Origin of the sequence: Streptomyces radicis, assembly GCF_003626575.1 — a bacterium.
GTDB lineage: Bacteria > Actinomycetota > Actinomycetes > Streptomycetales > Streptomycetaceae > Streptomyces > Streptomyces radicis.
Genome location: NZ_RBDY01000030.1, coordinates 1 through 57,671 on the forward strand (window position 1 = coordinate 1; position 57,671 = coordinate 57,671).

The 57,671-nt window shown below is 72.3% G+C and carries 47 protein-coding genes and 2 pseudogenes (1 of these 49 running past the window's edge); 22 read left to right on the forward strand and 27 right to left on the reverse strand.

What is annotated here, in order from left to right:
* From D7318_RS26630 to D7318_RS26665, 8 genes are all read right to left on the reverse strand, one after another.
* Nucleotides 1-459 (reverse strand): LacI family DNA-binding transcriptional regulator (locus D7318_RS26630; RefSeq protein WP_183091758.1); only part of this gene is annotated, 459 nt, incomplete at its 3' end.
* Nucleotides 460-583: 124 nt separating this feature from the next.
* On the reverse strand, nt 584-1,255 hold the full coding sequence (locus D7318_RS33495; protein WP_120745061.1) for a CGNR zinc finger domain-containing protein: 672 nt from the start codon (nt 1,253-1,255) through the stop codon (nt 584-586).
* A 130-nt stretch (nt 1,256-1,385) separates the two neighbouring features.
* Nucleotides 1,386-2,441: a LacI family DNA-binding transcriptional regulator gene (locus D7318_RS26640; protein WP_120699772.1), complete on the reverse strand. Its 1,056-nt coding sequence runs from the start codon at nt 2,439-2,441 to the stop codon at nt 1,386-1,388.
* An 83-nt stretch (nt 2,442-2,524) separates the two neighbouring features.
* Nucleotides 2,525-5,182 (reverse strand): family 78 glycoside hydrolase catalytic domain, encoded by a 2,658-nt coding sequence (locus D7318_RS26645; protein WP_230424116.1) that lies wholly within the window; start codon nt 5,180-5,182, stop codon nt 2,525-2,527.
* A 40-nt stretch (nt 5,183-5,222) separates the two neighbouring features.
* The gene (locus tag D7318_RS26650; RefSeq protein WP_120699773.1) at nt 5,223-6,101 is read right to left on the reverse strand and encodes a carbohydrate ABC transporter permease; all 879 of its coding nucleotides are present in this window, start codon (nt 6,099-6,101) and stop codon (nt 5,223-5,225) included.
* 8 nt (nt 6,102-6,109) lie between these two features.
* Complete coding sequence (locus D7318_RS26655) at nt 6,110-7,078, reverse strand: ABC transporter permease (RefSeq protein WP_120699774.1); 969 nt, start codon at nt 7,076-7,078, stop codon at nt 6,110-6,112.
* 66 nt (nt 7,079-7,144) lie between these two features.
* Entirely contained in the window at nt 7,145-8,686 is a 1,542-nt protein-coding gene (locus tag D7318_RS26660) for an extracellular solute-binding protein (protein WP_220729822.1), read from the reverse strand.
* 18 nt (nt 8,687-8,704) lie between these two features.
* Nucleotides 8,705-9,376 carry a DUF624 domain-containing protein gene (locus D7318_RS26665; RefSeq protein WP_183091514.1) on the reverse strand — a complete coding sequence of 224 codons (672 nt, stop codon included), beginning with the start codon at nt 9,374-9,376 and terminating at the stop codon, nt 8,705-8,707.
* Between the two features lie 698 nt (nt 9,377-10,074).
* Between D7318_RS26665 and D7318_RS26670 the strand changes: the two genes are divergently transcribed.
* Both D7318_RS26670 and D7318_RS26675 read left to right on the forward strand, forming a co-directional pair.
* Nucleotides 10,075-10,917, forward strand: coding sequence for a DeoR/GlpR family DNA-binding transcription regulator (locus D7318_RS26670; RefSeq protein ID WP_120699776.1), 843 nt, complete (start codon nt 10,075-10,077; stop codon nt 10,915-10,917).
* A gap of 244 nt (nt 10,918-11,161) precedes the next feature.
* Nucleotides 11,162-12,700 (forward strand): glycoside hydrolase family 31 protein, encoded by a 1,539-nt coding sequence (locus D7318_RS26675; RefSeq protein ID WP_183091513.1) that lies wholly within the window; start codon nt 11,162-11,164, stop codon nt 12,698-12,700.
* A 77-nt stretch (nt 12,701-12,777) separates the two neighbouring features.
* Here the strand turns inward: D7318_RS26675 and D7318_RS26680 are convergent, their stop codons facing one another.
* Together D7318_RS26680 and D7318_RS35030 are read right to left on the reverse strand one after the other, a co-directional pair.
* Complete coding sequence (locus D7318_RS26680; RefSeq protein ID WP_120699777.1) at nt 12,778-15,129, reverse strand: glycoside hydrolase family 28 protein; 2,352 nt, start codon at nt 15,127-15,129, stop codon at nt 12,778-12,780.
* A gap of 1,236 nt (nt 15,130-16,365) precedes the next feature.
* Nucleotides 16,366-16,521: pseudogene (locus D7318_RS35030) on the reverse strand (DapH/DapD/GlmU-related protein); the annotation flags it as partial.
* A gap of 1,194 nt (nt 16,522-17,715) precedes the next feature.
* On the opposite strand from D7318_RS35030, the gene D7318_RS26690 reads away from it, so the two are divergent.
* Together D7318_RS26690 and D7318_RS26695 are read left to right on the forward strand one after the other, a co-directional pair.
* A complete protein-coding gene (locus D7318_RS26690) occupies nt 17,716-18,006 on the forward strand; it encodes a DUF6191 domain-containing protein (RefSeq protein ID WP_120699779.1) in 291 nt (96 codons plus the stop codon).
* A 164-nt stretch (nt 18,007-18,170) separates the two neighbouring features.
* The gene (locus D7318_RS26695; RefSeq protein ID WP_183091512.1) at nt 18,171-19,031 is read left to right on the forward strand and encodes a phosphotransferase; all 861 of its coding nucleotides are present in this window, start codon (nt 18,171-18,173) and stop codon (nt 19,029-19,031) included.
* Here D7318_RS26695 and D7318_RS26700 read toward each other — a convergent pair.
* Both D7318_RS26700 and D7318_RS26705 read right to left on the reverse strand, forming a co-directional pair.
* Nucleotides 19,028-19,942, reverse strand: a pseudogene (locus D7318_RS26700) (RNA-guided endonuclease InsQ/TnpB family protein); the annotation flags it as partial. The gene D7318_RS26695 and the pseudogene D7318_RS26700 overlap by 4 nt on opposite strands.
* Before the next feature lie 148 nt (nt 19,943-20,090).
* The gene (locus D7318_RS26705; protein WP_120699780.1) at nt 20,091-20,588 is read right to left on the reverse strand and encodes an ArsR/SmtB family transcription factor; all 498 of its coding nucleotides are present in this window, start codon (nt 20,586-20,588) and stop codon (nt 20,091-20,093) included.
* A gap of 246 nt (nt 20,589-20,834) precedes the next feature.
* Between D7318_RS26705 and D7318_RS26710 the strand changes: the two genes are divergently transcribed.
* On the forward strand, nt 20,835-21,578 hold the full coding sequence (locus tag D7318_RS26710) for a class I SAM-dependent methyltransferase (RefSeq protein ID WP_120699781.1): 744 nt from the start codon (nt 20,835-20,837) through the stop codon (nt 21,576-21,578).
* Here the strand turns inward: D7318_RS26710 and D7318_RS26715 are convergent.
* Nucleotides 21,565-21,828: a hypothetical protein gene (locus D7318_RS26715; protein ID WP_120699782.1), complete on the reverse strand. Its 264-nt coding sequence runs from the start codon at nt 21,826-21,828 to the stop codon at nt 21,565-21,567. The genes D7318_RS26710 and D7318_RS26715 overlap by 14 nt on opposite strands.
* A 353-nt stretch (nt 21,829-22,181) precedes the next feature.
* A complete protein-coding gene (locus D7318_RS33060) occupies nt 22,182-22,352 on the reverse strand; it encodes a hypothetical protein (protein ID WP_183091511.1) in 171 nt (56 codons plus the stop codon).
* Between the two features lie 336 nt (nt 22,353-22,688).
* Between D7318_RS33060 and hydA the strand changes: the two genes are divergently transcribed.
* Nucleotides 22,689-24,092, forward strand: coding sequence for a dihydropyrimidinase (gene hydA, locus D7318_RS26720; RefSeq protein ID WP_120699783.1), 1,404 nt, complete (start codon nt 22,689-22,691; stop codon nt 24,090-24,092).
* A gap of 7 nt (nt 24,093-24,099) precedes the next feature.
* A complete protein-coding gene (locus D7318_RS26725) occupies nt 24,100-25,233 on the forward strand; it encodes a TIGR03842 family LLM class F420-dependent oxidoreductase (RefSeq protein ID WP_120699784.1) in 1,134 nt (377 codons plus the stop codon).
* A gap of 94 nt (nt 25,234-25,327) precedes the next feature.
* On the opposite strand, the gene D7318_RS26730 is transcribed toward D7318_RS26725, so the two are convergent.
* The gene (locus D7318_RS26730; protein WP_147437838.1) at nt 25,328-25,831 is read right to left on the reverse strand and encodes a hypothetical protein; all 504 of its coding nucleotides are present in this window, start codon (nt 25,829-25,831) and stop codon (nt 25,328-25,330) included.
* Nucleotides 25,832-26,014: 183 nt separating this feature from the next.
* Here D7318_RS26730 and D7318_RS26735 point away from each other — a divergent pair, with 183 nt between their 5' ends.
* Complete coding sequence (locus D7318_RS26735; protein WP_230424125.1) at nt 26,015-26,329, forward strand: SDR family NAD(P)-dependent oxidoreductase; 315 nt, start codon at nt 26,015-26,017, stop codon at nt 26,327-26,329.
* Between the two features lie 13 nt (nt 26,330-26,342).
* Here the strand turns inward: D7318_RS26735 and D7318_RS26740 are convergent, their stop codons facing one another.
* The gene (locus D7318_RS26740; RefSeq protein ID WP_120699786.1) at nt 26,343-27,023 is read right to left on the reverse strand and encodes an SMI1/KNR4 family protein; all 681 of its coding nucleotides are present in this window, start codon (nt 27,021-27,023) and stop codon (nt 26,343-26,345) included.
* Between the two features lie 157 nt (nt 27,024-27,180).
* Between D7318_RS26740 and D7318_RS26745 the strand changes: the two genes are divergently transcribed.
* Nucleotides 27,181-27,375: a cysteine hydrolase family protein gene (locus tag D7318_RS26745; RefSeq protein ID WP_120699787.1), complete on the forward strand. Its 195-nt coding sequence runs from the start codon at nt 27,181-27,183 to the stop codon at nt 27,373-27,375.
* A gap of 220 nt (nt 27,376-27,595) precedes the next feature.
* Here the strand turns inward: D7318_RS26745 and D7318_RS34685 are convergent, their stop codons facing one another.
* Nucleotides 27,596-27,718 carry a hypothetical protein gene (locus D7318_RS34685; RefSeq protein ID WP_268987365.1) on the reverse strand — a complete coding sequence of 41 codons (123 nt, stop codon included), beginning with the start codon at nt 27,716-27,718 and terminating at the stop codon, nt 27,596-27,598.
* 382 nt (nt 27,719-28,100) lie between these two features.
* Between D7318_RS34685 and D7318_RS26750 the strand changes: the two genes are divergently transcribed.
* Together D7318_RS26750 and D7318_RS26755 are read left to right on the forward strand one after the other, a co-directional pair.
* Nucleotides 28,101-29,249 carry a helix-turn-helix domain-containing protein gene (locus tag D7318_RS26750; protein ID WP_120699788.1) on the forward strand — a complete coding sequence of 383 codons (1,149 nt, stop codon included), beginning with the start codon at nt 28,101-28,103 and terminating at the stop codon, nt 29,247-29,249.
* A 22-nt stretch (nt 29,250-29,271) separates the two neighbouring features.
* Nucleotides 29,272-29,844 (forward strand): HD domain-containing protein, encoded by a 573-nt coding sequence (locus D7318_RS26755; RefSeq protein WP_120699789.1) that lies wholly within the window; start codon nt 29,272-29,274, stop codon nt 29,842-29,844.
* 476 nt (nt 29,845-30,320) lie between these two features.
* On the opposite strand, the gene D7318_RS26760 is transcribed toward D7318_RS26755, so the two are convergent.
* Complete coding sequence (locus D7318_RS26760; RefSeq protein WP_120699790.1) at nt 30,321-31,064, reverse strand: SIR2 family NAD-dependent protein deacylase; 744 nt, start codon at nt 31,062-31,064, stop codon at nt 30,321-30,323.
* Between the two features lie 23 nt (nt 31,065-31,087).
* Between D7318_RS26760 and D7318_RS26765 the strand changes: the two genes are divergently transcribed.
* The 5 genes from D7318_RS26765 to D7318_RS26785 all read left to right on the forward strand — a co-directional run bounded on the left by D7318_RS26765 (nt 31,088) and on the right by D7318_RS26785 (nt 37,955).
* Complete coding sequence (locus tag D7318_RS26765) at nt 31,088-32,878, forward strand: gamma-glutamyltransferase family protein (RefSeq protein WP_120699791.1); 1,791 nt, start codon at nt 31,088-31,090, stop codon at nt 32,876-32,878.
* Nucleotides 32,879-32,987: 109 nt separating this feature from the next.
* Nucleotides 32,988-34,373: a hypothetical protein gene (locus tag D7318_RS26770; protein ID WP_120699792.1), complete on the forward strand. Its 1,386-nt coding sequence runs from the start codon at nt 32,988-32,990 to the stop codon at nt 34,371-34,373.
* A gap of 51 nt (nt 34,374-34,424) precedes the next feature.
* The gene (locus D7318_RS26775; RefSeq protein ID WP_120699793.1) at nt 34,425-35,249 is read left to right on the forward strand and encodes an inositol monophosphatase family protein; all 825 of its coding nucleotides are present in this window, start codon (nt 34,425-34,427) and stop codon (nt 35,247-35,249) included.
* A 56-nt stretch (nt 35,250-35,305) separates the two neighbouring features.
* Entirely contained in the window at nt 35,306-36,733 is a 1,428-nt protein-coding gene (locus D7318_RS26780) for a phytoene desaturase family protein (protein WP_120699794.1), read from the forward strand.
* Between the two features lie 85 nt (nt 36,734-36,818).
* The gene (locus D7318_RS26785; RefSeq protein WP_120699795.1) at nt 36,819-37,955 is read left to right on the forward strand and encodes a glycerate kinase; all 1,137 of its coding nucleotides are present in this window, start codon (nt 36,819-36,821) and stop codon (nt 37,953-37,955) included.
* Nucleotides 37,956-38,068: 113 nt separating this feature from the next.
* Here D7318_RS26785 and D7318_RS26790 read toward each other — a convergent pair whose 3' ends face one another.
* The gene (locus D7318_RS26790; protein ID WP_120699796.1) at nt 38,069-39,469 is read right to left on the reverse strand and encodes a hypothetical protein; all 1,401 of its coding nucleotides are present in this window, start codon (nt 39,467-39,469) and stop codon (nt 38,069-38,071) included.
* Nucleotides 39,470-39,631: 162 nt separating this feature from the next.
* On the opposite strand from D7318_RS26790, the gene D7318_RS26795 reads away from it, so the two are divergent.
* Nucleotides 39,632-40,840, forward strand: a complete 1,209-nt coding sequence (locus D7318_RS26795; protein ID WP_120699797.1) for an RNA-guided endonuclease InsQ/TnpB family protein — start codon at nt 39,632-39,634, stop codon at nt 40,838-40,840.
* Nucleotides 40,841-41,115: 275 nt separating this feature from the next.
* Here D7318_RS26795 and D7318_RS26800 read toward each other — a convergent pair whose 3' ends face one another.
* Together D7318_RS26800 and D7318_RS26805 are read right to left on the reverse strand one after the other, a co-directional pair.
* Complete coding sequence (locus tag D7318_RS26800; RefSeq protein ID WP_120699798.1) at nt 41,116-41,682, reverse strand: hypothetical protein; 567 nt, start codon at nt 41,680-41,682, stop codon at nt 41,116-41,118.
* On the reverse strand, nt 41,679-42,830 hold the full coding sequence (locus D7318_RS26805; RefSeq protein WP_120699799.1) for an ROK family glucokinase: 1,152 nt from the start codon (nt 42,828-42,830) through the stop codon (nt 41,679-41,681). Before D7318_RS26805 ends, D7318_RS26800 begins: the two co-directional genes overlap by 4 nt.
* Before the next feature lie 198 nt (nt 42,831-43,028).
* Between D7318_RS26805 and D7318_RS26810 the strand changes: the two genes are divergently transcribed.
* Together D7318_RS26810 and D7318_RS26815 are read left to right on the forward strand one after the other, a co-directional pair.
* Entirely contained in the window at nt 43,029-44,048 is a 1,020-nt protein-coding gene (locus D7318_RS26810; RefSeq protein ID WP_120699800.1) for a LacI family DNA-binding transcriptional regulator, read from the forward strand.
* 224 nt (nt 44,049-44,272) lie between these two features.
* The gene (locus tag D7318_RS26815; RefSeq protein ID WP_120699801.1) at nt 44,273-47,590 is read left to right on the forward strand and encodes a hypothetical protein; all 3,318 of its coding nucleotides are present in this window, start codon (nt 44,273-44,275) and stop codon (nt 47,588-47,590) included.
* Between the two features lie 135 nt (nt 47,591-47,725).
* Here the strand turns inward: D7318_RS26815 and D7318_RS26820 are convergent, their stop codons facing one another.
* The 3 genes from D7318_RS26820 to allB form a co-directional block, all read right to left on the reverse strand.
* Nucleotides 47,726-48,172, reverse strand: coding sequence for a ribonuclease domain-containing protein (locus D7318_RS26820; protein WP_120699802.1), 447 nt, complete (start codon nt 48,170-48,172; stop codon nt 47,726-47,728).
* A gap of 100 nt (nt 48,173-48,272) precedes the next feature.
* Complete coding sequence (alc, locus tag D7318_RS26825) at nt 48,273-49,358, reverse strand: allantoicase (protein ID WP_120699803.1); 1,086 nt, start codon at nt 49,356-49,358, stop codon at nt 48,273-48,275.
* Nucleotides 49,359-49,415: 57 nt separating this feature from the next.
* Nucleotides 49,416-50,756: an allantoinase AllB gene (gene allB, locus D7318_RS26830; protein ID WP_120699804.1), complete on the reverse strand. Its 1,341-nt coding sequence runs from the start codon at nt 50,754-50,756 to the stop codon at nt 49,416-49,418.
* Between the two features lie 139 nt (nt 50,757-50,895).
* Between allB and D7318_RS26835 the strand changes: the two genes are divergently transcribed.
* The 3 genes from D7318_RS26835 (at nt 50,896) to aceB (ending at nt 54,039) form a co-directional block, all read left to right on the forward strand.
* Nucleotides 50,896-51,696 (forward strand): IclR family transcriptional regulator, encoded by an 801-nt coding sequence (locus D7318_RS26835; protein WP_120699805.1) that lies wholly within the window; start codon nt 50,896-50,898, stop codon nt 51,694-51,696.
* Nucleotides 51,693-52,280: a nucleotidyltransferase family protein gene (locus tag D7318_RS26840; protein ID WP_120699806.1), complete on the forward strand. Its 588-nt coding sequence runs from the start codon at nt 51,693-51,695 to the stop codon at nt 52,278-52,280. The genes D7318_RS26835 and D7318_RS26840 overlap by 4 nt, the downstream gene beginning before the upstream one ends.
* Before the next feature lie 160 nt (nt 52,281-52,440).
* Nucleotides 52,441-54,039, forward strand: coding sequence for a malate synthase A (aceB, locus tag D7318_RS26845; RefSeq protein ID WP_120699807.1), 1,599 nt, complete (start codon nt 52,441-52,443; stop codon nt 54,037-54,039).
* A gap of 21 nt (nt 54,040-54,060) precedes the next feature.
* On the opposite strand, the gene D7318_RS26850 is transcribed toward aceB, so the two are convergent.
* From D7318_RS26850 to pucL, 3 genes are all read right to left on the reverse strand, one after another.
* Nucleotides 54,061-55,323 (reverse strand): sulfite oxidase, encoded by a 1,263-nt coding sequence (locus tag D7318_RS26850; protein WP_120699808.1) that lies wholly within the window; start codon nt 55,321-55,323, stop codon nt 54,061-54,063.
* A 157-nt stretch (nt 55,324-55,480) separates the two neighbouring features.
* Nucleotides 55,481-56,845, reverse strand: a complete 1,365-nt coding sequence (locus D7318_RS26855) for an 8-oxoguanine deaminase (RefSeq protein ID WP_120699809.1) — start codon at nt 56,843-56,845, stop codon at nt 55,481-55,483.
* A protein-coding gene (gene pucL / locus D7318_RS26860) for a factor-independent urate hydroxylase (protein ID WP_120699810.1) crosses the window boundary here: on the reverse strand, nt 56,842-57,671 show its 3' portion. It continues 91 nt past the right edge of the window; 830 of the gene's 921 nt are visible here — the last part of the coding sequence; the start codon falls outside the window, past its right edge; it ends in the stop codon at nt 56,842-56,844. The genes D7318_RS26855 and pucL overlap by 4 nt, the downstream gene beginning before the upstream one ends.

Sequence of the window (57,671 nt, forward strand, 5' to 3'; positions counted from 1 at the left end):
CACGACCACCACCGGGACACCCAGCCCCCGCACCTCCTCGTAGAACGCGGGATCCAGGGCCCACATGGCCAGGATCACCCCGTCCGGCGCGCGGCGGCGCAGCCCGGCCAGCCACCGCTCCCGCGCCACGGCCGACGCCTCCTCGGGCAGCGCGGAGACCACCGTGCCAAGGCCGGTACCGGCCGCGACCTCCACCACGCCGCGGAGGATCTCCATGGCCCACGCGTCCAGCTCGTGGAAGACCACCTGCACGAGGGCCGCCCGCCCAGGGTCCACCCGGCCCGGCGGATGGAAGCCGTGACGCCGCAGCAACTCCCCCACCCGTGCGCGGGTCTCACGGGCCACGCCGGGCCGACCGTTGACCACCCGGGACACGGTGGCAGGCGAGACACCCGCCCGCCGGGCGACGGCCGTGAGCGTCACCTCGCGCGCGCCGGACGACCCGTGCGCCACGTCCACGCCCGGGCGGACTCCTTCCCGTTCCTGAGACCGATCACCGACCGGAAGACCACCCACCCCCACAGAACTACCCCCTTCAGAGTTTTAGATGGTCGCAGCTGAGCGGTGACGCGAACGGCGGGCCTCAGCCGTCCGCCGCCCCTTCCCCGCGCCCGGCCCGTGCGGCACGCCGACGCTCGGTGAGACGGCGCGCCTTGACCTCCGTACCGCAGTCGGCCATGCGGCACCACTTGCGCGAGCCGTTGCGGCTGCGGTCGAGGAAGACCCAGCCGCAGCCACCGCCCTCCAGCGGACAACGGCGCAGGCGCGCCACATCGGCCGTGCGCAGCACGTCAAGGGCGCTGTCCGCCGCGCGGTCCGGCACCAGCATCGCGGGCGCCACCCCGACGACGAGCCGGACCGCGGCCGCGCCCCGCGCCACCCGCTCAAGGGCGGACCGCCCCGCCGCGGCCACCCACCGACAGTGCAACCGGTCGAGCGCCGCACTCAGGGCCGCCTCATCGACCGGCGCCAGACCGGCGGTCGCCAGGAGCCCGACGTGCAGCGACTCACGAACGTCCCGGACGGCGGCAAGCGCCGCCCACGCCACCCCCGGGTCACCCTCCCACGCCCCGGCGACCGCCTCGCCCTCCGCGGCGTCGACAAGCCCCGCCCGGCGCGCCCAGACCAGGAGCGCGGCCGGATCCGACAGGTGATCGCGAGGATCGGCGCCCGGCGCGGGCACCCCCCGCTCCAGGGTGTTCACCAGATCCAACGCCGCATGGCCACCCACCAAGGGCAGTTCGGAGATGTCCACCCGGCCGAAGCTACCATCGATATACGCGTAAACGGTAGCCGCAGGTCATCGATGAACAAGTCGCCCTTGCGTTCTCCGATCCGCGGGCCCGGGCCCAGCGCATCGAGGGCTGAGCACACCCGCACCGAGGTCAGGTGTGGCGGGAGGCCTCGGTGGCGTCCAGCCCTGCTCGTCCTCGGTCTTGGGACGTCATGGTCGTCGCCCGTCGTGTGAGGGTCGGTGCGACCAGCTGGAGGCCGGGAAGGTCGGTGCCGCCACGCAACTGGACGAAGAGCGCGTCGACCGCGCGCCGAGCCACCTGGCGGGAGTCCGCCGACACGTTGGTCACCGGGATCCGGAGCTCCTGTGCCACGTCGTCCTCGCACATGGCGACAACCGGGACGTCGTGGGCAGGGGCGATGCCTGCCTCCAAGAGCAGCTGAACGACACGCTCGGCCGCTATGGGAGTGCGGGCGAGGATCCCCGTTCGCTCATGTGCTGACAGCAGAAGGTCGCGCGTCGCGAGGATGCCCGGCCAGCCCGGCTCCGGAGGATGTACCACCTCGGCCGACACGTCGGCATGCTCGGCCTGGTGGCATGCCCCCGCCTCGAAGTCCGCGATGAACCGGTATCTGTCGTCCGGTACGTCGGCCGGCTCACCGATCACGATCACTTTCCCGGTGCCCGCCGCGATCAGCTCCTCGACCGCCAACTCCCCCGCTCGCCAACCGTCCACGTCGACACAGTGCAACCCCCGTGAGTCGTCAGGGCGTCCGATGAGGACGGTGGGCAACGCGAGCGTCGTCAACGTGTCGATGCGCTCATCCTCCCGGGTGACGTCCATCACGATGAAGGCGTCGACGATGCCGCGGCGCGCCAGACGTTCGAGGCCCGCGCGCCCTTCGTCGGCGGTGACCAGCACGATGTCGTACTCCCGCTCGCGGGCGGCCGCGGTGATGGTCTCGATGAAGGGCAGGACACCGGCGAGCTCGGTGCGGGCCGAGACGTGTACGACGAGCCCGAGCACGTGCGTGCGCCGACCGGCCAAAGCGCGTGCGCTGGCGTTGGGTTGGTATCCGAGCTGACGCATCGCCTCTTCGACGCGTGCTCTGGTCTTCCGCGAGATCGACCGGCTGCCGGACATGACGTAGGACACGGTGCTCTGCGACACGCCCGCCAGAGCCGCCACGTCTCTGCTCGTCACCACGTCGTGGCCTCATTCAGTGATCGCACGGACCCGTTCCGCTCGGACAACGCCCCTGCCCCGGGGTCCCAGGATACGTAGCCGTGTCAACATGCTGAGTGCCCCTGCCCCTTGGCCCGACCACGGTGAACCGGTCCGGGGGAACGGTTCACGGTGCGCCGGGCCAGGGTGGCGTCAGGCGGACCCGGCGGCGGAGTGGAGCTCGGGGGATAGGCAGGGCGGTGCCGCGTCGTGAACGTGTGGTCCCCCGCGCCGACGACGTGCCTCGTCCCGTCCGGCAGACCGACCTCCGCGGTGACGCCCGTGGGCACGACCGCGTTGAGGGTGTACCGGTCGTCGTCGAGACGCCAGTGGGTGGCGATGCGGCCGTAGGGCGTCAGGAGTGAGGTCCGGGCGTGCGTCAGGTCGCCACCGGGCAGCGGTCTGATGGCGGTTCGGCGGTAGCCGGGCTCCAGCGGGGCGACACCCCCGACGACGCGTTGCAGCCAGTCGGCGACGGCGCCGTAGGCGTAGTGGTTGAACGATGTCATCTCACCAGGGTTGACGGAGCCGTCGGGAAGGAGCGAGTCCCACCGCTCCCAGATCGTCGTGGCGCCCATGCGCACCTGGTACCGGTAGGACGGCGGGCTCGTCTCCGCGAGCAGGCGGTACGCGACCTGGACATGGCCGGTGTCGGTCAGGGCGTCGAGCAGGAACGGCGTGCCCGCGAAGCCGGTCGCGATCCGGTACTTCTCCCGTTCCACGAGCCCCACGAGGCGGCGGGCAGCCTCCTGTCGGGCAGCGGCGTCCGGGAGCAGGTCGAAGGCGAGGGCCGTCGCGTAGGCGGTCTGCGTCTCCCCGGCAATTCGGCCCGCCGGGGTGGTGAAGGTCCGTCGGAAGGCCGCCGCGACGGCATCCGCGAGGGCCGCGTACCGGCGAGCGTCCCCCGTGCGTCCGAGAACGGTCGCGGCACGTGCGACCAGGCGGGCGGAGCGAGCGAACCAGGCGGTCGCGACGAGGTCCGGATCGGTTCGGGCCGCGGCGGGCTCGTCCGCGGGCGCCGCGGGGTCGAGCCAGTCCCCGAACTGGCGGTCGCCCTCCCAGATCAGGTCGTCGCCCGCGCGCCGCCGGACGAGCTCGACCCATGACGTCATGCTCGCCCAGGCGCGACGGAGCATCGAGACGTCCGCGTAGCGCTCGTAGAGCGTCCAGGGGACCACCACAGCCGCGTCGCCCCACACCGCCACGGGCGGTGTGGGACCCAGGATCGACGGCACGACCAGCGGTGGGGCACCGGCGTTCTCCTCCTGTTCGGCGGCGAGGTCGGCGAGCCAGGAGGACAGGAAGCCCGCGCAGTCGTACATCGTCGTCGCGGCGGGGGCGAACACGGCGATGTCCCCCGTCCACCCGAGCCGCTCGTCACGCTGCGGGCAATCCGTCGGAACGGACACGGCATTGCCGCGCAGGCTCCAGCGGGCGTTCTCCCACAGCCGGGTGAGCTCCGGGTCGGAGCACTCGAAGTGGCCCGTGCGGCGCATGTCGGTGTGCACCACGATGGCCTGGACGCCCTCGACCCGCACATCCCGATGGTCGGTCGTGATGTCGGCGTACCGGAAGCCATGCACAGTGAACTCCGGCTGCCACGTGACGGGTTGGCCGCCGAGGACGAGTCGGTCGATGGCACGGGCACCGCGCAGGGGCCGGACGGCCAGCCGACCGTCTTCGACCACCTCCGCGTGGCGGACGGTGACGGTCGCGCCGGACGGTCCGGCGACCCGCATCCGCAGCACGCCGACCAGGTTCTGCCCGAGGTCGTAGCGCGTCGTCCCCTCGTCCACGACCTCGGAGGCCACGGGAACGAGCACTTCGGTGGGGAGGACCGGTGGGGTCGTGGGAGCGACCAGGGCGTGCGGGACGGCGTCGAGCACCTCGACAGGGCTCCAGGCGGCGGCTCCGCGTCGCTCGTCCCTGGTCTCCCCGTCGTACAGCGAGGTCGCGACGACCGGCGAGGGGGCGGCGAACCAGTGCTCGTCGGTCCCCAGCTCGAGGGACCGGCCGTCCTGGAGCACGGCCTCGACCTGGGCGAGCACCGCCGTACGCTCTCCGTACACCCGGGAGAACCCCGCGTCCCATCCGAGTCGGCCGCGGTACCACCCGTCGGCAAGGGTGATGACAAGGAGGTTCTCGCCCATGCCGAGCAGGTGGGTGATGTCATGGGCGCGGTAGGGCAGGCGGTGGTGGTAGCTGGTCCAGCCGGGAGCCAGCCGTTCCTCACCGACGCGGACGCCGTTGAGGTGGGCGACGTGCACACCCCACGACGTGACATACAGCCGGGCGTGCCTGACCGGCAGCGTCAGGTCGATGGTGCGCCGCAGCTCGACCGCCCCGCCTTCGCCGTCGACGCCGCGGGGCGGCGCCACCATCCGGGCGAGCCAGTCCTCGGTGCGGAGCAGGCCTGCTTCGACCGTCGCCGGGGCACTCCACACCCCGGCCGCGCCCCACCGGTCGAGAGCACGCACCCGGACCGCACTCCGCTCCCGGGACGTCAGTGGCGCGAAGGGCCAGGCTCTCAGGACGTGGTCGTCGCCCCGAACGCGCACGTGTCGCGTGCCGTTCTGCCCTTGGACCTCGATCTCGACGAACTCCGGCACGGTCCGCGTGCCCTCGTAGCGCCAGGACAACCGGGGGCGGGACTCCCCCACCCCCAGTGCCTCGCGATGATGCTCGAAACGAACGTCGCGCACGTGCGCGATATCGGTGACCACGATGTCGTCCTTCTACGCGTCCGGTGTCGCGCCTGTCGATTCAGCCCTTGACGGACCCGATGAGGATCCCCTTGGCGAAATGCTTCTGAAGGAAGGGGTAGAACAACATGATCGGCAGGGTGGCGAGAACGATGGTGGCGAATCGCACTCCTTGCTCAGGAGGCACGAAGTTCGCGTCGATACGCCCGAGTGTGTTGCTCATGTCGGTCGAGACCGTGACCTGCTGGACGAACATCTGCAAGGTCCACTTGGACGTGTCCCTGATGTAGAGCAACGCCGACATGTAGTCGTTCCAGATGGCCACGGCATAGAAGAGCGAGAAGGTCGCCACTATCGGCCGGGACAGCGGGAGAACGATGCGGAAGAACGTGCCGATCTCGCTGCACCCGTCGATTCTGGCCGCCTCGAGCAGTTCTTCGGGAAGTTCCTGGAAGAAGTTCTTCACGATGATGAGGTAGAAGGGGTTGATCGCCATGGGGAGGATCAGCGCCCAGTAGGAGTCGAGCAGTCCGAGGGACTGCACGACCAAGAAGGTGGGGATCATCCCGCCGCCGAACACCAGGGTGAACACAACGAGGTTGATCACCACACGGCGCCCTGGCAAGCGCTTCTGCGCCAGCGGGTAGGCCATCGTGAAGGTGAGCATCACCTGGATCACCGTGCCGACGGCCGTGACCCCGATGGTGATGACCAGGCTGCGCACAAAGGCATCGGTCGAGAAGATGAAGTCGTAAGCGTCCGTCACCACCTCACGCGGCCAGAGGAAGAAGGGACGCGCGTCGATCTCCGTCTCGGTCGCGAAGGATCCGGCGAGCACATAGAGGAACGGCAGCACCGTCACGACCGCGAGGCCGATCAGCGCGCCGACGTTCAGGACATCGAAGGCGCGGCTGGCGGCGGTGGTTTTCTTGACAGCCATGACGCTCCTCAGAACAGGGTGCTTTGCTTGAACCGCTTGGCCAGCCAATTGGTCCCGAAGACAAGGATCAGACCGACGACCCCCTTGAAGAGCCCGATGGCCGTCGAGTAGGAATACTGGCCCTGGGCGATCCCCGTGAAGTAGACATAGGTGTCGAACACCTCGGCGACGTCGCGGTTGAGTGAGTTCGTCATCAGGTAGATCTGCTCGAAGCCGGTGTCCATGAGGTTGCTGCTGGTGAGGATGAGCATGATCACGATCGTGCTGCGGATGGCCGGCAGGGTGATGTGCCACATCTGCTGGAAGCGGTTGGCGCCGTCGATCCGTGCCGCCTCGTAAAGGCTGGCGTCGACGCCCGCCAGTGCGGCGAGATAGATGATGGTGCCCCACCCTGTGGTCTTCCATAGCGTCTGAAAGATGATCAGCGGGCGGAACCACTCGGGATCCGTGAGGAATGCGAAGGACGATCCGAACAAATTCTCGGCAAGGACCGTCACCGGCCCGTCCCCGAGGGCGAACAGCAGATAGGTGAGGGACGCGACTATGGTCCAGGAAAGGAAGTGCGGGATGTAGATGGTCGTCTGGATCATCCGCTTGAGAATGGAGCGGCGAACCTCGTTGAGCATGAGCGCGACGACGATCGGCGCGGGGAACACGATGACGATGTGGAGAAACGCCAGGAACAGCGTGTTCCCGAGAATCCTGGGAAAGTCCGGTGAGGTGAACAGCCGCTCGAAGTGCTCGGTCCCGACCCAGGGGCTTTCGTTCCAGCCCAGGAACGGCACATAGTCCTTGAAAGCCAGCGTGACGCCGTACATCGGGGCGTACTTGAAGACGGCGAAGTACACCAGGCCCGGCAGGAGCATGAGGTAGAGCCACCGGTACCGCATGAGGCGGGTGCGGAGGCGGACGGTGTGTGTCGCATCGGCCGACGGTCGCGAGACCGGGGTGGACTTCTGCGGAGCGATCACTGACATGGCACGCTCCCTTCGGTAGATCGTGGATGGGTGGCGGGGCGCGTCGGAGGCGCGCCCCGCGCGGCCTCAGCTCGCCTGGGAGTGCAGCTCGTTGATGTCGTCGACGATCTGCTGGCCGCCCTCGGCGAACCAGCGGTCGATCTCCGCCCTGAGCTCGTCCTCACTGATCAGGCCTGAGAGGTACTTGGCACGGGCGTCGGTGATGATGAGCTCCAGCTGGGAGCCGCGCTCGGCCTGGACCTCGGAGTAGTAGGCCAGGGCGGGATTGCGCACGGCTTGTTCCAGATCGTCGGCGGCAAGCCGCTCGAGTGTCGCCACCAGCTCCTGCTCGGGCCGGCCCGCCGGACGCTTGGTGTGGTAGAGCTTGCCGTTGCTCGCCGTCTCCAGAAGTCCGAATGAGGACAGGTCAGCCTGGGCCACCTCGTCGGCTTCCGACTCCACGATCGGTTCCGCGTAGTCGTCGACCTCGTTGAAATGCGTCCCCTCGACTCCGTTGATCATGAGGGTCTGTCCCTCCTGACTCGACAGGTCGTCGAGGATCGACAGAACGCGGTCGAGCATCTCCTCCGTGGGCACGGCTGTCTTCGAGATGGCGAGCACACCGCCGTGTCCTGGGGTGGGCAGCGCGTGGAGCTCGCCATCGGGCCCTGTCAGATTGCCCGTCACCGTGACGTAGTCGCCGTAGTCCTCGGGGTCCGACTGCCGGAACAGGTCGAGAAGTCCCTTGGCCCGTGACCCGGTGTCGATGATGATGCCGCCCTCGCCGTTCGTGAACGGGTCATTCCAGTTGGCACCGTCGAAGGTCGCGAAGTCGGGGTTGACCAGGCCCTCCTCGACCATCCCGCGGAGGAAGCGGTTGGCTTCGAAGAACTCGTCGGTGGTGAAGCTCGGCACCAACTCGCCGTCGACCTCTCCCCAGCCGTTCGGCGCGCCGAACCAGGTCTCGATGGCGTCATAGGGGGTTCCGGCACCAAGACGGTTCCAGTTGGGCAGGATCAGGCCGTAGGTGTCGTCCTGACCATTGCCGTCGGGATCCTGCTCGGTGAACGCCCGCGCCACCTCGTGGAGGTCCTCGGTGGTCCCCGGCACCTCGAGCCCGAGGTTGTCGAGCCAGTCCTGCCGAAGGGTCACCGCGGTCCGCATCGGGTCACGCCACAGGTAGACGCCGTAGGCCGTGCCATTGACCGCACTGGCCCGCAGGACCTCCTCGCTCTCCGGCGTCAGGTTCGGGTGGTCGTCGAGCTTGTCGGTCAGGTCCCAGAAGGCCCCGGCCTCGGCAGCCTGGACGAACGCCGGGTACTTGCTGTTCTCGACGACGACCAGGGCGGGTATGTCCCCGGAGGCGAGCGTGGTGGTCAGCCGCTCCGGGTAGTTCGCGCCCGGTACCCACTCGATGTCCAGCTCGACACCCGCGAAGTCCTCGATGGCGGTCTGCACCTGGCCGTCCTCCGCCGGCGCCTGCCCGGCGAGCAGTGGGGCCATGACGGTCAGCGAGGACACCTCCTCATCGATGGCGTTGCTCCCGCCACCACCGCAGGCAGCGAGGGGCACGAGCGAAGCGGCGAGAGCGGCGACAACGCCTGTGCGCCGGATGTACGTCCTTGTCATTCCGGAGTCCTCCTGGGATCAGCTGACATTGAGCGGATGGGTGGGAAGCGTGCGGAGAGGGCCCGCGCTCGGGGGATCCCCGCGACGTTCTTCGTTGTCGTCGAAGAACCGCAGGCACAACCAGGTGCTGACGGTCCACCACGCGCCGACGGCGACGACGGCGACCACCGGCACCGAAAGGACGGCGTACGCCATCGCGATCGCGACGAAGGCGAGCAACACGCCGCATGCGGGGCGGGCAAGGGTGAGACGGAGAGCGAGGAACGTGACGCGCCACGGGCTGACCGTGTAGTGGGCCACCAGCGGCGCCGTCCAGGCCAGGGCCGTCGCGGCCAGGGCGAGTGCCGGGAGCGTCACCAGGCGGGCACCCGTCGCGCCCTGTCCTTGAGCGGAGAACCACACGTAGTTGGCGGCCAGGGTGGCCGTGACCAGTACGAGCGGAAGAACGGCCGCCTGGGACCCCGGGAATTCCCGCACCCAGAACCGCGCGCCGTCGCGCCAGACCCGGTCGTGGCGTCCCAGGGTCCGTTCCCGCACAAGCGTCGCGGCCGCCACGCTCGCGGGGGCGACACCGAGCAGCACCCCTCCCGCCACGGTGAACACGAGCCAGAAGGCCGACAGGGACAGCGACCAGGTGACCCATTCCCCTGCGGCGGCCAACAAGGAGAACCAGCCCGCCCCTTCGGCCATGTGGCCGGTGGAGCGGTGCCGCCTGGTTCCGGCTGCCCCGGAAGCCGTCGCGGTGTCCCACCTGCCGTCTCGCTCCCGCACGGAGAGGTGGCCCAGGGCGGGAGCTGATCCTCCGGTCGGGAGCGCGGCTCGTCGGTCCCGATCGTCAGGCGAAGTGGTCAACGACGTCATCGCGGTGCTCTCTGTCGTCTCGCGTCGGCTTCGACGCCGGTTGTCGATGCGCATCGAGTCGATGCGCATCGAGGACCATAGCTGTCGAAGAAGTAAACGGGAAGGCTTGTCACACAAGAAGGCGGCCAACGCGCCCCTCGACGGCTCGGGCCCACACGGCCTCGCGGGCGCCCTCGACAGCAGACGATCCAATAAATGCCCAGGTCAGAATGGGTGGGTCAGGCATGGAGCACGCCTCGACGAGGGGCGGTGTCGACACCTCGGCCCGCTCGGAGGCGGGGCGCCGGACCCCGCCTCCGCGAGCGATCGGTAAGCACTGCCATCCCGCTTGATACCTTACAGGCGCCGGAAATCTTTCCGTTCCCTCCTCATCGACAAGGTCATAGCGCCTCAGTAAGAAAGTGTTCGCAATGTCACGCGCTACGGCATCGGCATCCAGTTCTTCGCGATGGATGAGCGGAGGGAAGGTTTGGGTGGAGATCGTCACTCATTGACAAGGAACAGATGAGCTCTGAAGGATTGCCCTCATGGTGATCAATCTCGAAGGCGTACCCGCCGAAGAACGCCGTCAGCGCATCGCGGCCACGGTGGAGGAGCGCGGCTTCGTGCACGTCGGCGACCTGGCGGAGGCGTTCGGGATCTCCCGTGTCACGGTGCGCGCCGACCTCGACAGTCTGGAGAAGCAGGGCCAGCTGCGCCGGGTGCGCGGCGGAGCGCTGGCGACGCATCGCACCGGCGGCATGCCCGCCAGTCGGGCCGGGGGATCCGTGGAGTCCTCCTTCGAGGAGGCGATGAGTGCCGCCGGAGCGGAGAAGACCGCCATAGGGCGCCACGCCGCCCGACTGATCAGCCCCGGGGAGAGCGTGATCCTCGACGCGGGGACGACCACGATGGCCGTGGCCCGCGCACTCGTCGAGCGCGCCGACCTGCGTGATGTCGTCGTGATCACCAACGGGATTTCCATCGCCCTGGAGCTGGAGCGGGCCATCCCGCGGTTCACGGTCATCGTCACCGGCGGCACCCTTCGGCCACTCCAGCACTCCCTGGTCAACCCGCTCGGTGCGGAGATCCTGGGGCGGATCAACGCCGACACGGTCTTCCTCGGCTGCAACGGCGTGCATCCACGCAGGGGCTTCACCAACCTCAATCTGCCCGAGGCCGAGCTCAAACAGGCCATGCTCCGCTCCTCGGCCCGGAGTGTCGTCGTCGCCGACGGCTCGAAGGTGGGGCGGGTCGAGCTGGCCCCCATCTGCTCGATCGACCAGGCCGACCTGCTCATCACCGGAGCGTCCGGGGACAAGCAGACGATCCAGGACTGCCGCGACGCGGGTCTTGAGGTCGACGTGCCCGAGGGGCCCGGACAGGCATGAGCCCTGTGTCGGCCGAAACCGCGTAGCCGCCGCACACGGGCCTCGCCACCGTCTGCGGCCAGGTCCACATGGTCGGACATCCCCACGAGGGCTTTCGGAAACCATCGCATTCTTGTCCATGGATAAGCTTCGCGCCTATGATGCCGCCGACAGGTGCTTCGCCTGCCCGTTTTTTCTGTTCGTCAACAGCTCACAGTGACGGGTGGCCATGGGCGATGCGCTCCTACCGAGTGAGAGGCGTCAGATGAGCCAGGGGCTGGACGCGGCCATGGAGGTTCCCGTCGAGGCCGACGAGGCGTGGTGGGGCGGGGCGGCGGCGGACGGACTCGCCATGCCCTTCGCCGACGGATACCGGACCGACCTACGTGACCTCGGGGGGAACCAGGGCATGCCGCTCCTGCTGTCCAGCCACGGCCGGTACGTGTGGTCCGACCGCCCCTTCGCGTTCGAGATGGCCGACGGCGCGCTGCGGGTGCGAGCCGACGCGGCCGCCGGCGTGGTCCTCGGCGACGGCCACGGCGACCTGGCCAGCGCCTACCGCGCCCTGGTCACCGAGCGGTTCCGCCCGCACGGACAGCCGCCGGACGCGCGGCTGTTCACCGCCCCCCAGTACAACCTGTGGATCGAGACCCTGTTCAACCCCACCCAGCGGGGCGTCCTGGAGTACGCCCAGGCGGTCCTCGACCACGGCCTGCCGCCCGGCGTCCTGATGATCGACGACAACTGGCACGAGGCGTACGGCACCTGGACCTTCCACCCGGGCCGCTTCCCCGACCCCGCCGCCATGCTGGCGCGGCTGCACGAGCTCGGCTTCACCGTCATGCTGTGGCTGGTGCCCTATGTCACCCCGGACACCGAGACCTTCCGCGCACTGCGCGACGCCGACCTCCTCATCCGTGACGCACGCGGCCGGGTCGCCATCGGCGAGTGGTGGAACGGACACGGCGCCGCACTCGACCTGCTCGACCCCGACGCCGTGCGCTGGCTGTCGCGGGCCCTGAAGGAGCTGACGCGCCTTGGCGTGGACGGCTTCAAGTTCGACGGCGGCGAGCCGCCGTTCTACGCCGGTCTCGGCCGACCCGATCCCCACGCCTACACCGTCGCCTGGAACCGCTTCGGCCTGGACCATCCCCTCAACGAGTTCCGCGACGCCTGGCTTGCCGCCAACCTCCCGCTCGCCCAGCGCCAGCGCGACAAGGCGCACGCCTGGCACGGCCGGGACGGGCTCGCCGCCCTGGTCCCCAACGCCCTGGCCCAGTCGCTGACCGGACACGCCTACACCTGCCCGGACATGATCGGCGGCGGCGAGTACCAGTCCTTCGGCAGCGCCACCTTCGACCCGGAGCTCTTCGTCCGCTCCGCACAGGCCTCGGCCCTCTTCCCGATGATGCAGTTCTCCGCCGCCCCGTGGCGGCTGCTCGACGCCGAACATTTCGACCACTGCCGCGAAGCCGCCCGGCTCCACGAGCGCCTCGGCCCCGAGATCCTGGCCCTCGCCAAGGACGCCGCCCGCACCGGCGAACCCATCCTTCGCCCCCTGGAGTACGACCACCCGGGCCACGGCTACGCCTCCGTCACCGACCAGTTCCTCCTCGGAGCCGACGTCCTCGTCGCCCCCGTGACCGAGCCGGGCGCCACCACCCGCACCGTCACCATCCCCCCGGGACACTGGCGCGCCGACGACGGCCAGCGATACGAGGGCCCCGTCACCGTCACGGTCGACGCCCCACTCTCCCGCCTCCCCTGGTTCCGCCGCACCACCCCCGCGCCCGGCCCGGCCTGAGCCCGCACGGAGCAGCAGCACCAACGGCAGGGAGGTCGTTCTGGTTCGTCGGCCGGGGCCCCATGCGGCCACCGGCATCAGAGCCGGTCACGGCGGGCGACGGTCACCTGGTGGACAACGGTGTCGATGTCGATGCCGGTGGCGAGGTTGATGGCCACATAGTGCCGGTCGCGGTACCAGAGGTGGTCGTCGTGCAGGGTGATCGGGTCACTGTGGAAGGTCCCGTCGGGGTCCAGGCGGACGGGGACGGGGATCGGGTCGCGGTCGACGAGGACGCGGACCTCGCCGGTGTCCGGGAAGGTCGGGTGGTCGGTGAGGTCCACCTGTCCCCGGACGGTGAAGGTGCCGCCGGGCAGCGGGGTGACGACGTCCCGCTGCCCGGCGCTGACGGGCACCAGGTGAACGGCAGGGCCCGGCGCCTGGTCCGGCACGGCCTCGGTCCGGTCGCGCAGGCGCGGCGGGGTGGTGTCGTAGCGGGTGGTGGCGCCGGTCTCGGGGTCGACATTGGTGACGCCCGTGACGACGAGGTTCTTGATGTTCCTGTTGCGGGCGAAGCCGGCGGCGAGGTCGCTCGCGGTGTGGAAGGTCGAGTCGCGGTAGCGGACGTTCTCGACCGGTGAGCGGGAGGCGGCGCTGCGGAAGGAGAAGGTGGTCCTGCCCGGTGTCATGGTGGGCGCGGTGTCGACGCGGTCGAGGAAGACGTTGCGGATGGTGGGGTTGAAGACGGTGGCCTCCGGCGAGGGCGGGGTCACGCCGTAGTCCGCCTCGAACTCCACGAGCCCGAAGGACGCCTGCCGCAGCAGGCAGTCGCGGACGTGGACGTTCTCGACGACGCCGCCCCTGGCCGCGTTCGTCTTGATCTTCAGGGCCATGGCAAGACCAGGGCCTTCGAAGACGCAGTCGTGGACGAAGACGTCGCGGATGGAGCCGGACATCTCGCTGCCCATGGAGATGGCCGCCGAGTGCCCGCCGTCGTTGTGGAAGGTCGAGTGGCGGACGATGATCCGCTCGCTGGGGGCCCGGTGTGCACGGCCGTCGCGGTCGCGGCCGGACTTGATGGCGACGCCGTCGTCGCTGACGGTGACGGTGTTGTGCTCCAGGACGACATCGCGGCAGGACTCGGGGTCCAGGCCGTCGTCGTTGTTCCACCACTGCTCGAAGTCCCGGGTCTTGTCGCTGTGGATGTCGAGGTGGCGGATCAGGACATTGGCGCAGTTCAGGGGGTGGACGATCCAGAAGGGGACGTTGCGGATCCGCAATCCCTCGATGAGCACGTTCACGCAGTCGTTGGGCTGGATGAACGAGGGCCGAAAGGTCGACCGCAGCACCCTGGCGCCGGGTGGTGGGGGCACCTGCCGCACCCGGCCGTCCCGGACGACGGGGATGGTCTCGGGCAGGTGTCCGTCGTCACTGAAGATCCGCGTCTCGACGGGCGTGCCGAGCGCGTTCATCCGTTCGAGGACGCCGTTCTGGCCGTAATCGGCGTTAGGGTCCGCGTCCTCCACGCCCGGCTCACCCCAGTACCCCTTCTTCCAGGGCCGCCAGTTCCACATGTCCTCCTGGCCGTCCAACGTGCCGCCACCGGTCACCGCGATATCGCGCTGGTGCAGGGCATAGATCAGCGGCGAGAAGCCATACAGGTCCGTGCCCTGATAACTGGTGCGCACCACCGGGTAGAACGCGTTGCTCCGATTCCGCACGAACTTCACCACGGCACCCGCCTCGACGCACAGGTTCACGCCGCTGAGCAGGGCGATGGCGCCCGTGTAGTAGGCGCCGTCCTCGTTGGGCGAGGCACCGGGCGGTATGACGACGGTGCCGCCACCGGCGTCATGGCAGTCCTGGATGGCGGCCTTGACGGCGTCGCCGTGGAACCACACCCGCCGGGTGGCGAAGACCAGCGGCGAGTCGGTGACCGCCGGGTCGCCGGCCTGGTTGCCGACGGCGTACGTCTCGGTGATCTCGCGCACCAGGTGCTGGTAGGCGGGCGCCGTGACGTCGAAGCGGCGCGCGGGAAAGGTCGGGGTGTGGGCGTTGACGATACGGTCGATCTCCTCGTACAACGGTGCGTTCCAGTACGCGCCGTCCCGGCGCGCGGCCTCCGGATCGTGGACCGCGAGGGTGTAACCGCCGGTCCCGCGGCCGTCCTCGGCAAGGACCAGTAGACGGTCACCGTCCTCGAGCGCCCCGTCCGGCTTCGGCGCTCCCGACGCGTCCACCACCGTGCGTGTCTGCCCGGAGCCGTCGGAGGCGGTCAGCTCCGCCAGCGCCTGCGCCACGGTGGTGCCGGTGGCGACGGTGATGGTGGACGTGCCGACGGTGCGCACGAACCGCCGCGGGTCAGGTCTGGTGACAACCACGGTGCCGGTGGACGGCACCGCCCTTCCGTGCGGCGCGTCCTCGGTGCTGGCGGGGGCGGGCGTCTTCATGTGCGGAGCTCCTCGATACGGGCGGTCTCTGGTCGCGCCAGGAAGGCGTTGCGGTCAACTGCGCGGAAGCGAAGCGCCGTCGGCGCCACAGGTACCGAACCGTTCGGCGGCCTCGGCACGCCGTCACGGCGCGGGGATCGGCCTGTGCACGCCCCGTGGTCGGTATTCCAGCGCCTCGGAGACGCCGACGAGATCGGCCAGCAGCCAGATGACCGCCAGCCACATCTCGGTGCCCTGAAGTCCCGGCGTGGTGGCCGGGTCGCCGACGGTGGCGGGATGGGGCGCGCGGAAGCCGAAGCCCAGCCGATCGGTCCAGTGTCCGAGCGCGTCCCGCAGAAGCCCGCCGGCCAACTGGACGATCTCGTCGTCGCGGTGCCCGGACTGCCGGGTGAGCCACAGCGGGTGGGCGATGTCGAGGATGTTGCACGCGTTCTGCCGATCCGGTCGAACGAACCGGACGTCCCGGGAATGGGTGAGAACGGTGTCGATGACGCGCTCCGGATAGGGCACCGGCAGCCCGAACTGCGCGAACGTGCCGCGCGACACCCGGTAGAAGCCGTTGACGATCTGGAGCAGTCCGTCCTCCGGCCGTGCCGAGCCCCACATGCCCGTCATCGGGTCGACGTGGGTCAGCAGCCAGCCGAACACCGCTTCCGCCGCCCCGGGGCGCCCTGGGTGCCCGACCTTCCGGTTCCAGTGGACAGCCGTGCCGAGGACGTCGGCCCAGTGCCCCGCGTTCCAGGCGTTCGTCTCCCAGCGCTGCTCCTCCAGCCCCTCGATCAGCCGGTCGGGGCCAGCCTCGGCGACGACATGGACGGGGCTGGGGAACGCGCTGTCGAGGAGCTCGAGCGCGTACCCCACGCTCAGTACGTGGTAAGCGGCGTCGGGATCGAACAGGCCGTCACCGGGGAGCCGTTGGTTGCCGTCGGGAAGCAGCTCACCCACCATGCCGGTCTTCGGATCCTGCCAGCTCCGCAGCCGCTCCACCTGCTCGGCCGCGGGCAGCTGACCGGGGGCGCGCCCGAGGAGCAGGTCGGCGATCTCGATCGCGTCGCACTGGGCGCGCACCGTGGGCGCGGCACCTGGCCGGTCCACGAACAACCCGCCGCCGAGCGACGGTTCGAAGCAGCGGGCCAGGATCTCCTCAGCCTGGGCGCGGGCGGTGTCCGCGAACTCGGCTACGGCGTCGGCGAGATCGTCGGTCCGCGCGGAGGCCGACGGGGCGAGCTGGGGCACGCGCCACTTGATGACCTTCGCGGGATTGCCCCCGACCACGGCGCCGGCCGGGACGTCCCGGGTGACGACGGCCCCGGCGGCGACGACGGCGCGGTCCCCGATCGTCACCCCGTCCAGGACGACGACGTGGGAGCCGATCCACACATCGTCGCCGACCCGGATGCCCAGGCTGGTGAGCGGCTGGCGGTGCACCTCGATGTCCGGGTCAGAGAACGTGTGGTTGAAGCCCAGCAGCGACGTGTGCGCCCCGATGCGCACAGAGTTGCCGAGCTCGACCGTGCCGCGGATCACCGTGTAGGCGTTCATGGTGCACTCACTGCCGGTGCGCAGCGAGCCCGTGAGGTGGGCCCCGGCGGCCACGCTGGTCCACCGGCCGAGACGCAGCTCCTCGTTCTGCACGGACGCGAGCCCCGAGACGAAGCACCGCTCCCCGATCGTGTAACCAGCACGGCGGCCGAGCTCGCGCTGGTGCCGGAGCTGGCGCTCCCGCGCCTCCTCGTCGGCCTCCGTCCAGAAGAGCCATGGCGAGTAGTCGTGACGGAGACGGTCGGGCTGGGGCTCGTCGTCGGTCATGCGGTCCGTCCCCTTCCGGCTCTGCCGCCGGTATCCGGTCACTGTCGCTGAACATCGTTGACAGCGCCCAGCACCTTGTCAATAGCATCAAAACAGAAACTTCCGGTAAGTTGCACCCGCGATACTCCGGACAAGAGCTACTCAGTCGCCCCCATCCGCAAGGGACTGATGCTCCGGGAGAGATACTTCCGCGGCGGACGACGCGGCACACGGAGGTCATGAGCCACCCTCACGAAGCGCCCACGACCGAAAACCCCGGGCCGCCCTCTCGCCCCCGGTCCGGGACCCCGAGGGGCCCCTGCTGTCGCGACCAGAGCACCCCGGTGATCGAAGGGGACACCACGCGACCGATGCCGGACCTGACGCGGCGTCCGTGAGCTTGTCGTCCAACGTCCACACCGGATCGCACCCACGAATCGACCCCTCACCCATACGACCAGGTGGTGCGGCGAGATAGCTTCGAGACATGGACCGAGCGGAAGGCAAGGCACATGTGCAATCCCAGACCTGCCACAGCCCCGATCGCCACACATCACGAAACGGCAAAGCGCCCCTAACCCACCAGCTCAGGAGATACTCTCCCCGCGCGAGCGGGGGTGGTCCGCTGATCGTCTTGAGGGCCTACGCAGGGCGGGAGCTCTCCCCGCGCGAGCGGGGGCGGGTCAGTGCACGATTCATCCGGCACCGGCTCTGGCTCAAGTGTCGCGATCTCGTGGCTCTCCGTTGCCTTTGAAGGAGGCATGGGGGAGATTGGTGGGTGAGCCGGGAGGGCGCCCTGTGGGGATCGTGGTGTTCATGACGTTGCCGGGATTGGTCATCCTGCTGACCGCAGTGGCCTTCGTCGATCGCGTGTTGGTGTCCTGGCGAGGTGGAGCGCGTGGTGGCGGGGTCTCGGCCACGGGCTTCGAGATGCTGCACGCCAGCCTTCTTCCCGGCAAGGAACACGAGATACGGCAGCGCGAGGTCACCACACTGCTCCGCGAGGAAGAGGGAGACGGCGCCCCTCCACACTCCAGGGTCGATCTGGACCAGGGCACGGCCTTCATCCGCACGCGCGATCTCCCCTGACGGCGAGCCAACCCCGCCGTCTCACGCAGCGAGCACCCACCGCACAAGAGGGCAGCGTAGATCGTCTCCATGCCACGAGGGGATTGCCCTCTTCGCACCAGCCGACCCGCGCCTGACGCGGAAATCAAGGAGACTACCGGCGGCCGGTGGACCAGGATTCGAGAATGGAGATGCCCGACGTCACGCGTGCGATGGCGGCTGCGACTTCGATCGCCGTATCACTCGGCCTACCCGTCAGCGGCGCAACCGTGCTCCACAACTCCAACAAGCTGGCACTGCGGCTGACGCCATGCGACGTCTTTGCCCGGATCGCCCCTGTGGGAAAAGAAGTTGCACAGTTCGAAGTCGAGCTCGCTCAGCGACTCGCCGAGGTCGGATGCCCGGTGTGTCCCTTGGAGCCTCGGGCGGACCCGCGTGTGTACACGAGCGATGGCTTCACCGTCACGCTGTGGACCTACTACGAGCCCGTGACACCTGACGTCTCACCCGTCGACTGCGCCAAGGCGCTGGAACTGCTGCATGTCGGCATGCGCAAGGTCCATGTGCCGAGCCCACGGTTCACGGACCGGATCACGGAGGCGGAAGAGGTCGTTGCCGACCCGGATCGCTCGCCGGAGCTCGCCGACGCGGACCGCGTCTTCCTCGGCGGCAGACTGGCAAGCCTGCGACGAGCGATCGAGAAGCGCGGCGCCGTGGAGCAGCTGCTCCACGGCGAGCCGCATCCAGGCAATGTGCTCAGCACGAAGAACGGCCCGTTGTTCATCGACCTCGAGACGTGCTGCCGTGGACCCGTCGAGTTCGACCTCGCCCATGTTCCCCAGGCGGTCTGCGAGCACTACCCGAACATCGACCAAGGGCTGCTGGACGAGTGCCGACAGCTCGTCCTCGCGATGGTCGCGGCATGGCGTTGGGAGCTTGGCGACGAGTTTCCGAACGGGAGGTTGTTCGGAGAAGAACTCCTGCGCGCGCTGCACGACGGTCCTCCTTGGCCGACACTCGACACGTTGACTTCCTCCCCTGCCTAGAGGCGGGGGGTTCCAGCGGTCGCCCGCTGGGGTTCCTGTTTCATCGACGACCGCCGTGTCCGGGAGGACTCCCGTTGAGGTCTTACACCGTCTCCACAGGCTGCTGCCGCCAGCCCGGCGGCCAGGATGGTGCGTGCCGCGTTCACGTCACGGTCATGCACCGCGCCGCACTCACACGTCCACGTCCGGACGTTCAGCGGCAGTTTCCCGCGGACCGTGCCGCAGGCCCCGCACAGCCTCGAGCTGGGGAACCATCGGTCGATCACCACGAGTTCACGCCCGTACCAGGCGCACTTGTACTCCAGCATGGAACGCAGTTCCGTCCGGGCCGCGTCCGAGATGGCGCGCGCGAGACGGCCGTTCTTGAGCAGGTTGCAGACGGCCTCGCGGTTGTTCGAGCCCTTCGCCTTACGGGACAACTCCCGCTGCGCGCGGGCCAGGCGCGCACGGTCACGCCGCTCGTACCGGGGATTGGCGATCTTCTCCCCGGTGGACAGGGTCACCAGCGAGGTGATGCCCGCGTCGACACCGACCGCCGCACCCGTGGCGGGGGCCTCGGTAACGGTGTCCCCGCACAGCAGGGACACGAACCAGCGGCCCGCCGCGTCACAGGACACCGTCACGGTGGACGGCTCCACTCCCCCGGGCAGGGGACGCGACCAGCGGATGTCCAGCGGCCCGCTCATCTTCGCCAGCGTCAACTCCCCCTCACGCCATGCGAAGGCGCTCCGGGTGTACTCGGCCGACGCCCTCGACCTCTTCCGCGACTTGTGGCGCGGGTACCCGGCCCGCTTGGCGAAGAAGCTGGCGAACGCCGTCTGGAGATGCCTCAGGGCCTGCTGGAGCGGGACGCAGGACACCTCGCCCAGGAAGGCGAACTCCCCGGTCCTCTTCCACTCCGTCAGCGCGGCGAAGAACATCGCGCCCATGCCGTTGGGGTCGTATGAGAATCGCTGGGGCGGCGACGGGCCTTGGGTGCTTGCCCGGCGGATCTTGTGGCCATCTGATGGTCGGCTCGTTGCGCTCGACCCGGTCGGGGGTAGCTGCCGGACGCCGTCGTCAGGGTCGGTTCGGGTCGGAGTGCACCACCATGAAGAGCGACCAAGCGGGCGCGGCTGGGTCGTCCGGGCGGGCGGCGAACTCTTCCAGCAGATCCTTGAGCCGGGTGCGGAACTCCTCCATCTGCGGCGGTGGCAGGCGCAGCGCCATCCTGGTGCCCTCGGCCTCGGTCGCGGGGACGAGGGCGAGTTCCTCCAGGAACGCGTCGAGCATCGACCGGTCCAGCGCGGGTGCTTCGAGGTGCCAGCTCTTGCGCGTCGCCAGATACGGGATCTCTCGTGCGCCGCGCGCGCCGCGCCGTTCTTCCTGCGCCTCCAGGAACCCGGTGCGGACCAGCGTTCTGGTGTGGTGCAGCACGCTGGCCGGGTCTCGGCCGAGGATCGCCGCGATCTCCTTGTTCGTGCGCGGCTTCCGCACGCAGATGCGCAGGATGCGCAGGCGGAGGGCGGAGGCGAGTGCCTTCGCCTCCGCGTCGGTCGCCAGTCGGCGTTCGGTCATGACCAGCAGCCTACTGAAGAGCGGACAGCCCGCTGAAGGGCCGGATCGCAAGTGATTGACAAAACTCAATCACTCGTCCAGAGTGCCGCTGTGCCCTTCACAGCCCGGGGATCCGCAGATCTCTCGGCACGCCCACCGTGGCCCGAACGAACGAGGTCGACCATGCCGAACCGTCCCGGAACGACCGGCGGGACCGCCGCTCCCGAGAGCCCCGCAGAGCAGGCGGATGCCCCGCCGAACAGGGGGATGGTGGTCAGTCCCGTCGAGGCTCCCCCGGGGCCCGGGGAGAGGGCGAACGACTACAACAGCTTCGCCGAGGCATACGAGGCCGAGAACGAGACCAGCCTCCTCAACGCCTACTACGCGCACCCCGCGATCGTGGACCTGGCCGGCGACGTGGCGGGCCGCCGGATCCTCGACGCCGGCTGCGGCGCCGGCCCCGTGGCCGCAGACCTGCGCGAGCGGGGCGCCGTCGTCGCCGGTTTCGACTCCAGCGCCGGGATGCTGGAGCTGGCCAGGCAGCGGCTCGGCGACGATGTGGTGCTGGAGCGCGCCGAACTGGGCGGCCCGCTGCCCTTCGCCGATGCCGACTTCGACGACGTCGTCGCCTCCCTGGTCCTGCACTACCTGGAGGACTGGACGACGGCCCTGGCCGAACTGCGGCGCGTGCTGAAGCCCGGCGGCCGCCTCATCGGGTCCGTCCACCACCCCTTCATCCAGCATATGACGGCACCGCCCGGAACCGACTACTTCGCGACCCGCTCCACCTCCCAGTGGTGGGAACTCGGCGGCACCAAGCACCTGATGACCTTCTGGGACCGGCCGTTGCACGCGATCACCGACGCGTTCACCGCGGCCGGCTTCCGGATCGACGTCATCAGCGAACCGGCCCCGGGACCCGGCACCCGCGAACGGTTCCCCGAGGTCTTCGAGCAAAAAGAGTCGGGCAGGTTCCTGTGCTTCCTGTTCTTCGTCCTCACGAAGGCGTGACCTCCGCCCGTAGGCGCGGGCCGTCGGCGCAGGAGCCAGCCTCACGCACGCCTCGCACGGCGTCGCGGATGTCGAGGACCATGACGCCGTCGATCTTCCCGATGCTGCCCTTTCCGAAGCGGACCCACAGCGGGTAGGCCCCGGCGTCGCGGGCGAAGGCGATCTCCACCACGATGTCCGGACCACCGGGCAGCCAGACCACCACGTCCAGCCGCCCGTGGCGGCCCTTGCCCTCGGGAACGACGGGCACCCGCAGCTCGCGGTAGCGGCGCAGGTAGCGGGCAGCGGAGCGAACACCTCGTCGTCGGCCGTGGACCGTACGGCCCGGGTGAGGCTTCGGGTGATCTCGGCCGTGGCGGGCGCCGGGTCGCCGTTCGCCCGGTGCGCGGCCACGGCCTCAGCGGCGCCCCGCGACCAGTCGGAAGGTCCGGGAGGCCCGCCGAGGTCTTGGGCCGACCGAGGTGTCGACGGCCGGGGAGTAGACATCCTGGTTCCACTGCGGCCCATCCGGTGCCGTCGGCAGTCCATGGGAAGGACTCACCAGGCGCCCCAGGAGTGGACCACGCCGCAGTCGACAAGTTCTCCCCGCGCGAGCGGGGTCCCCTACCGGGACGTGTCGTCGGAGTCCTCGTCCACCGCCGGGAGGCGGACCTCCTCGCCCAAGGCGTGGCAGGCGCGTTCGTACCAGTCGACGGGGACCAGGACCGCCTGGGGGGTCTGATAGCGGACGGCCTGGATGTGTTCGCCGCGGTAGGCGAGATCGGGTGAGCGCACGACCCCTCGATCAGGAACCTGGACAAGCCGAGCGGCCAGGTCTCCTGATATCAGGCTCCGCCCGAGGCGGAGGACCCCTGGCCAAGGCCACGGCGGCGCTCGCCGCGAGGCGCTCGCCCACGCGCTCGCCCACGCACCGATCGACGGGCTTCGGCGAGCACGGCGTGATACTCCGCGGCATCACCGCGGGCACGACCCGCACCGGTTCCCGAACTCCGGGAACGCACGGCGGCACACCACGGCACGGTCATCGCCAGTGATGGAGTTGCGACCCTGCGTAGCGACGCCTACGGTCGTCCTCGGTGGCTTCACAGACATCGGTGACAGGGGCGAGACGTGGCACGAGTCGTCATTCGGGGCGGGCTGCTCGTCACGGCAGCCGACGAGGTCGAGGCCGATGTACTGGTGGAAGACGAGAAGGTGGCCGCGCTCGCCGCCCGGGGGAGCGCGGCGGCCGAGGGATGGACCGCCGAGCGGGTCATCGACGCCACGGGGATGTACGTCATCCCCGGCGGGGTCGACGCGCACACCCACATGGAGATGCCGTTCGGCGGCACGGTCGCCTCGGACTCGTTCGCCACGGGGACGCGGGCCGCCGCCTGGGGCGGGACGACGACCGTCGTCGACTTCGCCGTGCAGGAGCGGGGCGGCTCGCCGCGGGCCGCGCTCGACGCGTGGCATGAGAAGGCGGCGGGGCAGTGCGCGATCGACTATTCCTTTCACCTGATCATGTCGGATGTGACCGCGGGGGCGCTGGGCGAGATGGACGCCCTGGTGGGCGAGGGCGTGACGTCGTTCAAGCTGTTCATGGCCTATCCGGGGGCGCTCTACAGCGACGACGGGCGCATCCTCCGCGCCCTTCAGCACGCCGAGCGCAGCGGGGCGACCGTCATGGTGCACGCGGAGAACGGCATCGCGATCGACGTGCTCGTCGAGCAGGCCGTCGCGGAGGGCAGGACAGCGCCGCGGTACCACGGGGAGACGCGGCCCGCGCTGCTCGAGGCGGAGGCCACGCACCGGGCCATCGCGCTGGCGCGGGTGGCGGGCGGGCCCCCGCTGTACGTGGTGCATGTGTCGGCCGAGGAGGCGGTGCGCGAGCTGGCGGCGGCGCGGGACGCGGGGCTGCCGGTCTTCGGGGAGACGTGTCCGCAGTATCTCTTCCTGTCCGACGAGGAGTTGGCGCGCCCCGGCTTCGAGGGCGCCAAGTATGTGTGCAGCACGCCGCTGCGCCCCGAGGGCCACGGGGCGGCGCTGTGGCGGGCGTTGCGGACCGACGACCTCCAGGTGGTGTCGACGGACCACTGCCCGTTCTGCTTCGCCGAGCAGAAGGAGCTCGGCCGCGGGGACTTCTCCCTCATCCCCAACGGGCTGCCCGGCGTGGAGCATCGCATGGACCTGCTGCACCAGGCCGTGGTCGAGGGCCGCATCTCGCGGCGCCGGTGGATCGAGGTGGCGTGCGCGGCGCCCGCCCGGATGTTCGGGCTCTACGGGCGCAAGGGCACCGTCGCGCCGGGCTCCGACGCGGACATCGTGGTCTACGACCCGGCCGCCGAGCAGGTGATCTCCGCGGCGAACCACCACATGAACGTGGACTACTCCGCTTATGAAGGAAGGCGAGTCATGGGGCAGGTGGTCACCGTGCTGTCGCGCGGCGAGACCGTCGTCGAACGGCGGCGCTGGACCGGGCGCGCGGGGTGGGGCACGTTCGTGCCGCGCGCCACGTGCCAGCTGGTGGGGTGAGGGCGGCATGGACTTCGGCCTGGTGCTCCAGACGGACCCGCCGGCCCGCGAGGTGGTGGCGCTGATGCGGCGCGCGGAGGAGGCGGGGTTCCGCTACGGCTGGACGTTCGACTCGGCCGTGCTCTGGCAGGAGCCCTTTGTCATCCTCAGCCAAGTCCTCGCACAGACACGGGAGTTGCGCGTGGGCCCGATGGTGACCAACCCCGGGACCCGGAGCTTGGAGGTCACCGCTTCGACGTTCGCGACGCTCAACGAGATGTTCGGCAACCGCACGGTGTGCGGCATCGGCCGCGGCGACTCGGCGATGCGCGTCGCTGGCCGCGCCCCGAACAGCCTGGCCACGCTGCGCCAGGCGGTGGACGCCATCCGCGACCTCGCCGAGGGCCGGGAGGCCGTGCTCGACGGCGTGCCGGTGCGGATCCCCTGGGTGGTGGACGGTCGGCTGCCGGTGTGGGTCGCGGCCTATGGGCCCAAGGCCCTCGCGCTCACGGGGGAGTTGGCCGACGGGTTCATCCTCCAGCTGGCGGATGTGTTCCTCACGGAGTGGATGACCGCGGCCGTCCGGGTGGCCGCGACGGCCGCGGGGCGCGACCACGGCGAGGTGACCGTGTGCGTCGCCGCGCCCGCCTATGTGACGCGGGACGACTCCCCAGCCGCGCTCGCCCACGCCCGCGAGCAGTGCCGCTGGTTCGGCGGCATGGTGGGCAACCATGTGGCCGACCTGGTCGCCCGGTACGGCACCGAGACCGGCATGGTGCCCGAGGCGTTGACCGCCTACATCACCGGGCGCGCCGGGTACGACTACGGCCACCACGGCCGTTCGGGCCACCCGGACGCGGCGTTCGTGCCGGACGAGATCGTGGACCGCTTCTGCCTGTTGGGCCCGCCCGAGGCGCACATCGCCAAGCTGCGGCGGCTGCGGGCGCTCGGCGTGGACCAGTTCGCGGTGTACGCGATGCACGACGAGCGGGAGCGCGTGATCGACGTCTACGGCGAGCACGTCATCCCGGCGCTGGCCGAGGACGACGGACGCGGTGGCGGCGATGAGGGCGGTGCTCAGAGGGGCGCTCAGGGGGGCGCTCAGGGCGGCGAGGTCCCCGCCGCCCACGCGCGGCGCCGCCCCGGTGGACCTCACCGGTGACGGCGCCGCCGTGTGGCGCGTGGGGAGCGCGGCCGCGGGGCGGGCCGCGGCCGCGGCCGCGCGGCTGACGCCGCGAACTCCCCTTCGCCCAGGCTCAGTCGGGCGCGTCGAGGATCAGCCAGAGGCGGTCGAGGCTCCACCAGGGCTCGAGGAGCGTGACCCAGCTGTCCTTGTGGTCGGGGTGCGTCAGGCCGATGACGAGGCCCTCCTCCCTGAGGGCGATCTGGTGGTATTCGCCCCTGCGCCGGATCTCCCACGTGTCGCGGGCGCCGACCAGCGGCCCGGTCTCCAGCAGGATGGGGCCCTGATAGCGGATGTTCTCGTACACCGCGGCGTTCTCGCTCTTGCGCAGAGGCTCCACATAGCGCTCGTGCGACACATGCTCGATGCGGAAGCCGCCGCCGTCCGCGGGCGCGAAACGGAAACGGTGGCAGTCCTTCAGCTCACGGTGGTCCTCGCGGAGCGCCTGGAGGTGCTGCCGCTTGTTGATGAAGGAGTCGGGGATGAGCACGCCCCCTGAGTGGGCGCTCACGATCATCTTCTCGCCGACGGCCAGGTCTTCGAGGTCCGCGGTGGGACAGAGAGACTCGGAAGCCATCTTCACCTCGTGGTTCATTTCGCGCTTGGTGATCTTTCGCGAAGAGACTCCCCACTCCTGACCCGAGCCGCCCCTTTTTCACTCGTAGTGGTGAACCACCCGCCGTCGGGCGTACGTTGCGGGCCCGGAGCCCGGCGGGACGAGCCGTGCTCGGGAACGCGCGGGAGGGGCCGGGTGAGGGGCGTGGCGAAGGGTGTGCTGAACGGCAGGAACGCCGTGGTCACCGGGGGTTCGCGGGGCATCGGGCGGGCGGTGGTCGAGCGCCTGTGCCGCGCCGGGGCCACCGTGGTCTTCGGCTACGCCACCCACCAGGCGGCGGCGAACGACGTGGTGCGCGCCGTGGCGGCGGCGGGCGGCGCGGCGCGCGCGCCGCGCGCCGACCCCGCCGAACAGGGCGCCGCCGAACGGCTGTTGGAGGATGCGGAGAAGCTGTTCGACGGCCTTGGCATCCTCTGCGCCACGCCGCCCGTCACATGCGCGACGGGTGGACCGGCCTGAGCGGGCGGGCCGTTCAGCCGGGGAGGCCGACGGGGGCCCGGCGGTAGCCGTTCTCCTCCGCCGTCCCCCGGAGCCCGCCCGTCGGCAGCCAGCCCCACAGCAGCTCGCCGCCGGGGCTGACATAGGGGTCGTCGAAGGGCCTCGGCACGCCCGGCGCGGCCTCGCCGGTCATCAACACATGGGCGACGGCCGCGAGCCAGGCGCCGAACGACGGCCACGTGCCGTCGCCGAACGACCCCGAGCCGTCGTGCCCGCTCCACCCCAGGCGGCCATGCCCCGGCCCAGGGCGCATGTCGATGACGTCGAGATCCCCCTGGAAGTGGGCGACGGGGATCCACAGCCGGTCCCAGTAGGGGTGTTCGAGCGGCGCGAGCGCCTCGTCGTCCTCGTCCTCGTCGTCGCGGAACTCCGCCTCGACCTGGTTGCGCAGCTCCCACTGCTCGACCACGCCGTCGATCGGCAGCAGCATCAGGTCGGGCAGCACCTCGACGTCGGGGTCGGCACCGTTGTGGCAGGCGAGCGAGGCGGCGAGGTCGGCGGGCAGCGGGATGCCGAGCACCCGCTCGGCGGCGGCCAGCGCCGCCGGGTCGGCCCCCGGGTTCAGCCGGGCCGCACTCGCCGGGGCATGAGCGGCCAACCACGCGTCGATGCGCGCCCATGACTCGGCCACGGGGACGCTGAGGGCTTCGGTCACTCGGACATTATGCCGATGCGTTCATCGGCCCGGATCCGGCCGCCCCGGCCCTGGCGTGCCTCCCACGCCGACCCAACATGAACGAGAGAGGCTCATGGCCGTGCCACGCGCGGGGGCGTTCGCGGAGGCGATGCGGGCGGCGGGCACCGTCGCCTGAGTGCTTCCCGGGGTCGCCGGGTCCTACCGGCTCCCCGGCGGCACGGGGGCCGGTGGCTACCGCGCGGTGCTGGTCGCCGACGCGTGCGCGACGCGCGACGACGCGGCGCACAACGCTACGCTCGCGACGGTCTACCGCGGCTTCGGCGATGTCCGCCCGACGGCGGAGGTCATGGCGTTGCTGCTGAGCCGCTGAGGGACGTGCCGCGGGCGCCGCAGGCGTTGGCGACGCGCGGCCCACACGACGGTGGAATGGCGCAGGTTCAACGAGTCCCCGCTGCTGAAGTGGAGCCGCTTCCCGCCTCCGGGCAACGCCGTCATGTCCCACACGGTGAACGGCGTCCCGCCGATGGTCAGTTGATCCCCACGCCGCACGGTCGACGCGTTCACGGCCACCGACACGAGTATCTCCCCGTTCACCGCCGCCTCAGCTCCTCGAGATGCGCATCGATCAGCCTGTTCAACTCATCCCACCGCTCCGCCAGTTCTTCCGACGCCGGGCGTACCGCGTCAGCGGCACCCCCGCCGTCCTCCTCCATGGGTTCGGGCTCCTCCTCAGGAATGCTCATCAACAGCACCCCCACAGCTGGCGCGGGAGACAGGCGAGGTGCATTGTTCGGACGGCAGTGCCGTCATGTTCATCATTGCCGCCTGTCCTCGGCCGCGTGTGCCGCATCGCCGCCGCAAAGGCTGATGAGTTGGTGCAGTTTCGTCATCGGAGGTCCTTAACTCACCGCGCACAGGCGCGAGTCTCACGTGCACAGTCACAGTTCTGTGGACAGGCCGTCGCGCTGAGCGACTATGATGCGAGCTGCCTGTCCGGCCCCTTACCGGGACATCTAACCTACGGTTACAGACGGGCGCATAAAACTGACGCAGAGTACAAGTTGTGCCAGGTGAAGCCGCCAGAAGGTGAACCTCATGGCTCCAGCGCAATCGTCGTCCCGCTCCTCGACTCCGACCAGAGGTCAGGGTTCCGGCCTCCGCGCCTCCGGAGGCACGATCACCGGCCACCTGCTGAAGATCACTCGTGAACGCATCCCCTCCACCCAACGGCAGCTGGCCGAGCGGCTGAACATGGATGTCACAACTGTCCAAAGCTGGGAGACCGGCCGCCGCCCTCTCACAGCTGTGTCACTGGCACAGTTCCAGACGGTTTGCCGACACCTGCTCGGATTGAACGCTGATCCGGAACTCGTGGCGCTCCTTGACGTTGCCAGCCACGCAGACGCCGTGATCGCGTGCGCTTTGGGGAACGCGTCGCCAAGGCACCACGATCTTCAGGGGCATCCGCTGGGCCAATGGGTTTTCACACGCGCCGCCACGCACATGATCGTGTGGGCACTCACCGGCACCTCACCGGCTGCAATCCCACCACCTCCGGCTTCGATCCCCCGCCGTCGCGGCCCAAGCCCCAGCTCCCCTTTGCTGGCCGAGACAGAACGTCGGAGGCTCTTCACCCATCTGAGGCGCTGTGCCGAGATCGCGGACCGAGCGGGCGATGGAGGAACGCTGCTGCGGCGGCAGGCCGTCTATCTGGCCAGCTATGACAACGCGCCCGACACCCACGCTTGGCTGGCCCACATGCAACGGCCGGTGACGTTCACGACCACCTCGACCTCCGCGTGGTCCGAGGCCCGCTCAGTCGCCACCTCGCTCACGCGATACGGCGAGTACGACAGGCTCTGGGCATTCATCGAGCACGGGATGGGTGACGACTTCGGCGAGCTCGCCAACCTCAACTACTGGGCTTACTGGCTGGGCATGGACAGCGTGCCAAGGGCCGATGACGGCTTCATGGCGGTTCGTTCGGCGCATCGCTGGGACGCTGGCGCCCTCTTGCGAGCTCTGACCGGTCGGCTGGACCGCGACTTGGGCTGCCTCGATCTGAACGTGCACTCCGTGTGGGCTCTCCTTACGTGGCGGCCCGGCCTCGCGGCGGCCGACTCCTCGCTGTCCGTGAATCTCGCCGGGCGAGTCTCCGAGCTACTCGATACCGGGACCGTGTCGCCACGGGCGCGACGTGAGCTGGAGCAAGTGCATTACGGTCTACGCCTGAACGGAATGTGACCCTCGGAAGGGACACCGCAACATGGACGATCAGCATGCCCGAGGCTCGGTGGGCTACCTCCTGGAGATGGGAGCCCTCAAGCGCGGCAAGCGCAGCGGGTGGTGGATCGCGGGTGTGAAGGATCCCGAGTCGATCGCTGAGCACAGCTTCCGCACGGCGGTCATCGGATCCGTGCTGGCGATGCTCGAAGGTGTGGATCCGGCGAAGGTGGCTCTTCTCTGCACGTTTCATGACACGCAGGAAACCCGCGTGGGTGACATCCCGTGGATCGGGCGGCGCTATCTCACCGCCGCGTCGAACGAAAAGGTGACCGCCGATCAAGTGGCGGACGCGCACCCGGCCGTCGCCGCCGGAATCCAGGCGATCGTCGAGGAGTACGAGACGGGCGACTCACCTGAGGTGGTCGTGGCCCACGACGCGGACAAGCTGGAGTGCATGCTCCAAGGGCTGGAGTACCTGGAGCAGGGATACCGCAACGCGCGGGAGTGGGTGGACAGCACGCGCGCCAAGCTCAAGACACCCTCGGCGATCGCACTCGCCGATGCCGCGCAGGACATGTCCTCGGCGGAGTGGCAACGGACCTACCTCCGGTAGGGCGTTCTTCCGGTGGCCGCCGTTGAGTTCACGCGGCGCGCCGTCTCGCCGGTGCCGCGCGAATCCGGTTGCTCGGGGCGGCTGCCGTTCCTCACCTCCGAACGCGGACGCCCACGGGTACGACGAGTTGGTCGCCGCCGCGATGGCGGCTCCGGTCGAGGGGTGGGACTTCGGCTGGTCGTCCGGACGCGCGCGGGGATCGGATTCGTCGTGGTCTACCGGGAGTTGGGGCCACGCCCGCCGGGCTCTGTTCGGGGAGGGGAGGGTGGCGTCGTCGGACTCGCGGTTCCACCGGGGGACGCCGTTCCGGCCGCCGTCCGCCGCGTCCTCGCAGAAGCCGTCGGCCCCGCACGGGGCGGCGGCCGATGCGCCCGGCGCGGGGGCGCCAAGACCCAGCGTGAATGACGCACGGCGGCGGACGACGAGGTGACGGGAATCCAGCCCTCGACCGCCACGCGGTCAAGAAGCGAAGCCCGTCAAGGAGCGAGGCGGTCGAGGAGCGCGGGCAGCGCGCGGCCGATCGGCTCCCTGATGACCTCGGCGGCCAGCTCGTCGTACGGCGTCGGCTCGGCGTTGACGATGACGAGCCGCGCGCCGTGCTCGGCGGCCAGGCCCGCGAGCCCCGCGGCCGGGTGGACCTGGAGGCTGGTGCCGACCGCGATGAACACGTCGCACGCCCGCGTGATCGCGACCGCCTCGGCCAGCACGTCGGGGTCGAGGCTCTCGCCGAACATCACCGTGCCCGCCTTGAGGATCCCGCCGCACGCCCGGCAGGGCGGGTCGTCCTCGCCCGCCTCGACGCGGGCCACGGCGTCCGCCATCGTGCCGCCGTCGCCACAGTCGACGCAGTGCACCGTACGGGCGCTGCCGTGGAGTTCGAGCACCTTGCGGTCGGGCATCCCCGCGGCCTGGTGGAGGCCGTCGACGTTCTGGGTGATCACGCGGACCGGGGCGCCGGAGCGCTCGAGGCGGGCGATGGCCTCGTGGGCGGCGTTGGGCCTGGCGCGGAACGCCGGGCTGTCGCGCCGCATGAGCCAGGAGCGGCGGCGGATGTCCGGGTCGTTCATGTAGTAGTCGTGGGTCACCAGCTTCTCGGCGTCGGGGTCGCGGCGCCACAGGCCGTTAGGGCCCCGGTAGTCGGGAATGCCCGAGTCGGTGGAGATCCCGGCGCCGCTGAGCAGGGCCACCAGGGGGCGGCGCGCACCCTCGTCAGGATTCATACGAAAAGCGTAAGCTCCGCACCATGTTCACCACGCGGCCCACGCTCCAGGGCACCTTCGGCATGGTCTCGAGCACCCACTGGCTCGCCTCCCAGTCGGCGATGGCCGTGCTGGAGAACGGGGGCAACGCCTATGACGCGGCCGTAACCGCGGGCTTCGTGCTGCATGTGGTCGAGCCGCACCTCAACGGCCCGGGCGGCGACGTTCCGATCATCCTCGCGCCGGCGGGTGCGCCGGTGCGCGTTCTGTGTGGGCAGGGGCCCGCGCCGGCGCGCGCGACCATCGAGCACTACACCGGGCTCGGGCTCGACCTGGTGCCGGGCACGGGGCCGCTCGCCGCTGTGGTGCCCGGCGCGGTGGACGCGTGGCTGACGCTGCTGCGCGACCACGGCACCAAGGAGTTGGACGAGGTGCTCGGGTATGCGATCGGCTACGCGGAGGGCGGGCATCCGGCGGTCGAGCGGATCGGGCAGACGATCGAGACGGTGCGGGGGCTGTTCGAGGAGGAGTGGACGTCGTCGGCCGAGGTGTTCCTGCCCGGGGGGCGTGCGCCGGGCGCGGGCGAGTTGATGCGCAACCCCGCGCTGGCCAACACGTGGAAGCGGCTGCTCAGGGAGTCGGCCGCGGCGGGTGGCGACCGCGAGGCCAGGATCGAGGCGGCCAGGCGCGTCTGGCGTGAGGGTTTCATCGGCGAGGCGATCGCGGCGCACGCCGCGCGCCCGGCCATGGACTCGTCGGGGCGGCGGCACGCGGGGGTGCTCAGCGGCGACGACCTGGCGGGGTGGGAGGCGGGGTACGAGGACCCGGTGCGGTACGAGTGGCGCGGCTGGACGGTGTGCAAGGTGGGGCCGTGGTCCCAGGGCCCGGCGCTCCTCCAGCAACTCGCCCTGCTCGACGGCGGGATCGACGCCGCCGCGTACGGGACGCCGGAGTATGTGCACGCGCTGGTGGAGGGGAGCAAGCTGGCGCTGGCGGACCGGGAGGCGTGGTACGGCGACGCGGCGCACGTTCCGCTCGACGACCTGCTCTCGCCCGCGTACAACGACGCGCGCCGGGCGTTGATCGGCGAGAAGGCGTCGGCGGAGCTGCGCCCAGGGAGCCCAGGGGGGCGCGAGCCGCGGCTGAGCGCCCACGCGCGCCGGGGCGCGGCGCCGTCGGGCGCGGGCGGGGCGGGCACGGGGGAGCCGACGGTGGCGCGCGACGGGGAGACGCGCGGCGACACGTGCCATGTGGACGTGGTGGACTGCTGGGGGAACATGATCAGCGCGACCCCGAGCGGCGGCTGGCTCCAATCCAGCCCGGTGGTACCGGAGTTGGGCTTTCCGCTGGGCACGCGGTTGCAGATGACGTGGCTCGAGCCGGGGCTGCCGTCCTCGCTCACGCCCGGGCGCAGGCCGCGCACCACGCTGAGCCCGTCGCTCGCGCTGCGCGGGGACGAGCCGGTGCTGGCGTTCGGCACGCCGGGCGGCGACCAGCAGGACCAGTGGCAGACGCACTTCTTCGTCGCGCTGGCGCTGCGGCCGCCGGTGCGCGGCGGGCTCGACCTCCAGGGGGCGATCGACGCGCCCAACTGGCACCAGGACAGCTTCCCCAGCTCGTTCTACCCGCGGGGCACACAGCCCGGCAGCGTGACCGTCGAGTCGCGCGTCGGGGAAGGGACCGTCGCCGAGCTGCGGCGCAGGGGGCACGAGGTGACGGTGGCGGGGCCGTGGACCGCGGGTCGGCTGTGCGCCGTGGCGCGCGATCCCGGCACCGGAACGGTGTCCGCGGCGGCCAATCCCCGTGGTATGCAGGGATATGCGGTGGGGCGGTGAGGATTTCTCAACGGATCCTGGCGTCCTCTTACGGAAAAAGCACCCCGGGAAAACCGTCCGTAGCCCACCGGAAACAAGCCCTGTAACACGACTTGGGTTCAGTACGCCCATGGCTGATGTGCTGTGGGCGCAACGGGAGCTGGTGGCCCGGCTGGCCGCCTTCACGGCCGAGCTGCGGGCCGTCACGGACGTGCTCGACCCGGAATCGGGCTGGTACGGGGCGTTCGCGCGCCGGGGCGCCCAGGAGCTGGACGCGTGGTTGACGGGGCGCGACCTCGCGCCCTGGGACGCGGTGGCCGACCTGCTCCAGGACCTCGCGGGGGCGCGGGGAACGGCCGCGGCGGAGGAGGCCGGGCGCCGACTGCGCTCGGGGTACGAGGCGGCGGCCTCGGCGCAGGACGCGCTGCCGACGAGCCGGGAGGCGCTGAGCAGGCGGCTCGCGGATCTCGACAGGGCCGAGCGCGGACTGCGCGACCGGCTGCGGCAGTTGGGCGCCGGGCAAGAGGCGGCGCGGCGGGCCGGGATGCAGGAGGAGGCGGACCGCCTCGCGACGCTGCTGCTGTGGGCGCAGGACGACGAGGAACGGGCGCTGTCGCGGCGCTCGGAGCTGCGGGGGCGGCTGGCGGCGCTGCGCGCGCGGGAGCGCGAGCCGGTGGATGGGCCTGGGGACGCGCCGGAGCGCGGACCGGAGCGTGCCGAGGAGCGCGCGCCGGAGCGGGAGCCGGAGCGCAAGGCGGCACGGGAGCCGGAGCGCAAGGCGGCGCCCGCGCAGCGGAAGAGGCCGCGGGGGGCGCGTTTCGCCGGTCTCGACGACGAGGCGGTGCCGAGCGCGGTGCCGAGCACGGTGCCGGTGACCGAGCCCCCGGCGGAGTCGGAGCCCGCGGTCACGCCGCCGCCGACCGGCTCGCGGTTCGCGGGGGCGCTCGGCGAGGCGGCGCGCAGGCCGCGGTTGCAGCCGTCGCCCGAGGACCGGAGGGCCGCGCACGAGACGGCGGAGCGGCTGCGGTGGCTGCGCGCCGAGGGCCAGAGCGGCGCGGCGCACGTCACGCTGTCGGAGGCGGTGACGGGGCCGCCGGTGCGGGTGCCCGTGCTGATGGCCGAGTTGGAGCACACGGGGATGACGTCGGACCTGTCGCTGCTGCTGTGGGAGGCGGCGTCGCTTCCGCCGTTCCCGCTGGCCGCGGTCGCGGACGCGCTGGCCGAGGCGGGGCGTGAGCGGGACTGCGGGCAGCTGCTGCGGCAGAGCGCGGCCCGCCCGGCGCCGGAGGCGGGCACGATCGCGGCCGAGCTGTCGTCCGCGGGGCACGCCAAGGAGGCGGTGGAGCTGCTCGCCGCGATCGTGCAGGCGCGCTCGGCGGGCGAGGCGGCCAGGGCGGCGACCGGGGCCCCGTCCCCGCACCTCGTCGTCCCGCTGCTGCTCGACGCCGCGTACCAGGTCTCCCCTGGCCACTACTACGCGGTGACGAGCGAGCTGCGCAGGGCGGGCGTGGCCTGACGGCGGGCGGCCGGGGCGAGGCCGGACGCGGCGGCGTGCTTCGATGGTGGGGTGATCGATGAGCAGCTGGCCCTGGCGGTCGAACGTGTGGTGCGGGAGGCCGTGTCCGATGAGGTCATGCCGCGGTGGCGGCGGCTGGCCGACCACGAGGTGGCCGTCAAGACCGGGCCGCACGACCTGGTGACGACCGCCGACAGGAACGCCGAGCTGTGGCTGAGGCGCGAGCTGACGGCGTTGCTCCCCGGCTCCGTGGTGGTGGGCGAGGAGGGCGTCGCCGAGGACCCGGCCGGGTATCTGGCGCTCGGCGAGGACGCGCCGGTGTGGATCGTCGACCCGGTGGACGGCACGCGGCAGTTCGTGCGGGGCGAGCGGGGCTTCTGCACCCTGGTGGCGCTCGCGCGCCGGGGCACGATCGAGGCGTCGTGGCTTTTCGCGCCGGCGCTCGGGGAGGGCGAGCTGGCGCACGCCCGGCGCGGGGAGGGGGCGTGGCTGAACGGGCGGCGGCTCGTGTCCGGGTCGCCCGCGCCCGGCGCGCCGCTCGATGTGGCGTACTCGCACTCCGACTACACCACGCGGGGCCAGAAGCGCGCGCTCTCCGGTCTGTGGACGGAGGGGGTGGCCCCTCGTCAGTGCGGCGCGGCGGGCCTCGAGTACCTGGGGATCGCGACCGGGCGCGTGGACGCGGTGGCGTTCAGCTGGGAGCTGGCGTGGGATCACGCCGCCGGACTGCTGCTCGTCAGGGAGGCGGGCGGCGTCGACCTGACGCTGACGGGCGGCCCGTTCAGGATCGAGGGCGGCAACGCGCTGCCGTTCACCGCGGCCAGGGACACCGCGACGGCCAAGCGGGTGCTGGGGCTGCTGACCCGCCAGGGGTGACGGAGCGTGGCGGCGTATCCTCGGGGGACCGAAGCGTCCGCGAGGGGAGTTGTCGGGTGCCGTCGATGCGCGACGTCGTCGTGGTGGGGGCCGGGCCGAACGGGTTGACGGCGGCCGTGGAGCTGGCCCGCCGCGGGATGTCGGTCGAGCTGTTCGAGGCCAAGGAGACGGTGGGCGGGGGTGCGAGGACCGAGGAGCTGACGCTGCCCGGCTTCCTGCACGACCCGTGCGCGGCCGCGCACCCCATGGGGGTCGGGTCGCCCGCGTTCCGCGCGATGCCGCTCGAACGGTACGGGCTCGAGTGGCTGCACCCCGAGCTGCCGCTCGCCCACCCGTTCGACGACGGGAGCGCGGCGGTGCTCGCGCGGTCGGTCGGGGAGACCGCCGCCTATCTGGGGCCGCGCGACGCGGCGACCTACCGGCGGCTGATGGCGCCGTTCGCGGGCACATGGGACACGCTCTCGGCCGACTTCCTCAAGGTGCCGTGGGACGGGCTGCCGCGCGACCCGGTCACGCTGGCCCGGCTCGGGCTGACGGGCGCGCGCCCCGTGTCATGGGTGACGCGCCGGTTCGAGGACGACAAGGCGCGCGCGCTGTTCGCGGGGCTCGCGGCGCATGTGGTCGCGCCCGGCTCGACGCCCATGACGGGCGCCATCGCGCTCGTGTTCGCGCTGGCGGCACACGAGGTGGGCTGGCCGCTGGCGCGCGGCGGGTCGCAGGCGATCTCGGACGCGCTGGCGGCGTATCTGCGGGATCTCGGCGGGGTGGTGCACACAGGCGTGGAGGTGAAGCGCCTTGACGAGCTGCCGCCGGCGCGCGCCTATGTGTTCAACACCTCGCCCACCGCGCTGGCGCGCATCGCGGGTCTCGGCGGCAGGGCCTACGAGGGGTTCAGGTACGGGGCGGCGGCGTTCAAGATCGACTACGCGCTCGACGGGCCCGTTCCATGGACGTCCGCGACGGCGCGGCGGGCCGGGTCCGTGCACATCGGGCCGAGCAGCCGCGAGATCGGCGCGGCGCTGCACGCGGCGGCGGTGGACGGGCGGGCGCCCGATGTGCCGTTCCTGGTGACGACGCAGCCGACGCTGGTCGACCCGGGCCGCGCGCCCGAGGGCAAGCACGTGTTCTGGGCGTACGGCCATGTGCCCAACGGCTGGGACGGGGACCTCACCGAGGCGATCGAGCGCCAACTCGAGCGGTTCGCCCCGGGGTTCAGGGATCTCGTGCTGGCGCGTGCGGTGGCGGGCCCCGCCGAGCTCGCGCGGCGCAACGCCAACTACGTGGGCGGCGACTTCTCGTGCGGCGCGTTCTCGGGGCTCCAGACGGTGTTCAGGCCGCGCCCCGCCTTCAACCCCTACGGCACCGCGCACCCGGCCGTCTTCCTGTGCTCGTCGGCGGCGTGGCCGGGCCCCGGGGTGCACGGGATGTCGGGGCACAACGCCGCCAAGGCCGTGTGGCGGAGGCTGCGGGCGGCCGCCCGCTGAGCCGGGGCGCCCGCGTCGCCCATGGTCATGGCCCGTGGCGGCGGATAGGGTCGCCACGAGCCGAGTGATCACATAAGGGCGGAACATGACGGAAACAGCACGCGTGCTGATCGCCGCGGATAAGTTCAAGGGCTCGTTGACGGCCGCTGAGGTCGCCGAGCATGTCACGGTCGGCATCCGCGCGGTCAGGCCCACGGCCGTGGTGGAGTCCCTGCCGGTCGCCGACGGCGGCGACGGCACGGTGGACGCGGCGGTCGCGGGAGGGTTCTCGCCCGTCGAGGTCGAGGTGACGGGGCCGTTGGGGCTGCCGGTGCTCGCGTCGTTCGCGCTGCGCGGCGACGTGGCCGTGGTGGAGATGGCGCAGGCGTCGGGGCTGCGGCTGCTGCCGCCGTTCACGTTCGCGCCGATGACCGCGACGACCTATGGCACGGGGGAGCTGATCGCGGCGGCGCTCGACGCGGGGGCGCGCACGGTGGTCCTCGGCATCGGCGGCTCGGCCACGACGGACGGCGGCGCGGGGATGCTCACCGCGCTCGGCGCCCACCTGCTCGACCGCGACGGGGATCCGCTCCCCCATGGCGGCGGCCCGCTGCGCGAGTTGGAGACGGCCGACCTGTCGGCTCTCGATCCGCGGCTGAAGGACACCGAGTTCGTGCTGGCCAGCGACGTGGTCAACCCCCTGACCGGGCCCGAGGGCGCCGCGGCGGTCTATGGCCCGCAGAAGGGCGCCGACCCGGTGGAGGTGGAGGCGCTCGACGCGGCGCTGGCCAACTACGCGCGCGTGCTGGAGCGCACCATGGGCTCGCGCGCCGCCGAGTGCGCCACCGCGCCGGGCGCGGGCGCCGCGGGGGGCGTGGGCTATGGCGCGCTGGTCGGGCTGAACGCGCTGTTCCGGCCCGGGATCGATGTGCTCCTCGAGGTCCTGGGCTTCGACGCGGCGCTCGACCGCGCGGACCTGGTCGTCACCGGCGAGGGCTCGCTCGACGAGCAGACGCTCCACGGCAAGGCCCCGGCGGGCGTGGCCGCGGGGGCGCGCGCGGCGGGCAAGCGCGTGGTCGCGGTGTGCGGGCGGCTGACGCTGACCGAGGACGCGCTGCGCGGCGCGGGCATCGAACGCGCCTACGCGCTCACCGCGATCGAGGCGGACCCCGAGGTCTGCATCGCGCAGGCGGGCCCGCTGCTCGAACGGGTGGCCAGGCAGCTCGCGGAGGAGCAGCTGTAACGGCGGCGTCGCCGCACTCGGCCGAACGCGCCCGGGGGGACCGGGAGTTCACGGTTCGGCGAACGCGGCGGCGGCGCGTGGGCCGTTCGTTCGACGCGTCGGAACGGGCCGGTTCAGCGCGTCGCGACGGGCCGGGGGCGCCGCGCCCGCTCGGGCAGCGCCAGGCCCACCAGGGCCACCGCGAGGCCCGCGCCCGCCACGGCCGCCCAGACCGGGGCCAGGTCCATGCGCTCCACGGCGACCGGGCGGGCCCAGCCCAGGGGGTCGGTGGCGACCTCGATGACCGTGCGCCCTGGGACCGCCTCGTGCGGCCCCGTGGCCATGCGGCCCAGGTCCTCGCCGGTGTCCGCGTCCACCAGGTCGTAGTGGGTGGTCTCCGACCAGCGCGCGACCTGGACCCGCACCGTCATGGAGACCTCGGCCTCCCGGCGCTCGCCGAGCACCTGCTGGTGGACCAGCGGGCCCGCGAGCACCAGGGTCACGGCGGCGACCAGCGCGGCAACGCCGGGCACCAGCGCCCTGCGCCCGTCGCCGAGCCCGGCGAGGAAGCCCACGGCGGGGATGAGCGCGAGGGCCACGAAGATGTTCCACTCCCCCGCGACCACGGCCAGGCCGCCGAGCAGCACGGCGGCCGACAGCAGACCGGTCAACGCGAGGCGCCGCTGGGGCTGATAGGTGCGCGCGGGCCCCGGCGGGAAGCCCTCGACCAGCTCACCGGCGCGCGCCAACGCCTCGCGCGCGGTGGCGAGCTCGGCCGTCAGCCGGGTGGCGTCGGGGGCGTCGCCCTTGCCGCCGCGTTGCCTCTTGAGCAGCCGCGCGCCCTCACGCTGGACGTGGAGCAGGCGCTCGGCCGCGAGGGCCACGCTGCCGAGCAGCGGCGTCTCCACCTCCTCCCAGCGCTCGCGGTACGCGCGCCACGCACGGGTCTCCCGAAGGGCCGCCGCCCTGGCGGACTTGAGCGGCCCCGACGGGAGGTCGGCGATCTCGCGCTCCAACTCCCCCTCGTGGCCCCGCAGTCGCTCAACGGTGTGCGCGCCCGCTGTCGCCAGGAGGCCGGTGACCTCGGTGGCGCGCTCGGTCAACTCGGCCGCGGCGGCGCGGGCCTGTTCGAGCACGGCGATCACGGCCTGGTCGCCGCCCTCGTCGACCAACTGGCCGAGGCGCTCGGCGAACTGGCGGCCCTGCTGCGCGTGGAGCCGCGGCCCGGTGTCGGGGTCGGGGTCGATCGGCGCCCAGGCGACGCGGGCGTGACCGAGCAGGCCGAACGCGGCGAAGCAGACGCCCTCGAGGGCCAGGGCCAGAAGCCCGGCCATCACGGGCGAGGCGCCCGAGAACACGACGGCGGCGGCGAGCGCCCCGCTGAGCACGAGCGCGAGCACGGGCGACCACAGGAGCAGCGGGCCGCGTCTCGGCCGTCTGCCCGGCAGAGGCTGGGAGTCGGCCCCTGGGGCCACCGGCTTGTCCAGGCTGCTCGCGCCCTGGGCTGGCTGCGCGTACTCGGCGTGATCGGTCATCAGGGCTTTCCTTCGTGGATACCCCGGTCTTCAGGCCGGGGAGGAGACGAGGCTCCTGTGGAGCGGGGCGGGAAAGGCCGGTTGGCCGCCGGGGTTGGACCGGTGTCCGCCGCTCACCGGCCGACGCCCGCCACTTACAGGGGAGTTGATAGGGTGTGAGGTATGGCGCGGCAGGTCAAGCGGGCGTTCAGGTACCGCTTCTACCCAACGGACGAGCAGGCGGCGGAGCTGTCGCGCACGTTCGGCTGCGTCCGCCTGGTGTACAACAAGGCGCTGGAGGAACGCACCCGGGCCTGGTACGGCGAGCAGCGCCGGATCTCCTACGTCCAGTCGTCCGCCGCGCTCACGGAATGGAAGAAGACCAAGGAACTCGCCTTCCTGCGCGAGGTGTCCTGCGTCCCCCTCCAGCAGGCGCTGCGCCACCTTCAAGCCGCATTCGGGAACTTCTTCGCCAAGCGGGCCACATACCCGCGCTACAAGTCGCGCAAGAAATCGAGGGCGTCGGCCGAGTACACCCGCAGCGCGTTCACGTGGCGTGAGGGGGAGTTGACGCTCGCGAAGATGTCCGGGCCGCTGGACATCCGCTGGTCGCGTCCGCTGCCCCAGGGGGCGGAGCCGTCCACCGTGACGGTGTCCCGCGACGCGGCGGGCCGCTGGTTCGTGTCCCTGCTGTGCGAGGACACCGTCACCGAGGCTCCCGCCACGGGTGCGGCGGTCGGTGTCGACGCGGGCGTCACCTCGCTGGTGACCCTGTCCACCGGGGAGAAGATCGCCAATCCCCGGCACGAGCGGCGTGACCGTGCGCGCCTGGCCCGCGCGCAGCGGGAGTTGTCCCGTAAGGCGAAGGGCTCGGCCAACCGTGAGAAGGCCCGCCGTAAGGTGGCCCGGGTCCACGCTCGGATCGCCGACCGGCGCAGAGACTTCCTCCACAAGCTCACCACTCGGCTCGTCCGTGAGAACCAAACGGTCGTGATCGAGGACCTCGCCGTCCGCAACCTGCTGAGGAACGGGCGTCTCGCGCGCGCCATCTCGGACGCGGCCTGGACGGAACTCCGCTCCATGCTGGAGTACAAGTGCGCCTGGTACGGGCGCGACCTCGTGGTGATCGACCGATGGTTCCCCAGCTCCAGGCTGTGCGGGGCCTGCGGCACGGTCGCGGCGAGGATGCCGTTGAACGTCCGCGTGTGGACGTGTGACTGCGGCGCGGTGCATGACCGTGACGTGAACGCGGCACGCACCATCCTGGCCGCCGGGCTGGCGGCAGCAGCCTGTGGAGACGGTGTAAGACCTCAACGGGAGTCCTCCCGGACAAGGCAGTCGTCGATGAAGCAGGAACCCCAGCGGGCGACCGCTGGAACCCCCCGCCTCTAGGCAGGGGAGGAAGTCAAGGTCTCCGCTCTCAACTCGGGGACAGCCTAGTCGGCCTGCGGCCCGCCACGACAGCGCGGCGGCCGCGCGGGGGCCTCATGTCCGGGATGGCGGATCTCGGCGTCCCGCCCTCACGAGGGCGTCGACCCCGTCGGGAGGCGGGCGGGGGCGAGCGGGCTGCTGAACCGGCCCCGCGGGCGGCGGCCGCGTGTTCGCTGCGCCCGCAGACCGGGCCGCAACCAGCCCCGGGAGAGGGCTGCTGCTGCCCCCGGCCAGGGTCAGGGTTCGCTGATGGAGACCGCGTAGACGCGAGGGCGTTCCTCACGGGTGAGGTCCACCATCACATGGACCTCGGTGCGGGTGCCGGGCTCGCGGATCACCGCTCCGGCGAATTCCCGTGTGGGATCGTCGAATCGCCAGCCCACCTCGTCGGCGTGCGCGTCGTCGATCGTGAGCGCGTCCTCGTCGAGGACGGACAGGTCAGCGCCCGCGTCCTCGAGGAAGGCGCTCAACTGCCCGGGCGAGCAGCGGAATTCGGCGTAGAGTCGGCTGCGTTCCCACGAGTTGGTCTCGAAGTGCCCGACATACGCGGAGCCGCTGGGGATGGGAACGTTGTAGATGCGGCGTTGGACCTTGCTCGGCCACTCGTAGACCAGCGTGCGCGCGGAGGCCGCGCGGGCCTTGTCCTCGCCGCTGTCCCGGCTCTGGTAGGCGGAGAGCACCAGGTATCCGGCGGGGATGGCGATCATCAGCGCGACGACGACGGCCGCGAGCCAGCGGTGTCTCGGGCGGCGCGGCGGGCGCTGCGCGGCGCTCCCGGCCTGTGGGCCGATGGTGGTGGTCATGATGAACGGGCCGCCCGTCCTCGCGGCGCAAGCCGCAGCTCGAATCCGGAACGGTGGGCCCGCTCGGCGCGGCGCCTGTTGGCGCGGCGGAAGCGGCGGGCCACGAGGCGGGCCAGGTCGGCGGCGCCGACCATGCCCGCGTCGGCGCCGAGCCTCGCCCGGACGATCTGGGCCTCGGGGCGGTACCCGCGGCCGGTCAGGTGGCGGCGGAACGCCTCGCGGGCCGGGCCGATCAGCAGGTCGTCGGCCTCGCTGACGCCGCCGCCGATGACGAAGCGGGCCGGGTCGAGCGCGGCGGCCAGGTTCGCGATGCCGACGCCGAGCCAGCGGCCGATGTCCTCGAGCAGCTCGACGCACATCGCGTCGCCGTCGCGGGCCAACTGGGTGATGAGGGGGCCCGTGATGTCGCCGATCTGACCGCCGACGCGGGCCAGGATGTGGTGGGCGACCGGGGAGTCGGCGGCGGCGAGCTCGCGGGCCTCGCGGACCAGCGCGTTCCCCGAGCTGTACTGCTCCCAGCAGCCTCTGTTGCCGCAGGGGCAGCGGTGGCCGCCGGGGACGACCTGCATGTGGCCGAACTCCCCCGCCACGCCGAAGGAGCCGCGCTTGACCCGCCCGGCCTCCAGTATTCCGCCGCCGATGCCGGTGCCCAGGGTGATCATCACCAGGTGGTCGGCGCCGCGCCCCGCGCCGAAGCGCCACTCGCCCCAGGCGGCGGTGTTCGCGTCGTTGTCCACCATGATCGGGACGACGAGGCGGGCGGCCAGGGCGTCGCGCAGCGGCTCGTTGCGCCAGGCGAGGTGGGGGGCGAAGAGCACGCGCGAACGGTCCGCGTCCACCCAGCCCGCGGCGCCGATCCCGACGGCGTGCACGTCGTGCCGGTCGGAGAGGTCGAGCACCAGTTCGGCGATGGTGTCCTCGACGACCTTGGGGCTCTTGGACTTGTGGGGCGTCTCGGTGCGCACCCGCTCGAGAATGGTGCCGTCCGCGTCCACGACGCCCGCCATCACCTTGGTGCCGCCGATGTCGATGCCGACGGTGGGCACCCGGGGCGCGGACAGGTGTGAACGGCGCTCGCGGGTCGCGATGGCGCGCAGCACGGTCGCCCGCGCCGACTGGCGGTGCGCGCGTTCACGGTTGGTACTCATCGGCTCGATTGTGCCCTACGCCTCGCGCACGTGGGCGGCCCCCCGTTCGATGCCGTGCGGCAGGGGACACGACGCCTTTGTCGAACGCGCGTTCGTCGCGGTGGTGCGCCGATGGCGTCGAGGCGCTTCTTCGCCCACTATGCGGGGGTGCCGCTCATGCCCATGAGGGCCGAGCGGCCGGTCTTGTGAGGAGAGTCAGTGAAACGTCCGACCATGCGGGACATCGCCGACCGGGCGGGGGTCACCAAGGCGGCCGTGTCGTTCGCGCTGAACGGCAGGCCAGGGGTCTCCGAGCCGACGAGGCGGCGGATCCTGGCGATCGCCGAGGATCTGGGGTGGCAGCCGAGCAGCGCGGCGCGGGCGCTGTCGGACGGCAGGGCTGGGTCGTTCGGCCTGGTCATCGACCGGCCCGCGCGCACGCTCGGCCTCGAGCCGTTCTTCATGCAGCTGATCTCCGGCATCCAGGGCGAACTCGCCCTCGACACCACGCCGTTGCTGCTGACCATGGCGGAGGACCAGGCGGCGGAGCTCGCGCTCTACCGGGGGTGGTGGGCGCGGCGGCTCGTGGACGGGGTGTTCGTGGTGGACCTCCAGGTCTGTGACGCGCGGGTGCCGGTGCTGGCCGAGCTCGGCATGCCGGCGGTGGTGCTCGGGGCGCCGCTCGGCACGGACGGGCTGCCCGCGGTGTGGAGCGACGACGCGGCGGCGGTGGCGACGGCGGTGACCCATCTCGCGGACCTCGGGCACCGGTCGTTCGGTCGGGTCGCGGGCCCCGCGCACCTGCGGCACACCGCGATCCGCACGGCGGCGTTCGAGCGGGTGACCGGCGAACTCGGCCTGGAAGGGCGGACGGTGGGGACCGACTACAGCGGCGAGAGCGGGGCGGCGGCCACCAGGGAGCTGCTGACGTCGGCGCGGCCGCCGACCGCGCTGCTCTACGACAACGACGTGATGGCCGTCTCGGGGCTGACGGCGGCCGGGGGGCTCGGGCTGCGCGTGCCGGACGACGTGTCGATCGTGGCGTGGGACGACTCGGCGCTGTGCGAGCTGGTGAGCCCGTCGCTGACGGCGTTGAGCAGGGACATCGCGGCCCATGGCGCGCACGCGGCACGGCTGTTGCGGCGGGCGGCGGGCGGCGCTGAGGTGGCGGACCTCGAGGACGCCGCGCCGACGTTGACGCTGCGCGGCTCGACGGGACCCGCGCCGTCGCGGTCCTGACCCGCGCGGTGTCGGCGGCCGTGGCGCTGGCGGCGTCGGACGCGCCGCTGGGGCGCCGCCCGCTTGAGCGGGTCGACGTGCCGGTCATGCTGCGCGACCCCGCGCCCGCGTGGTCGGCGCTGCGGTCGCGCGGGCCGCCGCGTTCAACGCGGTTGCCGCCAGGGGCGGCTCGCTGCGATCATGCGCGCCATGATGACGCGAAAGGGCGGCCACGCCCTCGGTCGGTGACCACCATGGCCCCCGTCGACTCCCCCGCCGCGCTGCGCGCCGCGTATGACCACCTGCCCTTCCCCGCCCGGATGCGGGCCCTCGCCCTGCACGCCAGGGCGCTGGACGACGCGGCCTACGCCGCCCTCGCGGACGCGCTCCGCTCCCCCGCCTCGGGAACGGACGACCGGCTGCTCGCGCTCCATCTCGCCGCCGCGCGCCGGGACATCGCGGCCGTCGCCGCCGCGCTGGCCGAACCGGCCCTGCGGCGCAGGGCGTTGGCCGTCGCGCGGCGACTCCCCGTGCCGGACGAGGCGTTCGCCGCGCTGGTCCTCGACCCGGCGCGCGACGTGCGGCGCAACGCCTGCCGCGTGCTGCGCCTCGCGCGACGCCCGGCCCTGGCCGAACGCCTGTTGCCCGAGGTGCGCGAGCGCTACGGCCCCGGCGAGGCGGCGCACATGCTGCCCGCCTGCGCGCCCGATGTGATCGAGGCGTGGCTGCCCCGGCTCGGCGACGCCGTGCCCGCCACGGTGCTGCACCGGCTGGCCCGCAGCGCGCCGCTGGCCCTGGCGCGTCACATCGCCTCGCCCGAACGGCCGGGCGAGCCACGCCCGTTCAACGTGTACCGGCTGGCCGCCCTGATCGCCCGGCGTGACGTGGAGGCGCTGCTTGTGCTCGCCGCGCACGCGCCGGAGGCCGTGGCCGGGGCCGCGGGTCCCACGCTGCTGCGCGCGCCGCGCACCCTGCTCGGCCTGGCGCGCGGCGGAGCCACGCTCGAACTGACCCTTCCCGACCGGCCTTTGCCCCGGGCCGCGCGGCGTGCGCTGCGCGGGCTCGGCCCCGAGGAGCTCGACGCGCTGATCGCCGCCGTCCGCCTCCGTCCCGCGTTCCGGCACGGGGAGGTGACCGGGGCGCGGCCCGACCCGCTGCTCGCGCTGCTTCCGCCGGAGCGGCGGCTGCGGGTGGTCGAGGCGCGGCTGGCCGCGCGGAACGTGCCGCCGGTGGCCGCGCTGGCCGCGTTGCCCGCCGCGGCGCGGGCCGATCTCGTCCGCCCCCTGCTGGCCGCGGCGGCCCGGAGGCCCGCCACCGCGAGAGCCGAGCTGACGGCGCTGCTGCCCTGGTCCGAAGGGAAGCCGCTGCTACGGGAGTTGGCGGAGTCGCACCGGACCGCCGACCGGGAGGCGGGCTGGTTCGGGCTGCTCACCGCCGCCCGTGCGCACGGCGACCCCGAGGAGTTCGGGCGGGTGGCCGCCTCCGCCGAACGCGCCTGGCACGACCAGGAGTCGGTGCGCCGCGCGGCGCTGAGGGCGGCGGCCGGTGCCGGGGGGCGGATGCTCGCGGCGGTGCCGTTCGCGGCGCTGCGCGACGGCGCGCTGACCACCGCGCAGTCGGGCGACTCGACCGCCGCCACGCTGTCCGCCGCCGGGCGGTGGGTGCGGCGGACGGCCGAAGTGGCCGCGCGCGACGGGGACATGGCGCGGGTGGCGGCGTTGGCCCCACTGCTCGCCTCGGTGCTCGGCGACGCGCGGCGCCCCGCGGCGGCCAGGCTGTCGCGCGTCTCCCCCGCCCTCGCCCCGGCGCTGTGGGCCGCGGTGGACCCCGCGGCGCTCGGCGACCGCAGGGCGGTGTCCCTGGCCGAGGCGCTGGTGGAGCATGGCGACCAACTCCCCGGATTCGAGGAGCTGTTGGCCAGGATCGCGACCGGGGACGGCGATCCAGGGACGGCCGACCGTGCCGCCCGCGCGTGGCTGGCGGCGCCCGCGACGCGCGAGGAACGCTGCGCCCTGCTGCTGGCCGCCAGGCCCGCCGCGATCGCCCTGCCGGTGGTGCGCGACACGGTGGCCACCCGGCGCACGGATCTGGTGGGCGCGTTCACCGCGCCCGAGGCGCCGCCGCGCTGGGTGCCCACGGTGTCCCCGTCCGCCATGGGCCGCTGGCTGCCCGGCCAACGGGCCTCTGTGCACGGGGCGTTGGCGGCGATCGCCGCCGACGAGGAGGCGACCCTGCGGAGCCGGACCGACGCGGTGACCCGGTTGGCCGACCGGGATCGGCTGCTCGCGCTCGCGGCCGACGCGCCCCAGCCGGTGGCCGCCGCCGCGCTGGCCGGGCTCGCCCGGCTCGCCGAAGTCAGGGGCCCCGAGGAGGAGTTGGCCACGTTTCTGGCCCATGCGGGCCGGGGCGGAGTACGGGGGCGCGCGGCCATGGCCGCGGCGCGGCGCCTGCTGCGCAACCTGCCCGATGCCGCCACCGTCGCCCTGCTCGGCCCGCTGGTCAGGGACACCCGCGCGCCGGTCGGGACCCGCAAGGAGGCGGTCAGGGCACTGGCCGCCGTGCGCGGGGAGGCGGCGTTCGACGCGCTGCTCGCGGCATGGGACGCGCCGGGCCAGCACCGCGATGTGCGGGTCGCGCTCGTTCCGCCGCTGCTCGCCCGCTTTCAAACGCCGGATGTGGCAGTGCGGTTGAGCGAGGGCCTGGCGGAGGCGGCCGTGCGCTCCGCGGTGGTCGGCGGGCACAAGGCCGTGCCGCCGGGCGCGGCCCGTGAGTCGTTCGGCCGCCTCCTCGTCGGGCTGCTGCGCGACGAGGACCCGGCGATCGCCGAGGCGGGCCGCCACGCGTTCAAGGGCGCGCACCGCGAGATGGTCGAGCCCGCGAGTGAGGAGCTGGCGGAGGTGGCGCTGGCCCCTTCGGTGGCCGAGGAGTCGCGGCGGACGGCCGCCGAGGTGCTGGGCCGCCTCGCCGAGCCGGGCTCGCCCTGCCTGGCCGCGGTGCGGCGCGTGCTGGACGGGCTGGCGCAACAGGCGGAGGCACAGGGGGAGTTGGCGGCCGAGGGCTCGGGGCGGCGGTTCCTTCCGACCTCGGTCGGTCTGCTGCACCGGCTCGCCGCCGACACCTACCGGCTGAGCGAGGACGCGCAGGACGCGTTGACCGACGCGCTGCTGCGCGCGGGTCGGCGGCGGGCGGCGGCCCGGCTGTGTCTGCGCCTGGCCGAGCAGTCGCTCCAGCGGAACGAGTCCAGGCCGGATCGCTGGCTGCGCTGCCTGGAGCTGGCCGCGGGGCACCCGTTGGTCCTGTCCGTCGAGGGTGGGTTCCATGTGCGCGCCGCCGCGGCTCCGCCGACCGAGGCGGCCCTCGACGTGCTGGCCGCGCTGCGCAAGGTGGACACCACGGAGGCCGGGCTGCTCCAGGTGTCGATCCTGGCGTCCGTCGGCAGGAGCTCGGGGTGGGCCGAGCCTTGGGCCGCGCTCCTGGGGGATCTTGCGGCGGGTCCGGATCCCGATGTGGCCGAGGAGGCGGGGGCGTTGGGGGTGAGGGTGCGGCTGATGCTCGGGGGCTGAGCATCGGCGGCTACGGGCTGGGCGGCAAGGGCTGGGCGGCGCCCAGTCCCTGCCGCTCACAAGAAAGACCCCCCAACACCCCGAGCGCCGGGACCGCTTGAGGGACGGTCCCGGCGCCGGGTGGGGGGACGCTGGTCAGCAGGCGTGGTCGATGAGATCGAACGACGCGTAGTGATCGGAGGTGTAGTAGTCCTCCTGGTAGGAGTCCCCTGTCACGATCCGCCGGGCGCCACGGTCGGGGCTTCCGGGGGTCTCGACGGTGTACTCGTGGTAGTAGCCGGTGGGCTGGCTGGGCAGCAGACCCTCGCGGTTGTAGAAGGTCCCGCCGTCCTGCGGGTAGGGGTACGGGCCGCCCTGCTCGATCAGGTCGAGCGTGTCGTACGCCTGGGCGGGCAGGTCGCTGTAGCAGATGTCGCCGAACGCCAGCGGCTGAACGGATGTCGCGGTGGGGGTAAGGGCAGACGAGGGGGCCGGGGCGTCGGCGGCCATGGCCTGGCCGCCGACGAACAGAGTCGTGACCAGGGCGCCGAGCGCACCGGCCCGGGCGGTCCTGGAGATGACGCGGGAGAAGTTCATGCCCATGCCAACCAGTGTGACGCGCGTAGCATCCCCCGCGTCAACCGTGCCCGGCCGATATTTCCCGGGAGTTCACACGTGAGCGCGAGCGCTCCACAGCATGTCCTCAGCGCCCGCCGAGGGCGCGATACCGATCCGCGAGCCCGCGTGCGCCGGCGTCCGTGAGGGTGCCGTGGAGGCGCAGCCGCCCGATGCCGCCGTCGGGGAACACATCGAGCCTGGCATGCGTGGCGGGTGGCGCGCCCTCGAGAACGAAGCGGTGCACGGCGTCGGGGAGCAGCGGGGTGCGCGGCAGCACCTCCGTCCAGGCGTCGCCGTCCCCGACCGAGAGGGACGCCCAGCCTGGCGCGTTGCCCTTGTAGGTGCCGGTGTCGATCTCGACGGCGCGGACCGTGGCCTCCCCGGCGAGCCGGTACCGCAGCCAGTCGTGGCCCGCGTCGCGGCGGCGGCGCGTCTCCCAGCCCTCGTCCATGGTGCGGGGCCGCCCGGGGTGGGTGGTGTGGACGGGCGGGGAGTAGAAACGGTCGGACGCGTCCTCGGCGAGGCCGCCGTTCTCCAGCGCGAGCAGGTCGAACGTGCCGAGCGCGGCGAGCCACGCCGGGTCGGGGACGGCCTCGCCGTGCGCGCGGAGCCGGGCCACGCCGCCGTCGGGGTACTGGGCGAGGCGGAGGTGGGTGAGGCGGCGTTCGACGGCGACATCGAAGGCGTTCGCGGCGTGGCCGCCGACCTCGGTGCGCGGGACCAGCTCGGTCCAGTCGTCGCCCTCGGGGTCGTCGGTGCCGTGCACGGCGACGGCGTGCGGGTGGTTGCCGCGGAAGTGCGCGGTGTCCACGACGATGCCGCGCACGACGCCAGGGGCGCCGAGCCGGATGAGCGCCCAGTCGAACGCGCCGGGCGCCGGGTGGGGTTCGCCGGGCGCCGCGCCGCGCCGCCGCCGGGTCTCCCAGCCGTCCATGATCTTGCCCTTGTGCCCGAACGCCGCCGGGTCGAAGACGGGGCGCCCCGGCAGCAGGAGGTTCTCGCGCTCGGCGAAGAACTCATCGCTCGCCGCCACCACCGAGCCGCCCACGCGCCGGTCGGCGAGGTCGGGCAGGGCGGTGAACGGCACGTCGGCCGGGTCGGGGGCGCGGTGGTCGGCGTAGGGGTCACCGCCGGAATAGGGCTTGGCCGGTCCGGTGAAGACGGTGGTCACGGGCGGGCGGTCCTCTCGTTCGGGCGGCGCGGGTGTAAGGCGTTCGGGCGGCGCGGCTCAGGCGCCGCGTGCGATCAACCGCCCGGCGCGGCCCGTCACGTCGCCGTCCTCGGCGACGAGCGCCCCGCGCAGCCAGGTGGCGCGGACGACGCCGTGCAGGGTGCGGCCCGCGTAGGCGGTGACGGGGTTGCGGTGGTGGAGGGTCGCGGGGTCGACGGTGAAGGTGGCCTCGGGGTCGAGGACGGCGAAGTCGGCGTCCTTGCCGGGGGCGATGGCGCCCTTGCGGTCGAGGCCCGCGAGCCGCGCGGGCCCGGTGGACATCCAGCGGGCGACATCGGCGAGGGTGTGGCCGCGGCGGCGGGCCGCGGTCCAGACGGCGGGCAGGCCGAGCTGGAGCGACGCGATGCCGCCCCAGGCCACGCCGAAGTCGGGGACCTTGAGGTCGGCGGTGCAGGGCGAGTGGTCGGAGACGACGCAGTCGAGGGTGCCGTCGGCGAGGGCGGCCCACAGGGCGTCCTGGTTGGCGGCCTCCCTGATGGGCGGGCAGCACTTGAACTCGGTGGCGCCGTCCGGGACTTCCTCGGCGGTGAGGGTGAGGAAGTGCGGACAGGTCTCGGCGGTGACGCGCACGCCCGACGCCTTGGCCTCGGCGATGAGCGGCAGCGCGCCCGCCGCGGACAGGTGGAGGACATGGACGCGGGCGTCGAGGCGCCGGGCGAGGTCGATCAGCGGGGCGATGGCCTCGGTCTCGGCGGCGGGCGGCCGGGAGGCGAGGAAGTCGGCGTAACGGCGGCTGCCCTCGGGGGACGGCGCGGCGGCCAGGTGGCCGGGGTCCTCGGCGTGGACGATGAGCAGCCCGTCGAACGCGGCGATCTCGCCCAGTGCCTCGGTCAGTCGGGCGTGGTCGAGCTCGGGGAACTCCTCGACGCCCGAGGGGGACAGGAAGCACTTGAAGCCGAAGACGCCCTCGGCGTGCAGGGGGGCGAGGTCGGCGGCGTTGCCGGGGATCGCGCCGCCCCAGAAGCCGAGGTCCACATGGGTGGCCTCGCGCGCGGCACGGCGTTTGACCTCGAGATGGGCGGGGGTGGTGGTGGGCGGGACGCTGTTGAGCGGCATGTCGAGGACGGTGGTCACGCCGCCGGCGGCGGCGGCGCGGGTGGCGGTGGCAAAGCCCTCCCACTCGGCGCGGCCCGGGTCGTTGATGTGGACATGAGTGTCGACGAGCCCGGGGAGCAGGGCGTCGGTGCCGAGGTCGAGGTCATGGGCGCCGGGGGGCGCGGGCGCGTCGTGCGGGAGGACGGCGGCGACGCGGCCGCCCGCGACGGCGACGGCCGCCGGGCGCTGGCCCTCGGGCGTGATGACGCGCGTCGAACGGATCAGCAGCTCGGCGTCGGTCAACGGGGCGCTCCCTTCCGCGTCGACGCCCGGGCGGCTTCAACACGCTGGTGAACCGGTCCGACCGATCGTGGGCCGACCCGGACGGAACGTCAAGGTCCGCCCGGTAGGCTGCCCGGCAACCGCCCGAAAGGAACGTGACGTGCCGCCGTCCGATGTGCGCAAGCCCGCTGCCAACGGTGGCGGCGTCCAGTCCCTCGAGCGCGCCTTCGCGCTGCTGGAGCACATGGCGGACGCCGGTGGCGAGACGGGCCTGAGCGAGCTGGCCGCCAGCAGCGGGCTGCCGCTGCCGACGATCCACCGGCTGATGAGGACGCTGGTGGCCTGCGGTTATGTGCGGCAGCAGCCCAACAGGCGCTATGCGCTCGGGCCGCGTCTGATCCGGCTCGGGGAGTCCGCCGCGCGCCCCCTGGCCACCTGGGCGCGGCCCCATCTGGCGCGGCTGGTCGAGGCGACCGGCGAGACGGCGAACATGGCGCTGCTCGACGGCGACGACGTGGTGTATGTGGCGCAGGTGCCGTCGCGCCACTCGATGCGGATGTTCACCGAGGTGGGCCGCAGGGTGCTGCCGCACTCGACCGGCGTGGGCAAGGCGCTGCTCGCGGGCCTGGCCGACCACGACGTGCGGGCGCTGCTGCGCAGGACGGGGATGCCCGCGGCGACCGAGCGGACGATCACGACGCCCGACGCGTTCCTCGTGGCGCTCGCCGAGGTGCGGGAGCGCGGCTTCGCGGTGGACGACAACGAGCAGGAGATAGGCGTGCGCTGCATCGCCGTCCGGGTCCCCGAGTCGGCCACCGCCGCGGCGATCTCGGTCTCGGGCCCCGCGGGGCGGGTGACGGACGCGGCCACCGAGAAGATGGTGCCGCTGCTCAGGGAGGTGGCCCGCGATCTGTCGCTCGCGCTCGCCGGGGCGCGGGCGGACGGGCGCGCCGGCGGATGAACGGGGCGCCCGTCGTCGCGGGACTGCTGCTGGCCGCCGGGGGCGGGCGGCGGCTCGGAGGGCGTGCGAAGGCGCTGTTGCGCAACGGGGGCGTGCTGTTCGTGGAGCGCGCCGCCGACGCGCTGCTCGCGGCGGGGTGCGCGCCGGTGCATGTGGTACTCGGCGCGGCCGAGGCCGAGGTGCGCGCGCGGGCGCGGCTCGACGGGTGCGCGCTGGTGTCCCATCGCGACTGGGAGTCGGGCATGGGGTCGTCGCTGCGCGCGGGGCTCGCGTCGCTGCCGCCCGAGGTGGACGCGGCGCTGGTGGCGCTCGTCGACCAGCCGGGGATCGGCGATGAGGCGATGGCGCGGGTGCGGGGCGCGTTCGTGTCGCGGGAGACGCTGGCCGCGGCGGCGTACGAGGGGCGGCGCGGCCATCCGGTGCTCCTCGGCGCGGCGCACTTCGCCGGGGTCGCGCGCGAGGCGCGGGGTGATCAAGGGGCACGCGGGTACCTGCGGGGGCGTGAGGTCGCCCTGGTCGAGTGCGGGGACGTCGCGACGCCCGCGGACATCGACGAGCCGGGCGATCTCGCCGATCTCCCTTGATCTCCGCCGATTCCTGTCGATCTCCGTCGGCGTTCGCGGATCCCCCCTCCATCCTCGTTGATCTTCCATGATGAGGAAACTAATATCCACTTCCAGCGTCGCAGCACGTTCCGCAGTTCGTGAAGTCCCGCCGTCCGTCCGGCCGAAGGAGTGACCGTTCATGTCCGCCGTCAGCGTCGAAGCACCGAAGATCCTGCCCCGGCAGGAGGAGGTGCTGACCGAAGAGGCGCTCGGCTTCCTTGCCGAGCTGCACGAGCGGTTCACCCCGCGCCGCGACGAGCTGCTGCTGGCGCGGGCCAGGCGGCGGCGCGAGATCGCCGAGACCGGCAGGCTCGACTTCCTGCCCGACACCGCGCACATCAGGGAGGGCGAGTGGCGGGTCGCCCCCGCGCCGCCCGCGCTCCAGGACCGGCGCGTGGAGATCACGGGCCCGACCGACCGCAAGATGACCGTCAACGCCCTCAACTCGGGTGCCCGCGTCTGGCTCGCCGACTTCGAGGACGCCTCGTCCCCCACGTGGGAGAACGTGATCGGCGGCCAGCTCAACCTCGCCGACGCGTTCCGCCGACGCATCGACTTCACCGACGAGCGCGGCAAGCACTACGCGCTGCGCCCCGACGCCGAGCTGGCCACCGCCGTGATGCGCCCGCGCGGCTGGCACCTGGACGAGCGCCACCTCAAGATCGGCGGGCGTGCGGTGCCGGGCGCGCTCGTGGACTTCGGCCTGTACTTCTTCCACAACGCCAGGCGGCTGCGCGAGATCGGCAAGGGCCCGTACTTCTATCTGGCCAAGCTGGAGTCGCACCACGAGGCGCGCCTGTGGAACGACGTGTTCGTCTTCGCGCAGGGCGCGCTCGGCGTTCCCCAGGGCACGGTCAGGGCGACGGTGCTCATCGAGACGATCACGGCGGCGTTCGAGATGGAGGAGATCCTCCACGAGCTGCGCGAGCACGCCTCGGGGCTCAACGCGGGCCGCTGGGACTACCTGTTCTCCATCGTGAAGAACTTCCGCGACGGCGGCGAGAAGTTCGTGCTGCCCGACCGCAACTCCGTGACGATGACCGCCCCGTTCATGCGCGCCTACACCGAGCTGCTGGTCCGCACGTGCCACAAGCGGGGCGCGCACGCGATCGGCGGGATGGCGGCGTTCATCCCGTCCCGCGACGCCAAGGTCAACACCCTCGCCTTTCAGAAGGTCAAGTCCGACAAGGACCGCGAGGCGGGCGACGGGTTCGACGGCTCGTGGGTGGCACACCCGGGGCTTGTGCCGGTGGCGCGCGAGTCGTTCGACGCGGTGCTCGGCGAGCGCCCGCACCAGAAGGACCGGCTGCGCGAGGACGTCCACGTGACCGCCGACGAGCTGCTCGCGGTGGACACCACGGGCGCGCGCCCGACGTGCGAGGGCCTGCGCAACGCCATCCAGGTGGGCACCCGCTACCTCCAGTCGTGGCTGGCGGGGCGGGGCGCGGTCGCGGTGTTCAACCTCATGGAGGACGTCGCCACCGCCGAGATCTCGCGCTCGCAGATCTGGCAGTGGATCAACGCCGAGGTGGTGCTCGCCGACACCGGGGAGCGCGTCACGCGCGACTTCGTGCGCCGCGTCGCCGCCGACCAGCTGGTGGCGATCCGCGACGAGGTGGGTGAGGACGCCTTCGTCTCGGGCGACTGGCAGCGGGCGTTCGACCTGCTGCTGCGCCTGTCCCTCGAGGAGGGCTATGTGGACTTCCTCACCCTGCCCGCCTACGACCTGCTGCCCTGAGGGCCCCTCACGCGAGGAGCCTCACGCGGTGACCGTGACCGGGTGGCGGACCACGGCGCCGAAGAGGTAGCCCTGCTCGTTGAAGACGGAGCGCTCCGGCTGGGTGGTGCCCGCGCTGTCGGTGGCGCGGGCGAGCAGCTCGGCCGGGCCAGGCTCGGTCGGGGTCCACTCGGCCGACCAGCGCACCCAGCCGCCCTCGCGCGGCGTGTCGTGCAGCCGCACGCGCCGCCACCCGGCGCCGCCGTCCGTGCTGATCTCGACGTGCCGCACGCTGCCCCCGCCCGACCACGAGCGGCCCGTCAGCCGGTGGGTGCGGTGGGCGGCGAACGACGCGCCCGCGTCGAGCTCGAACGCGCTCTTCACCGTCTGCCGGGTCAGCGGCTCGCTGCCATCCGGCGGGAAGGAGGGGCCGAAGAGGCGGTACAGGTCGGTGTTCCACGGCGAGTAGAGCGGCCGGCGCGACACCTCGATGTCGCCGACCCACTTGATCGAGGCGATGCCCACCCAGGACGGCACCAGCACGCGCACCGGGTGGCCGTGGTCGGGCGGCAGCGGCTCGCCGTTCATCTCGTACGCGAGCAGCACGTCGTCGAGCGCCTTGGCCAGTGGCAGCGGGCGGCGGATCCGGCCGAGGTTGACGCCGCCCGAGACGAAGTCGGCGTCCAGGCCGCGCGGCATCACGTCCACGGCGTCCCGGCGCAGCCCGGCGCGGCGCAGCACCTCGGACAGCCGGACGCCGCGCCAGCGCGCGACGCCGATGGCGCCGAGCGTCCACGCGGTGCCCGAGACGGTCTCGCCCTGCTGGGACGTGTAGTGGCTGCGGCCGTTCCCCGCGCACTCGACGAACGCGGACCGCTCGGTGGCGGGCAGCGCGCGCAGGTCGTCGAGGCCGAACTCCGTGTCGCCGCGCAGCCCGTCGCCCCACAGCGTCAGCCGCCAGTCGTCGGCGTCGAGGGTGGGCGTGGCGGTGTGGTTGCGCACGAAGAACAGCTCGGCGGCGGTGTGGTAGCCGGTGTCGCGCAGGGCGGACCACCGGGTCTCGGCGTTGGTGCCGCGCACGGTGAACCGCTCGGCGGGCAGCGGCTTGACGATGCCGGGCGCGGGGTCGGGCTCGTCGGCGGCGACACCGGCGGCGTGGGCGGCGCCGCTGCCCGCGGCGGTCAACGCTCCGGCGGCGGCGAGCAGTTTCAGCAGGTCACGGCGGTCGATGCCCTCGGCGCGCGCGGTGCCGGACAGCCACTGGCCACGACGCGCGCGGTCGTATGCCCTCTCATCGGTCGTCATGCGCCCGATCTTGCTCGGCGGCGCGCGGCGACTCCATTGCCGCACATTGCGAGGTCATGAACATTCCGCCCAACCCCCGGGGCCAGCCGCGCGACGGCCGCCCCGCCATGGAACCGACGCGCGTCGTGGCGCGCGGTCCCTGCGGAGTTGACGGGTGCTACCTGGCCAGGCGCTGGGACTGGACGCGGGCCTCGCGCGCCACCGTCCGCTCGTCCGCCGTCGTCAGATGGCCCGCCTCCACGATCGGGACGCCGCCCACCAGGGAGAGCGTCACGGGAGCCGGGGGGCCGAGGACCAGGGCCGCCACGGGGTCGGCGATCGTCGAGTGGCCAAGACCCGTGAGGTCCCACAGGACCACATCCGCGAGCTTGCCCGGCTCGAGGGAGCCGATCTCCGCCTCGCGGCCGAGCACCCGCGCGCCGCCCCTGGTGGCCAGGCGCAGGGACGCGCGGGCGTCCAGGGCGTTCTCGCGGTGCGGGCCCAGGCGGCTGACCAGCAGGGCGTTGCGCAGCTCGGTGTGCAGCTCGCCCGACTCGTTCGACGCCGTGCCGTCCACGCCGAGGCCCACGGGGACGCCGGCCGCGAGCAGGTCGGGGACGCGCGCGATCCCGGCGGCCAGGCGGGCGTTGGACGACGGGCAGTGCGCCACCCCGGTGCCCGTGCGGGCGAAGGCCGCGACGTCGTCGTCGGTCATGTGCACGCAGTGCGCCATCCACACGTCGTCGCCCAGCCACCCCGTGGACTCGAAGTAGGCGGTGGGGCCCATGCCGAAGCGCTCATGGCAGAAACGCTCCTCCTCGACCGTCTCGGAGCCGTGGGTGTGCAGCCGCACGCCAAGGCGCCGGGCCAGCGTGGCCGCCTCGCGCATCAGCTCGGTGGTGACCGAGAACGGCGAGCAGGGCGCGACCGCGACATGGAGCATCGAGCCGAACGACGGGTCGTGGTGGTCGAGCACCGCGCGCTCCGTGGCGCGCAGCGCGTCCTCGGTGCTCTCCACCGCCGAGTCGGGCGGCAGGCCGCCGTCCGATGCGCCCAGGTCCATCGAGCCCCTGGTGGCCGTGAAGCGCACGCCCAGCTCACGCGCGGCGCGGATCTCCGCGCCCAGCAGGTCGCCCGCGCCGCGCGGGAAGACGTAGTGGTGGTCCATCGCCGTGGTGACGCCGCCGCGCGCCATCATCGCGAGCGAGGCGCGGGCCGCCGCGTGGACCATGGGCTCGTCGATGCGGGCCCACACGGGATAGAGGGTGGTGAGCCAGTCGAAGAGGTTGGCGTTCTGCGCGAGGCCCCTGGTGAGCCACTGGTAGAAGTGATGGTGCGTGTTGACCAGGCCAGGGGTGGCCAGCTGGCCCGAGGCGTCGACGCGGCGGGTGACGTTCTCGAGGCCCGCGGGCGCGGGCCCGGCGCCGACCGACTCGATGCGGTCGCCCGCGATCACCAGGTGGCCCGAGGCATGTTCCGTTCCACCACTGTCGACGGTCGCGATGGCGCAGTTCTCGATCAAAAGGCGAGACACCTCGGTCACCGCAGGCCACCGCCGGTCAGGTCGGCGGGGATGCGGGCGTCGGAGCCGTCGCGCAGCACGGTGGCCTCGATGAGGCCGTAGGGCCGGTCGGCGGCCTGGTAGACGGCGCCGTCACCCGGCTCGTTCGCGAGCCCGAACGGGGCCAGGTCCACCAGGAAGTGGTGCTTGTTCGGCAGCGAGAGCCGTATCTCCTCGACGCCGGGCAGCTGGTCGACGACGCGGGAGCCCATCGCGTAGAGCGTCTGCTGGAGGGAGCGCGAGTACGTCCCGGCGAACGCCTCGAGCAGGTGGGTGCGCGCCGCCAGGTAGGAGGCGTCCCACTCCCCCACCTCGTCCGCGGGCTCGCCGTCCTCGTGGCGCCACACGGCGGTGACGTCGGTGGCCAGGATGCGGTCGTCGGTCTCGGGCAGCGTCGTCCAGCCGTCCTCGAGGTATCCGCGGAACTCCGAGCCCGTGGAGTTGAGCACCGTCAGGCCCGTGAGCCCTGACAGGATCTCCCAGCTGTCGCCCGCCACCCGTTCGAACGTGACCTGGGCGGTGCGCGTCTCGCGGCCCGCGCGGACGAACGAGTGCGCGTCGTCGCCCGGCGTCGCGATGCGGTCCCACGCGTGGACGGCGAGGCGGACGCGGGCCCGGTGGATGGTCGGCTGCGACGTGACGAAGTGGCGCGCGAGCCGGGCGCCGAACGCCTCGGGCGCGCCGACGCCGTGCTCGCGGGCGAACGCGTACACGGTGTTCTTCATCGTGTCGGTGGGCAGCACGGCCGCGTTGGAGCCCGAGAGGTGCACCTCGGCCATCTCGCCCGAGAGGGCGACCGAGACGGTCA

What these genes read in the sequence shown, in the direction of transcription:
- D7318_RS26765 (WP_120699791.1), top strand. Translation starts at nt 31,088, where the DNA reads ATGTTCACCACGCGGCCCACGCTCCAGGGCACCTTCGGCATGGTCTCG.
- D7318_RS26660 (WP_220729822.1), bottom strand. Translation starts at nt 8,686, where the DNA reads ATGACAAGGACGTACATCCGGCGCACAGGCGTTGTCGCCGCTCTCGCC.
- D7318_RS26665 (WP_183091514.1), bottom strand. Translation starts at nt 9,376, where the DNA reads ATGGCCGAAGGGGCGGGCTGGTTCTCCTTGTTGGCCGCCGCAGGGGAA.
- D7318_RS26790 (WP_120699796.1), bottom strand. Translation starts at nt 39,469, where the DNA reads ATGACCGATCACGCCGAGTACGCGCAGCCAGCCCAGGGCGCGAGCAGC.
- D7318_RS26650 (WP_120699773.1), bottom strand. Translation starts at nt 6,101, where the DNA reads ATGGCTGTCAAGAAAACCACCGCCGCCAGCCGCGCCTTCGATGTCCTG.
- D7318_RS26760 (WP_120699790.1), bottom strand. Translation starts at nt 31,064, where the DNA reads ATGAATCCTGACGAGGGTGCGCGCCGCCCCCTGGTGGCCCTGCTCAGC.
- D7318_RS26840 (WP_120699806.1), top strand. Translation starts at nt 51,693, where the DNA reads ATGAACGGGGCGCCCGTCGTCGCGGGACTGCTGCTGGCCGCCGGGGGC.
- D7318_RS26680 (WP_120699777.1), bottom strand. Translation starts at nt 15,129, where the DNA reads ATGAAGACGCCCGCCCCCGCCAGCACCGAGGACGCGCCGCACGGAAGG.
- D7318_RS26675 (WP_183091513.1), top strand. Translation starts at nt 11,162, where the DNA reads ATGAGCCAGGGGCTGGACGCGGCCATGGAGGTTCCCGTCGAGGCCGAC.
- D7318_RS26800 (WP_120699798.1), bottom strand. Translation starts at nt 41,682, where the DNA reads ATGACCACCACCATCGGCCCACAGGCCGGGAGCGCCGCGCAGCGCCCG.
- aceB (WP_120699807.1), top strand. Translation starts at nt 52,441, where the DNA reads ATGTCCGCCGTCAGCGTCGAAGCACCGAAGATCCTGCCCCGGCAGGAG.
- D7318_RS26750 (WP_120699788.1), top strand. Translation starts at nt 28,101, where the DNA reads ATGGCTCCAGCGCAATCGTCGTCCCGCTCCTCGACTCCGACCAGAGGT.
- D7318_RS26730 (WP_147437838.1), bottom strand. Translation starts at nt 25,831, where the DNA reads ATGGCTTCCGAGTCTCTCTGTCCCACCGCGGACCTCGAAGACCTGGCC.
- D7318_RS26705 (WP_120699780.1), bottom strand. Translation starts at nt 20,588, where the DNA reads ATGACCGAACGCCGACTGGCGACCGACGCGGAGGCGAAGGCACTCGCC.
- D7318_RS26695 (WP_183091512.1), top strand. Translation starts at nt 18,171, where the DNA reads ATGGAGATGCCCGACGTCACGCGTGCGATGGCGGCTGCGACTTCGATC.
- D7318_RS26785 (WP_120699795.1), top strand. Translation starts at nt 36,819, where the DNA reads ATGACGGAAACAGCACGCGTGCTGATCGCCGCGGATAAGTTCAAGGGC.
- D7318_RS26850 (WP_120699808.1), bottom strand. Translation starts at nt 55,323, where the DNA reads ATGACGACCGATGAGAGGGCATACGACCGCGCGCGTCGTGGCCAGTGG.
- D7318_RS26770 (WP_120699792.1), top strand. Translation starts at nt 32,988, where the DNA reads ATGGCTGATGTGCTGTGGGCGCAACGGGAGCTGGTGGCCCGGCTGGCC.
- D7318_RS26670 (WP_120699776.1), top strand. Translation starts at nt 10,075, where the DNA reads ATGGTGATCAATCTCGAAGGCGTACCCGCCGAAGAACGCCGTCAGCGC.
- D7318_RS34685 (WP_268987365.1), bottom strand. Translation starts at nt 27,718, where the DNA reads ATGGAGGAGGACGGCGGGGGTGCCGCTGACGCGGTACGCCCGGCGTCG.
- D7318_RS26755 (WP_120699789.1), top strand. Translation starts at nt 29,272, where the DNA reads ATGGACGATCAGCATGCCCGAGGCTCGGTGGGCTACCTCCTGGAGATG.
- D7318_RS26795 (WP_120699797.1), top strand. Translation starts at nt 39,632, where the DNA reads ATGGCGCGGCAGGTCAAGCGGGCGTTCAGGTACCGCTTCTACCCAACG.
- D7318_RS26710 (WP_120699781.1), top strand. Translation starts at nt 20,835, where the DNA reads ATGGTGGTCAGTCCCGTCGAGGCTCCCCCGGGGCCCGGGGAGAGGGCG.
- D7318_RS26805 (WP_120699799.1), bottom strand. Translation starts at nt 42,830, where the DNA reads ATGAGTACCAACCGTGAACGCGCGCACCGCCAGTCGGCGCGGGCGACC.
- D7318_RS26820 (WP_120699802.1), bottom strand. Translation starts at nt 48,172, where the DNA reads ATGGGCATGAACTTCTCCCGCGTCATCTCCAGGACCGCCCGGGCCGGT.
- D7318_RS26655 (WP_120699774.1), bottom strand. Translation starts at nt 7,078, where the DNA reads ATGTCAGTGATCGCTCCGCAGAAGTCCACCCCGGTCTCGCGACCGTCG.
- D7318_RS26725 (WP_120699784.1), top strand. Translation starts at nt 24,100, where the DNA reads ATGGACTTCGGCCTGGTGCTCCAGACGGACCCGCCGGCCCGCGAGGTG.